Source organism: bacterium (assembly GCA_039961635.1).
GTDB lineage: Bacteria > 4484-113 > 4484-113 > JAGGVC01 > JAGGVC01 > JABRWB01.
Map to the genome: position 1 here is coordinate 1 of JABRWB010000084.1, position 46,625 is coordinate 46,625.

General features: G+C 55.3%; 37 protein-coding genes and 1 tRNA gene. 12 read left to right on the forward strand and 26 right to left on the reverse strand.

The window, feature by feature from the left end; genetic code table 11:
- Positions 1-1,468, reverse strand: a 1,468-nt coding sequence (locus HRF49_11270) for an AAA family ATPase (GenBank protein ID MEP0815227.1), incomplete at its 3' end; no start/stop codon positions are given.
- A 110-nt stretch (positions 1,469-1,578) separates the two neighbouring features.
- Between HRF49_11270 and HRF49_11275 the strand changes: the two genes are divergently transcribed.
- A complete protein-coding gene (locus HRF49_11275; protein ID MEP0815228.1) occupies positions 1,579-2,451 on the forward strand; it encodes a glycosyltransferase in 873 nt (290 codons plus the stop codon).
- A 72-nt stretch (positions 2,452-2,523) separates the two neighbouring features.
- On the forward strand, positions 2,524-3,432 hold the full coding sequence (locus HRF49_11280; protein MEP0815229.1) for a fructose-bisphosphate aldolase: 909 nt from the start codon (positions 2,524-2,526) through the stop codon (positions 3,430-3,432).
- Positions 3,433-3,474: 42 nt separating this feature from the next.
- Here the strand turns inward: HRF49_11280 and HRF49_11285 are convergent, their stop codons facing one another.
- The 9 genes from HRF49_11285 to HRF49_11325 all read right to left on the reverse strand — a co-directional run bounded on the left by HRF49_11285 (position 3,475) and on the right by HRF49_11325 (position 14,239).
- Entirely contained in the window at positions 3,475-4,464 is a 990-nt protein-coding gene (locus tag HRF49_11285; GenBank protein ID MEP0815230.1) for a type II secretion system protein, read from the reverse strand.
- A gap of 102 nt (positions 4,465-4,566) precedes the next feature.
- Positions 4,567-5,571 (reverse strand): prepilin-type N-terminal cleavage/methylation domain-containing protein, encoded by a 1,005-nt coding sequence (locus HRF49_11290; GenBank protein ID MEP0815231.1) that lies wholly within the window; start codon positions 5,569-5,571, stop codon positions 4,567-4,569.
- A 63-nt stretch (positions 5,572-5,634) separates the two neighbouring features.
- A complete protein-coding gene (locus tag HRF49_11295) occupies positions 5,635-6,657 on the reverse strand; it encodes a prepilin-type N-terminal cleavage/methylation domain-containing protein (GenBank protein ID MEP0815232.1) in 1,023 nt (340 codons plus the stop codon).
- Between the two features lie 197 nt (positions 6,658-6,854).
- On the reverse strand, positions 6,855-7,769 hold the full coding sequence (locus HRF49_11300) for a malate dehydrogenase (GenBank protein ID MEP0815233.1): 915 nt from the start codon (positions 7,767-7,769) through the stop codon (positions 6,855-6,857).
- A gap of 133 nt (positions 7,770-7,902) precedes the next feature.
- The gene (locus HRF49_11305; GenBank protein MEP0815234.1) at positions 7,903-9,990 is read right to left on the reverse strand and encodes a hypothetical protein; all 2,088 of its coding nucleotides are present in this window, start codon (positions 9,988-9,990) and stop codon (positions 7,903-7,905) included.
- 93 nt (positions 9,991-10,083) lie between these two features.
- On the reverse strand, positions 10,084-10,617 hold the full coding sequence (locus tag HRF49_11310; GenBank protein MEP0815235.1) for a hypothetical protein: 534 nt from the start codon (positions 10,615-10,617) through the stop codon (positions 10,084-10,086).
- 6 nt (positions 10,618-10,623) lie between these two features.
- On the reverse strand, positions 10,624-11,151 hold the full coding sequence (gene coaD / locus HRF49_11315; GenBank protein MEP0815236.1) for a pantetheine-phosphate adenylyltransferase: 528 nt from the start codon (positions 11,149-11,151) through the stop codon (positions 10,624-10,626).
- Between the two features lie 139 nt (positions 11,152-11,290).
- The gene (locus tag HRF49_11320; GenBank protein ID MEP0815237.1) at positions 11,291-13,135 is read right to left on the reverse strand and encodes a hypothetical protein; all 1,845 of its coding nucleotides are present in this window, start codon (positions 13,133-13,135) and stop codon (positions 11,291-11,293) included.
- A 78-nt stretch (positions 13,136-13,213) separates the two neighbouring features.
- Entirely contained in the window at positions 13,214-14,239 is a 1,026-nt protein-coding gene (locus HRF49_11325; GenBank protein MEP0815238.1) for a hypothetical protein, read from the reverse strand.
- Between the two features lie 111 nt (positions 14,240-14,350).
- Between HRF49_11325 and HRF49_11330 the strand changes: the two genes are divergently transcribed.
- From HRF49_11330 to HRF49_11340, 3 genes are all read left to right on the forward strand, one after another.
- Positions 14,351-15,712, forward strand: coding sequence for a tryptophanase (locus tag HRF49_11330; GenBank protein MEP0815239.1), 1,362 nt, complete (start codon positions 14,351-14,353; stop codon positions 15,710-15,712).
- Positions 15,713-15,770: 58 nt separating this feature from the next.
- Entirely contained in the window at positions 15,771-16,469 is a 699-nt protein-coding gene (locus HRF49_11335) for a hypothetical protein (protein MEP0815240.1), read from the forward strand.
- Positions 16,470-16,538: 69 nt separating this feature from the next.
- Positions 16,539-17,876 (forward strand): hypothetical protein, encoded by a 1,338-nt coding sequence (locus HRF49_11340; GenBank protein MEP0815241.1) that lies wholly within the window; start codon positions 16,539-16,541, stop codon positions 17,874-17,876.
- On the opposite strand, the gene folP is transcribed toward HRF49_11340, so the two are convergent.
- From folP to HRF49_11355, 3 genes are all read right to left on the reverse strand, one after another.
- Positions 17,863-18,639 (reverse strand): dihydropteroate synthase, encoded by a 777-nt coding sequence (gene folP / locus HRF49_11345; GenBank protein MEP0815242.1) that lies wholly within the window; start codon positions 18,637-18,639, stop codon positions 17,863-17,865. The genes HRF49_11340 and folP overlap by 14 nt on opposite strands.
- A 148-nt stretch (positions 18,640-18,787) precedes the next feature.
- Positions 18,788-20,428: a hypothetical protein gene (locus HRF49_11350; protein MEP0815243.1), complete on the reverse strand. Its 1,641-nt coding sequence runs from the start codon at positions 20,426-20,428 to the stop codon at positions 18,788-18,790.
- Positions 20,429-20,661: 233 nt separating this feature from the next.
- Positions 20,662-22,524 carry an ATP-dependent metallopeptidase FtsH/Yme1/Tma family protein gene (locus HRF49_11355; protein ID MEP0815244.1) on the reverse strand — a complete coding sequence of 621 codons (1,863 nt, stop codon included), beginning with the start codon at positions 22,522-22,524 and terminating at the stop codon, positions 20,662-20,664.
- A 216-nt stretch (positions 22,525-22,740) separates the two neighbouring features.
- On the opposite strand from HRF49_11355, the gene HRF49_11360 reads away from it, so the two are divergent.
- Positions 22,741-22,828, forward strand: a tRNA-Ser gene (locus tag HRF49_11360).
- Between the two features lie 22 nt (positions 22,829-22,850).
- Here HRF49_11360 and HRF49_11365 read toward each other — a convergent pair.
- The 10 genes from HRF49_11365 to HRF49_11410 all read right to left on the reverse strand — a co-directional run bounded on the left by HRF49_11365 (position 22,851) and on the right by HRF49_11410 (position 37,833).
- Complete coding sequence (locus HRF49_11365) at positions 22,851-23,591, reverse strand: PspA/IM30 family protein (GenBank protein MEP0815245.1); 741 nt, start codon at positions 23,589-23,591, stop codon at positions 22,851-22,853.
- A 50-nt stretch (positions 23,592-23,641) separates the two neighbouring features.
- Entirely contained in the window at positions 23,642-25,162 is a 1,521-nt protein-coding gene (locus HRF49_11370; protein ID MEP0815246.1) for a PAS domain S-box protein, read from the reverse strand.
- 98 nt (positions 25,163-25,260) lie between these two features.
- Complete coding sequence (locus HRF49_11375) at positions 25,261-26,427, reverse strand: hypothetical protein (protein ID MEP0815247.1); 1,167 nt, start codon at positions 26,425-26,427, stop codon at positions 25,261-25,263.
- On the reverse strand, positions 26,393-27,343 hold the full coding sequence (locus HRF49_11380; GenBank protein ID MEP0815248.1) for a hypothetical protein: 951 nt from the start codon (positions 27,341-27,343) through the stop codon (positions 26,393-26,395). Before HRF49_11380 ends, HRF49_11375 begins: the two co-directional genes overlap by 35 nt.
- Positions 27,344-27,404: 61 nt before the next feature.
- Positions 27,405-27,986 carry a hypothetical protein gene (locus HRF49_11385; protein ID MEP0815249.1) on the reverse strand — a complete coding sequence of 194 codons (582 nt, stop codon included), beginning with the start codon at positions 27,984-27,986 and terminating at the stop codon, positions 27,405-27,407.
- A gap of 100 nt (positions 27,987-28,086) precedes the next feature.
- Positions 28,087-29,910: a VWA domain-containing protein gene (locus tag HRF49_11390; GenBank protein ID MEP0815250.1), complete on the reverse strand. Its 1,824-nt coding sequence runs from the start codon at positions 29,908-29,910 to the stop codon at positions 28,087-28,089.
- A 295-nt stretch (positions 29,911-30,205) separates the two neighbouring features.
- Positions 30,206-32,629 (reverse strand): hypothetical protein, encoded by a 2,424-nt coding sequence (locus HRF49_11395; protein MEP0815251.1) that lies wholly within the window; start codon positions 32,627-32,629, stop codon positions 30,206-30,208.
- A gap of 127 nt (positions 32,630-32,756) precedes the next feature.
- The gene (locus tag HRF49_11400) at positions 32,757-33,221 is read right to left on the reverse strand and encodes a transposase (GenBank protein ID MEP0815252.1); all 465 of its coding nucleotides are present in this window, start codon (positions 33,219-33,221) and stop codon (positions 32,757-32,759) included.
- A 192-nt stretch (positions 33,222-33,413) separates the two neighbouring features.
- The gene (locus HRF49_11405) at positions 33,414-36,632 is read right to left on the reverse strand and encodes a PD40 domain-containing protein (GenBank protein MEP0815253.1); all 3,219 of its coding nucleotides are present in this window, start codon (positions 36,630-36,632) and stop codon (positions 33,414-33,416) included.
- 109 nt (positions 36,633-36,741) lie between these two features.
- Entirely contained in the window at positions 36,742-37,833 is a 1,092-nt protein-coding gene (locus HRF49_11410) for a hypothetical protein (GenBank protein ID MEP0815254.1), read from the reverse strand.
- 106 nt (positions 37,834-37,939) lie between these two features.
- On the opposite strand from HRF49_11410, the gene HRF49_11415 reads away from it, so the two are divergent.
- Genes HRF49_11415 through HRF49_11425 form a run of 3 tightly spaced genes read left to right on the forward strand, consistent with a single transcriptional unit; the run spans position 37,940 to position 40,344 of the window.
- Positions 37,940-38,317 carry a DUF2007 domain-containing protein gene (locus HRF49_11415; GenBank protein ID MEP0815255.1) on the forward strand — a complete coding sequence of 126 codons (378 nt, stop codon included), beginning with the start codon at positions 37,940-37,942 and terminating at the stop codon, positions 38,315-38,317.
- 4 nt (positions 38,318-38,321) lie between these two features.
- Positions 38,322-39,383 (forward strand): endo alpha-1,4 polygalactosaminidase, encoded by a 1,062-nt coding sequence (locus HRF49_11420; GenBank protein MEP0815256.1) that lies wholly within the window; start codon positions 38,322-38,324, stop codon positions 39,381-39,383.
- Between the two features lie 40 nt (positions 39,384-39,423).
- Positions 39,424-40,344, forward strand: coding sequence for an NYN domain-containing protein (locus HRF49_11425; GenBank protein MEP0815257.1), 921 nt, complete (start codon positions 39,424-39,426; stop codon positions 40,342-40,344).
- 309 nt (positions 40,345-40,653) lie between these two features.
- Here the strand turns inward: HRF49_11425 and HRF49_11430 are convergent, their stop codons facing one another.
- Positions 40,654-41,988 (reverse strand): GTPase, encoded by a 1,335-nt coding sequence (locus HRF49_11430; protein MEP0815258.1) that lies wholly within the window; start codon positions 41,986-41,988, stop codon positions 40,654-40,656.
- 299 nt (positions 41,989-42,287) lie between these two features.
- On the opposite strand from HRF49_11430, the gene gdhA reads away from it, so the two are divergent.
- The 3 genes from gdhA to HRF49_11445 all read left to right on the forward strand — a co-directional run bounded on the left by gdhA (position 42,288) and on the right by HRF49_11445 (position 44,880).
- Positions 42,288-43,631: an NADP-specific glutamate dehydrogenase gene (gdhA, locus tag HRF49_11435; GenBank protein MEP0815259.1), complete on the forward strand. Its 1,344-nt coding sequence runs from the start codon at positions 42,288-42,290 to the stop codon at positions 43,629-43,631.
- Between the two features lie 82 nt (positions 43,632-43,713).
- The gene (locus tag HRF49_11440) at positions 43,714-44,091 is read left to right on the forward strand and encodes a hypothetical protein (protein ID MEP0815260.1); all 378 of its coding nucleotides are present in this window, start codon (positions 43,714-43,716) and stop codon (positions 44,089-44,091) included.
- Between the two features lie 39 nt (positions 44,092-44,130).
- Positions 44,131-44,880, forward strand: a complete 750-nt coding sequence (locus HRF49_11445; protein ID MEP0815261.1) for a class I SAM-dependent methyltransferase — start codon at positions 44,131-44,133, stop codon at positions 44,878-44,880.
- A 16-nt stretch (positions 44,881-44,896) separates the two neighbouring features.
- On the opposite strand, the gene HRF49_11450 is transcribed toward HRF49_11445, so the two are convergent.
- Together HRF49_11450 and HRF49_11455 are read right to left on the reverse strand one after the other, a co-directional pair.
- Positions 44,897-45,889, reverse strand: a complete 993-nt coding sequence (locus tag HRF49_11450; protein MEP0815262.1) for a hypothetical protein — start codon at positions 45,887-45,889, stop codon at positions 44,897-44,899.
- A gap of 317 nt (positions 45,890-46,206) precedes the next feature.
- A complete protein-coding gene (locus HRF49_11455; protein ID MEP0815263.1) occupies positions 46,207-46,602 on the reverse strand; it encodes a hypothetical protein in 396 nt (131 codons plus the stop codon).
- Positions 46,603-46,625: the final 23 nt, after the last annotated feature.

The window sequence follows — 46,625 nt, forward strand, 5'->3', positions numbered from 1 at the left end:
GCCTTGCAGGCATATTTATTCCGGGCATCATGCTAGAAACGATTTCGGCGCAATCCGCGGCCGAAAGCGGATGGAGTTCCATCGAGAAGAATCCCGCGAATTCCTTCCAATCCTCCGGAACCGGCGTGTCGTTGCGGGAAAGCGCCAGCAGAAATACCGGAAGCGAAGATTCAACTTCCGAGGCGATTGTAAGCAGCCCCGACAACGATGCGTCATCCGCCCACTGGATGTCGTCCACGATGATCAAAAGCGGGCAAGCGGAAAGTGATTTTTCTCTTTCCGCGATCGCCGAAAACAAATGCTTAAAAGCGATTTTCCGCTCCGTTTCGAGGCTCGCCGCATCCATTTTTAGCCTTGGATCATCGTATTCCAAGCCAAGAAGATTGCCTATAATCGGCAACGTGGATGCGCAGGCCGCTTGATCCGCCGAATAGCGCGCAAGCTCCTCTATGCCCAGAGTGAGTTTTTCCCGCGTCACATCGGCTTTTTCAAGTTCGTCCATCTCCCAATACTGGCGCAGCAGGCCCGTTATCGCGTAATACGGCCGGGTCGTGTAGGAAGGATTGCCAGTTTTTAACGCCCGCAATCCAGGCCGGGAGCGCTCCTTCAACACCTGGCGGAATTCATACGCCAGCCTGCTCTTGCCGATTCCGGGAACACCTTCAATCAAAACAAGCTGGTTCCCTTCCCCGCCGCGCTCGCACTTTTCATAAAGGGAAATAAGCAGCTCAATTTGCTCGGAGCGGCCGACGAATTTGGTTCTTCCCGCGAAGGCCGATCGCTGCCATCTTTCAACAGAGCAGTGATTAATCCCACGGACAACCGCAACCTCAACAGGCTCGGCCTTGTTTTTAACATATATCGGATCGCGGTCTTCGTATATGAATATGTCGCCCAGATATTTTTTCGTACCTGCGGTAATGAGCAATCCGTTGACAGGCGCATTGGCCTCCATCCGCTGGGCGGTGTTCACCGTGTCGCCCATTACGGTAGTGTCCTTGTCTCTGCCCTCTCCTACGGAGCCGTAAACAACTTCGCCGTAATTTACTCCAATACGCAGCCCCAGCTCAATCCCCTTCGGTTTCAGCAGCGAGTTGATTTGTTCGAGCCGGTCAAGCATCGAAAGCCCGGCCCGGATCGCAAGTTCGCTGTCGTTGTCCCCCGCGACCTCGCTGCCGAAAACGGCCATGATGCAGTCGCCGATGTATTTGTCCACTAGGCCGTTGTACCGCTTGATTTCCTGGGTGAAGATTTTGAAGCTGTGGTCGATTATGAGCTTCACCTCTTCCGCGCGCAGCTTTTCCGAAAGCGCGGTGAATCCTTTGATGTCGGCAAAAAGCACAGCGCAATTGCGCACCTCCCCCACGGCGAGCTGCGTTATTTGGTCCTCTGCGACAGACTCCTCACTCTGGCTCGATATCTGCGCGAGGCCCGAAAGCAGCTCGTCAAAGCCCGATTGGAGGTCCAAACTCAAATGCGATCTTCCTTTGCGCCCGCGGTTCGGCGAACCGCGATTATAACACCGCCATTTTTCCAATCCCGCGCCGGATTGCGTTTTTGCTAGAATCCAGGCGTCCTGTGTTTAGTTACGCGTCGCCAAAGGAGTGGACGATTGTCATACCGCATTACACGAATGCGGAAAGGACCCTTGGGCTCATCGGCGCGATTCGAAGCGCATCTCCTGAAAATTCAAACCCCGAAGTCGTCGTTGTAGATGACTGCAGCCCCGACGGAAGCGGCAAAATCCTTGCCCAAGCACAAGAGACACTTGATTTCAAGTTGATTGTAAACAGTAAGAATCTCGGATTCGGGCCGGCGCTCAACAGGGGAGCAGCAATCGCGATGGGAAGGCTGATCGCGTTTTCAAACTCGGATATCGAATTCGACGCAGAATACCCTTTATGTAATGTGCTGGATGCACTATCGAAAGCACTCGCGGAACCCGATATCGGAGCCGCGATGCCATTGATATTCAACTCCGCGCTTGCCGAAATCGAGAACCTGAACGAAATATGGGCGAACCGCGGCCTGCTGTGGCTGAAACGGAAACCGAAACGGGAGGTCAATGCGGATCTGGAGGATTCGGTTTTATGCGGCGCTTTTTTTGCTATGCGCAGGCAGGATTTCCAGAAGCTTGGCGGATTCGATCCGATTTTCGCTCCATATTTCTGGGAGGATGTCGAACTTGGCGCAAGGATCGAGGCCGCCGGAATGCGCGTCGTCGCCTGCGGAGAGTCCATGGTTTTGCATCGCCACGACGGCAGCATCGGGCCAAGCGCCGGCTCAAAAAAAAAATGGGAAGTAATGCGCAGCAATCAGCTTAAGTTCACCCGAATGTGGGGCGCGGAATACGGAGTCAAAGCAGGCGGATTCTGGAGATCGCTGCGCGCTTTTCGAAGCTTTGCAAAGCGGGAATTTGGACTTGGACTTGAATATATCGGTCTTAGATGATTCTGTTTTGAGCGTGTTGTAAGATATGCATACTTGCGGCGGGCCGACCGCCGCAAAAGAACGGAGGAATATATGAGCGAGTATTACAAGCGTCCGAAACTTGATGAACTTGATCTGCCGCTTGGCAAGCGCGTCAGGCTGCACAGGATGATGTATGAGCATGGCCCCGGCAACGGGAAGCTGCTTATCCTGCCGATAGATCAAGGCTTGGAGCACGGCCCGATTGATTTCGTTTCGAATCCGGAATGCAAGTTCCCGAAGTACCAGTACGAGCTTGCGAGACGCGGAGGCTATTCCGCCATCGCTTTGCATTACGGGCTGGCCTCCAAGTACCTCAAGGAGTACGCAGGGGAAATTCCCCTGGTGCTGAAAATCAACGGAAAAACTTCCATCCCCGGCGACGCACAGGCATTCAGCCCGCTGACAGCAACGGTGGAAGACGCTGTCAGGCTGGGTGCCGACGCCATAGGCTATACGTTGTTTGTTGGCAGCCCAGCGCAGGGTGACGACATCGGCCAGTTAACCGATGTCCGGTGCGAATGCGATCGGTATGGAATGCCGTTGATCGTCTGGGCGTACCCGCGCGGCGAAGCAATCGAGCGCAAGGGAGGTCGCGATCACTTTTATGCTGTTGATTACGCGGCCCGCGTCGCGGAAGAGTGCGGTGCCGACATCGTAAAAGTAAACCTGCCCAAACTGAAGTACGATTCGGCAAAAGTCGGCGAGCCTCCGCAGGAATACCGGAATCTCGACATACACGAAGCAGAAGCATTCAAGCGCGTGGTTCAAAGCGCGGGCCGAGCTTTCGTGTTGGTTAGCGGCGGCAGTAAAGTGAGCGACGACGATCTGCTTACAAAGGTTCGATGGAGCATGGAAGCAGGCGCCACCGGCCTCATTTTCGGGCGCAACATGTGGCAACGCCCCATGGAAGAAGCGCTCGCCATAACCGCCAAAGTCAAAGAAATAATGGCCAACAGCTAGCGGCGCGAAACCACTTTGAAATTGCAGAACGCCAAGATACCGCTAGGCTTGGTCGCCGGGTGACAAGGTTTCACTGCCTCCCGAGGAAAGTACAACTATGGCTCCGTCGCGGGTGCCGTCCTGGCCGCCCGGACCGGCATTTACCGGCGCGTCCGGGCCGGTTCTTGTTGTTCGGCAATGCTCCTCAAATTCACCATAAACGTCGTAGACGTCCGTTCCTTTGTTCCAGAGCGCGCCGTAGCCAACCAGCTTATATCCAATAACCCAAATCGGCGGATCTTGAAGCGACGGATCCACGGTTCGATCCACCGAGTTCGGATTGTAGTCGCCCCAACTTTTGTTGTCGCGGTTAACCGTATAGTAATAAAAGTTACCGAGAAGTGCGGTGGATGTTTCTCGCACGCCGCCGGGATTTAGCTGATTCGTCGCCTGATCGTGCGGGTAAACCGGATACAAATACTTCCAACCGGGATGTCCCAACGGCCGCAGACCCTGGTTTTTCGGCGGGCCGCCCGATATTTCCCACATCAGGTTGTTGTTTCTTCCGCCTGTATCTCTCTGGGATGTGACTCCGTCGCTTCTTTGATTGATCGGGCCGCGAGCCGGAGCGTTGTTGCGATCTACGTTATTCGTGAGCGTAAACGGATTGCGGGGATATTCGCCCAGGTAGCCGTATTCCAAAAGCGCGTCACCGTCGCCGGGACCGGCGGGCTCACACCAGCCGGGCCGGGAAGTAACCATTTGGCCGCCCAATTCAAAGCCGTCATCCGCAGTGAGCTTGTCCCAGGATTCCTGGCTGATGGTCCAAGAGTCCGTAAAATCCCCCCCGTATATCCATGGGGGATAAACGCCTTGATTGTCGGTTGAATATTGCTCAAGGGCGAGCTGAAGGGAATGCAAGTTCTGTTTGACCTGCGATTCCTTGGCTTTGTCCTTGATGCGCTGGAAGTTAGGTATTGCAAGGCTCACCAGGATACCTATGATCCCAACAACCACCAGCATTTCAACCAATGTAAATCCACGGTTTTTCATGGCTATCAGCCCTCGATTATAGTGCCGGGGAACTGCCCTCGGACAAATCCTAAGGACAATTCCCCGGTCAGAAGTGCTTAATTGAAGTATCCGGATCGAAGCTTACTGACCCGCGTCGTCAAGGTTCGTGCTCTTTGCGTCGCCGCCTGAATCGAGAACGACGATCACACCGTCCTTGATACCGTCCGGGCCTCCGCGGGACTGCGTAGAAGTATTCGGAGCGTTCGGCGTAGTCGGACAAGGCAGGCCTACTGGCGGGGTGCCGTATTCGCAAGATGCGGTACGCGCCTTATCCGGCCAGTTTGCATTGCGGTCGTAAACATCCATCGCCGCATTCAGCTTCATACCGAATGCGCACAAGTGGTACCCCGCCGGCTCGCCGGTAGCGTTGTACCAAATCCAGTTGTACTTCGTCGAAGCGAAGAACGTGTAATACAGGAAGTTGCCAACCAGAAGCGGCTGGCCCACCGACGTGAACGAAACCGGCCACCTGTCCGGGTCGGTAAGACCGCCGGTAATGGTGTAAACCGGTATCACATATTCGTCACCACTGAAATGGAGACGTTGGGCCATCGGCGGACCGAGAATTTCAACCATAAGGTTGTTTTCGATACCGCCGATTTGGTCTCTGCGCATTCCCGATGGATCGGCGCAGAAGCTGCAGGCCGGATGGTAGTGCTGAATCCGGCGGCTGGCTACCGCCTCGCCCTTTCTGGTGGTAATGATGAACGCGTTCCTTGGGGAGCGTTCGAGATAGCCCTCCATAATGAGCGTGTCGCCGAAACCGTTCGGCGCAATTTGAAGATTCCTCTTTGAGGGAGGAAGCTCGTTAATATCTTCATCCGTGATGTTCAGATCGTAATAGCGCTGGTTGATGGTCCAAGAATCTGACCAGTCGCCGCCGGCAATCCAGAAAGGATATTTGCCGCTTTCGTTGTCCGCGGAATATCTTTCCAGAGCGATCTGAATCGCATGAAGATTCTGTTTGGTCTCGGCCTCGCGGGCCTTGTCCTTGATCTTGATGAAGTTCGGCAGCGCAATCGCCACCAAAACGCCGATGATCACTATGACCACCAGCAATTCAATCAGCGTAAATCCTCTCTTCAACCTAGGTCACCCCCTGGTGAACTAAACAACCAAAACACTATCCAAGCGGAAATTACCCAACCGCTAACCTGCGTCAGCTTCACCCATTCCGGGCTTGACGTCAAGTCCGCCGTTCAGGTAAATGATGTAGAAGTCTCCCCAGCCGTCGCCTTCAGTCCAAGGCTTGTACTGATTGGCAGCGTTGTAGGGGTTACGCTCTTGGCCGTTCGTCAGATATCCGCAACGCATTTTGTGCGATGCGGCCGAGTTGAACGGACTTGCATTGGGTGTATCCCTGTCAACGTCGAATCCCTTGTTTGTCGCGGAACCGACGCATCCAAGGTCGTAACCGGTAACGTCATTGGAGAAAATCTCGTAAGCCGTGTCGATTTGGCCGCCAAGCCACTGGGTAACTGTTCCCCATCCGTTACCAGTGTCTCTCCACTGCCAATAAAGGTGCTCCCCGTTAGTCGCCTGGTCGCCGAAACGCGGGTGGTACCAAAAGCCTCCGGGATAGTTGAGGGCGACTTCGTTCTGCTGTGTAGTCAGAACCATGTTGATCAGCACGCCTTCACCGTACGGGTTGAGGCCGAACATCAACTTGCCGTCAACTCCGCCGTAGGCGTACCACCATTGCCATCCCCGTTCGGCGCCGTTTTGGCCGTATTCCCAAGCCTGGCTGTCGCCGGTGAACGGATTCTTGGGATACTTGGTCATGTAGCCCTCAAATATAAGGGCGTCGCCCATTGGAACGTTCCTATCGGTCCCGTACACGAAGTTGTCATACGGGTTGCGGCCGTTTGTACTCCAGCCACCGTAGTACTTGCCATACCGGGCCCAGACCGTGCCGATGTTGATTAGCGCGTCCCCGCCGTAAAGATAGAAGGGGTAAAGACCCTCGTTGTCCGTGGAGTAACGCTCCAGGGACAACTGGATGGAGTGAAGGTTTTGCTTCACTTCCGCTTCCTTGGCCTTTTCCTTAATCTTCAGAAAGTTGGGGAGGGCGATGGCAACCAAAATCCCGATGATGACGATCACCACCAGGAGTTCGATTAGTGTAAAACCGTTGCTACGCTTGAACACTTGACCCTTCACCTCCTGCAAAATGTAGGGATTGGATGGTTTAGTTGCCCACCAACACCCAGCCCGAGACCGGATTCGGGCTGCTTCCCCGGTGGCACAAGGCAACTCATCTTATTATATCGGACACTTTCGGGTTTGTCAAATATCATGGCCCAAAAAAGCCGCCAAAAAGAAAAATTTTTTTCGGCGGCCCTGACGCCCGCCAAGCTGTTCCCTCAAGCCTAGATGGTGTCGTACGTTTCCTTCAAAACCTGCGCCGCCTTGGCCAGACCGTCCATCTCGGCGGCTTCGATTTCGAAATCCAAGTATCCCTCGACTCCGCTCTTCCCCACCACCGTGGGCAAAGACAGGGCAATACCGGAGATTCCGTACTTGCCATCTGGATCCGTGGAAATGGGCAACACGGCCTTGCTGTCGGTGGCGATGGCTTTTACCACCTCGGTTATGCTGATTCCGACGGCCCAGCCCGCTCCGCCTTTCTTTCTGATGACCTCCGCGCCGCTTTTTTTTGTCTCTTCAAACACCGCTTCGATGTCGGACATCGAAACGCTCCTTAAGCAGCGGAACAGAATGCCGCCGTAGGAAGCCTGGCTCCAAAGAGGTACCATTGCATCGCCGTGCTCGCCGACTATGTAGGCATTAACGTCCAGGGGATTCCATCCAAACTTCGCCGCCAAAAGGCTCCTGAACCTGACCATGTCCAGGACATTTCCAAGGCCGAATACCTTTGTGCGTGAAACGCCGCTTTTCACCAAAGCGCGGTAGGTTAAAACATCCACGGGATTCGAGACGACGAAAATCATCGCGCCGGGGGCGTACTTGACTATACCCTCGATCGTTTCGTCCAGAATTCCGACATTGACCCGGATCAAGTCCAAACGGCTTTGGTCGGGCTTTCGCCGACTCCCCGCCGTGATAACGACTATATCCGCCCCGGCAACCTTGGAAATGTCGCCGCTGTCGAAAGTGACATTACCGACCAGCGAAGTGGCATGCCTCAAGTCCAGCGCTTCGCCGTCAGCAACGTCGGTCAATACATCTACCAGCACAATTTCGCGGGCGTAGCCGGAAAGAAAAAGCGAAATCGCAAAGTTGATTCCGACGCGCCCTGCGCCTCCAACAATCGCAACTTTCATTTCAAGCCCCAAAAAGTGGATTTGCCACCGCATTATACTTCGGGCAAATCCTCCCTTGCAGCAGACATGCCAGTTCGTGAAAAAAATCCCCGGGTTTCCCCGGGGATTGATGAATACATAAGCAAGCCTGAAACTACGGAATAAATACATCCGTATCAATCTTAGTTTCGGTGGTTGCGGGGTCGTAGTGGACCGGCAGGACAAACGTACGGTAATTAGCATCGGCATCAACGAAGATCCTAAGATCGCCGCCGTTGCCGTTCTCGAAGAGCACGTATTGAGCGCACCAAGGCTTCACGATTTGAGGAGGCGAATCCACCGGATAGTATTCAGGGGTCCGTGGGAAACGATGAACGTTTACGCCGGGCAAAACATCGCTTGTTTCGCCGATACGCCCCTTCATGTCAAAGGTGGCATAGCGGAACCTCGGGTCTCCAAGCGGAACCCTTTCGATGTACTCATCCAAAGTTTCATCATCGTTCATCGGAGGCACATCAAGCCCGTCTATATAGTTCGCCAGAATCCACTTTTCAAAAGTGAATCTCGGGGTTTCGCCGGTTGCCTGCTGAAGCCTGTCGAGAATGTTGCCGGGCGTAGTGTAAAAGTACCGGATGGTGCCCGGTCCGTAATGTTCGAGAACGTAAAGCATGTAAAGGAACCAAGTGGCGTATAGAGTGCTTTGGTTCTGGTCGATCGAAACGTCGTTGTACATCGCGTTGACTTCCGGATTGGCCATGAACTCCTCGAGCTGGTTGCGGAAAAAGCCGATGACGTTGTTCTTTTCGATCGAATACCCGTTCAAGTAAATGGACAACATTGAAAATCCCTCGTTCAGCCAAGTCGAGTTGCTGACCGAATTGTCGGCATGAAGTTTGTGCTGAAACTCGTGGGCGAGAACGGAAAATGCTCCGGACCAATCGTCGCTGTCATCCGGGAAGTTAGCGGGATCGAGATATATAGTGCTGAAAGCGTCCCAGTTGATTTCCGGGGCGTCCTGATACGGGCTTGATTGGTCGGGATCTTCCTGCGGACGGTTTTGGGGAGAGATGAAGAATCCGCCGCCGCCCGGTGCGACGCCGTTCAGAATCGCAATGATGATCCTGTTATCTTTCTCGATTTGGTCGTCGCGCCTGGGCTCTTCAAAACCAATCAAGTTGCCGTCGTCGTCGAAATCATCGGGAGTCAAACGGATGGACCGATCTGGCGCGAAGTATATCGTTTCCTCGTTGTATGTACGGACCGGGCCGAACGCCGCTTGGGTAACCGGGAAAATTTTCGAATCGAACTCCTGGATCAAAGATTGAATTCTTTGATGGGTGAACTTGGTGCCATCCGGGTAACCGTTATTGATTTCCGTGGAAAGGAAAACATAGCAATGTGCTCCGACGCCAATCAGGCGGCCGTCCTGGAATTGATAAATCCACGGCCATTGAAGCGGTTCTTCCGGCGGCTGGGTTGCCGTGGGATCGTCAATTGGCGGCATTTGTATGGTGGCTTCAACTGCGGTGAACGTGCGCACAACTCCTTTGGAAAGCGTTGATGGCCGCCGCGTAACTTCGGTAACCTGGTCGAGGTAACCGGTCTGCCGCGCATATTCCAGTTCGCGCTCACCCAAAATGCTGGGATCCAATTTTTCGTCGGGACCGAATTTAATTCCCTTATAGGGAGTGGCCGAAACGTCGAACACTTCCGGGGCGGGCGCCGAATCGGTGCTGCTTGTAACTTTTTGGAGATTGTCCGCAGTGAAGTAATACGTTGAGTTCGGTAATTGAAATCCCAAACCCTTTGATGAACCGACAGTGAAGTTCAGGTAAAACGGATCGAGGTTGGTCGTAACCAAAACCGCTTTCTGCCCTGCCTCGAAATTCTTCAACACCAAAGTTCCGAGCCCGGAGCTGTTTTGAGGCAGCACAAGGATTGAACTGCCGAACTCCTCCTCTGCGACCTCATCGTCGCGCGGGCCGGAAATGACAGGAGGTTTAAAGGGACTCGGCCTGCCGTCGTACTGGTCGACTCCAGAAATCTCGGGAGGAACCCCGCCGTTATCGTAGATATTTATGTTGCCCGGAGGATTTGTGCCGGGATCGGTCGGAGCCTGGCTGGGACCGCCGGTGTCCGGAGGCGCGGTAGGCGCGCCGGAGCCTCCGCCACACGATGCCAGAGCAAACGTTAACACGACAACGCAGATGACGACCAACGCACTCAAGTTAGCCCGATTCATCAAGTTCACCTCGATTTGTACAATCCGCATTCGGGGCAAGCCCCGCTTTACCAGTACCAGTATACCCAATTGGAGCCGAAAACTTACCCGAATTCAGGCATCGGGAGCATTATCCGCGCTTTGTGCCGAAATCTGGGCAAGTTCCTTCTCCAGCAGTTGTTTTCCGTTCTTTACCGTGTTCAAAGATGCCGTGAACTGGCGTTCCAGCTCTTCCATCTTGACATAAACGTATTCAAGCGCCTCGAGCCTGATTTGGCCGCCTCTCACCTCGGCATCCCGGATGATTCTATCGGCTTCTCTGTGTGCTTGGCGGACAATTTCCTGCTCGCTCGTCATCTCGTCAAGCCTGCGCTGGGCAGTCTCAAGCACGTGCTGGGCTTCCTCGTGCGCATTCCGGAGTATGTCGTCGCGCCTGGCGAGAATCTTTCGGGCCTCCATCACTTCTTCGGGCTGGGATTCGACTAATTCGTTGCAAATATTGATGAAGTCCTCTTCCGGTATGATGGCTTTGCCGCCGGTCCAAGTAATCCAAAACGAGGGCCTGTCGGCAAGCTCGGTGAGCTTGTCCACCAGCTGCTCGATCCTGCTTTGCGGACGATCGTGCTCAGATTTCCCTTCTTTCGCCATTCGAGGTTAACCTCCACCCTCACCGGAAAGATTTGTTCCTCCGTCGGATTCACCTGCGGAACGGAACTTCCTTTGCAGTGCCGTCAAAACATCGGGCGGGACCAGTCCGGAAACATCTCCGCCGAGCGCCGCGACTTCCTTGATCAAGCTGCTCGAAACAAAGTAATAATCGCTGCATGTACTCAAAAACACGGTCTCCACTTCCGGCGCAAGCTTGCTGTTCATCACGGCCATTTGGTACTCATACTCGAAATCACTGATTTCACGGAGACCTCTGATGATAACTTTGGCCCCCATACGGGATGCGAACTCCACAAGAAGGCCGCTGAAACTTGCCGCCTGCACGTTTGAAAACTTCGCCGCCGCATGCTCGATGAAGCCAAGCCTTTCTTCGAGTGAAAACGTCAGCGACTTGCGGCCCCCCGACGAAGCAGCCACGATCACCTTTTCAAACAAATTCGCCGCGCGATTTAGAATGTCCAGGTGGCCGTTGGTAAACGGGTCAAAACTGCCGGGGTAAACCGCAACAATCATTCAAATTCCGCCAAGAAAATGCCGGCGCGCAGGCGACCGGAACAAGTTATATACATATAATATTTCTGCGGTTTTGTCAACTTTTGCCGGATGAACCAGCGCGGCGGTTTTCAAAACTGCCAATAACAAGGGTAATTTGTTAGAACCTAACAATAACCAGGTAATTGCCGCCCGGCTCGCAAAGTTCGGGCAGACCTTCCGCCACCGCGTCGCCCGGGAACGGATCTTCCGGGTCGGAAAGCGAGCTTTTCAGCACCACGAGACGGTATCTTCCTCCGGTGAAGCTGTCGAACACCGCTTCGCCCAAGGAATCCACTTTGCGGAAGGAAGTCAGTAAGTCTGATGGATTGTCTACCGGAGCCTCGCCTATTGTGCTGTTATCGACACTTGCGGCGGAGTGCCCCAAGCATTGAAGGCCGACAAGCGCGGTCCAAACCGGGGTTGAATCGTCAAGAACGCGCACGCGTAAGGTAAAGGTGCCCGCGCCGAACTCTCTTGCAGAAGCGAGTTCTTCCTCTGCCGCCGACAGTCCGGCTTCGTTGATTTTGCTTTTCAGATTCCCGCGTTTCAAAAACAGCTCGGTTTCGGCGCGAATGGGATTCAGCAGTTCCTCCGCCATTACAAACTGTCCGCGGTGTGTAAGTTGCTTTGCCAGCTCGATTTTCAAAGCCGTGGGGGGGAAACTCATAGCGCCGATCGCTTGGGATAAATGGTTCAAGCCGTTCTCGTCCACGATGCCGTGCACAAACCAAGGCAGCGCAAAACTGACGGCAGTTTCCCTGTCGGCAGCTCCCAGCCACTTGAGGGAAGCAACGGGCCATTGCCAAAGTTCCAAATCCACGTTGTTCATCGCTGATGAAAGCATATCTGCGCCTGCAAGCGAATCGAAATCGGTAGGCAACGGCCCAGTCAATCCCCCTTTTAATCCACCAATCCGGCTTTCCAGTAATTCCCGCAATCGCGGCTCTATCTCCAGCTCAAGTTTGGATGTACCGCGGTGCGAGACGATGTACGCCGTTCGGCGATATGAATGTTTTGAAGGGGGTGGAACTTGAAAATGCCGCGCCACGCCGCCATAAACCTTGGGAGCGTCTGCGGAAGCAACAGCGTATTCTCCCGCGCTCTGGGCATCCCAAAGCAGGTACGCTGCGGGAATCGCTACGACTATGAGCATAAAAACAATGCCTTTAACTTGAACGTGACCGCTGTAAAATGCAAGCGATTCCATCAAAAGGACAAGCCCGCCCAGCAATAACAATCCGGAGACAAGTTCGTTAAGGGCGGCGTATTTTGCGCCCAAATATGGGAACGCATAAGAGGCATTTTCGATCGAATATTCCACTACCAACCTTGCCAAATAGGAATACTGTATTTCAAAGAAGACGAACGCGGCGCAAAAGTAAACTATAAGCGTGCGGCCGAATCGAAACTTTTCGCCCATCCAAATCGCGAACAGCGCGACCATCGCCGCTCCGAGAAGAATGTGGATTATATTTGGCTCAAGCATCAGGGGATTCAGGTTTTCTTGTTCTCCGTGTACATCCATAATCCAGCTCATCGCGTTCACGAAAAAGCCGATTACAAGCAAGCCGAACAAATAAACAATCCAACGCCACGTGAAACGCTTGAAAAGCGAAAAAACACAGAGCAGCAAAAGCACGCCCGCGCCTGCAAAAGTTAGATTGGAGGTGAACGAAGGCGAACTGCCATATACTTCGGCCAAGTCCAGCAGCCATCCGGGAGCCGACGGAGCGTACGAGAGTGGATCGTATTGTGTAAGTGCTTTCCAAGCAGCCTCGGAGCCGGCGATGTATGAAGAAAACAGACTGAAAATGAGTATCGCGATGACAATCCAAACCAAGTGCCCGGTCGTGTCCGGCTTCTCGGCAGCCTTGGCTACTTCGGTGCGAAGTTCGCCGATATCCGACCTGGCGCCCGTTGCGTTTTGCTCGTCCGAATCGGTTTCAAACTTATCGCTACGCATGGCCAACCTTCCTCTAAATCGCTGCCATATGCAGTCTAGGCAGGATATCACAGCCGAGCATCCCGCAAGAACTCCCGATTAGCGAAACAGCCCGCGAATGAGTTCCCATATCCTATCCGCGCCGCGCCCGTCCACGACCGCGGGGCCGGCCTTAGCCATCGCTTCAAGTTTGCCTGTCGATAATAGAAACGAATTTATCGCCAAGTCTAGTTTTTCGGGAAGGTCTGGATCAAATACAGCCGCGCATCCCCTTTCAGCGAGCAATTCGGCCGTGCGCCGCTCGTGGTTCCTTGCAGGAATTACCAGAGATGGAACCCCTGCCGATGCGCACTCGAGCGCGGTCATTCCTCCTCCCGTTATCGCCAAATCCGCCCATCGCAAAACCGACACGATATCCACACCCCAGCCCAGGTTCCATCCAAAACGCCGCATGCGCTCGCAAATTACAGCGTAATCCGGATGATCGCGGGACGCTAGCACGAGCACTGACAACCGGTGCATTCCTTGCGGTGATATTCCTTCTGAATCCTGCAATGACCTTTCAAGTGCCTGTAACACCCGCAGCGTGGAACGGGTTGGATCCGCTCCGCCAAGCGAAACAAGTAAATTAATCCCTTTCGAAAAGCTTCGCTTTCTCCTTGCGGCACCAATCCCCTGCGGAATGACTACGAACTCAGGGCCCGTCGCGACTATTCCATTGTCCTGCCTGGATATACCTCCGTTCCAGTCGCCCAACACCGCGTTCACCAAAATAGATATTCCATCGCAGCGACGCGAATCGTCGTCGAAAACGATTGTAGGAATCTTTTTTGCAATTTCAGTCTTTAAATCCGCAAGCTCGCTTAGACAGTCGAACAAAACAGCGTCCGGATTTGCCTTTGCGATGGTTCGAGATAAGTGCAAAGAGGCGGATGCCACCGAGTCGAAAGGAATCAATTCCGGCTTTCCAGAGCCGGGTGGCAAAGGAAGATTTTCAAGATCTGTAACAATCGCGAGGTCGGTCGAAAACTCTTCGGGCGCTTGCTGATAGAGGTTGACCAGCCTTACGGCGTGTCCGGTATGAAATTTGCCCCCGGCAAGCGCAATGCCCAAGATACGGAACACGCACCTAGTATACCAGCGCCTTTATATCCAAGAGCCGGATATATCAAGCATCGAAAACAAATAATCAACGGACGTCCCTTGTTATAATCAGCCCGACCAAAGGAGAGTTTGATGCCAATCGAACCTTACCGCATTAAAGCAACCGAGCCCGTGCGTCTTTTGACCAGAAGCAGGCGGCTTGCAGCCATCAACAGGGCTGATTTCAACCCTTTCAACCTCCGCTCGGAGGATATTTACGTGGATTTGCTCACGGACAGCGGAACCGGCTCGATGACCGACAGACAGTGGGCCGCACTTCTGCGCGGCGATGAATCCTATGCCGGCAGCAGGAGCTTTTACGCGTTCAAGGAAACGGTAAGCGATCTATTCGGATTCGATTACGTTCTTCCCGCACATCAAGGAAGGAGTGCGGAACTTGTCGTGATGACACATTTCATCAAGAAAGGAATGGTCAGCCCCGGCAACATTCATTTCGATACGACAACCGCGCATATCGAATTCCAGGGCGGAATCGCAAAATCGTTTGTAGTAAGCAACGCCATGGATATTGACGACCTGTCACCTTTCAAGGGCAACATTGACACAGGTCGTTTGGGCGCTTTCCTGTCGAAGAACTCGGCGAACACCGGATTGGTGGTTTTAACTTTGACCTGTAATTCCGGTGGAGGCCAGCCGGTTTCCCTTGCCAACATCCGCGAGGTCTCAAAAACCGTACGAAAATTCGGAGTCCCGCTGTTTTTCGACGCCGCACGAATTACGGAGAACGCTTATTTCATAAAAACCAGGGAATATGGATACGCAGGCAAATCTATACGCTCGATACTTCGGGAGTGCTGCAAATACGCCGACGGAATGTGGATGAGCGCCAAAAAAGACGGCCTTGGCAACATCGGCGGTTTCATTGCGGTCAGGGATCCTGCCCTATACGACGAGCTTAAGCAGTACACGATTTTGTTCGATGGATTCGTGACTTACGGAGGGCTGGCGGGCCGAGATCTCGAAGCCTTGGCAGTCGGCCTTCGCGAAGCGACTGACATAGATTACCTTCGATGGCGCACCGGACAGGTCGCCGCGCTCGGAGCAATGCTTGAGGACGGCGGCGTACGCTGCATGAAACCGTTCGGCGGACACGCAATTTATATTGATGCAAGCAGCTTTCTTCCCCATATACCCCCTTCGAAATATCCCGGACAGGCGCTTGCGGTGTACGGATACATCGAAGGCGGCGTCCGAAGCTGCGAGATCGGGCCGATATTGCGGGGGCGGGATCCCAAAACAGGCAAAGACAGGCCGGGATTGGACTTGGTTCGGCTGGCGATTCCGCGCAGGGTTTACACGATGAATCATCTTGAACATGTGGCGGAAACGTTTATAAAACTTCGGCAGAAATCGAGCTTGCTGCGCGGTATGAAATTCACGTACGAAGCTCCCCGACTGCGGCATTTTTCAAGCAAATTCGGTTGGGCTGACTAGCCGCAATCCCGCCACGGCCGCAGCGTGCCCGGCCCGGATGCTTTGTTATACTTCAGGAGTGACCATAAAACGTGCTAGCTCGGCCTTCAAATATTTCAGCTCGATCGTCTTGATTGGAGTATGCATCGCCTGGCGCGCGGCCGCGGCCGCAAACCCAAATTTCTGGCCGATGCCCGTAGGTACCGTTTGGGAGTATTACGACGCCAAAGGCAGAGTCGTTCGAATAAGCTCGATCGAGAAGGTCTCAAGAACGATACAAACGGAAAACGGCAACAGAATTGCGCCGGTCTATATTTTGATAACGGATATTGACGGCGAAAAGGTAAAGGAAGAGCACTTCGCCGTATCGGACGGAAGGATATACAAAACTTATACGATGCAGCTGCTGGAAGGTTATGTCACCAGATATATCCCTCCGGCCATGGTGATCTTTGATGGATGCGAAGTGGGAGACAGCTGGAGCTATTCAGGCATTGCCGAGGTTTCAAGAAGAGGCAAAAGCGAAATAACCAGATACGGCCTGGTTTTGACAAGCAAAGTGGTTGCGGGCGGAGCGCGCGTTCTCAACGGAGAGGAGCGGACGTCGCTTACCATTGTCAGTGATATGACCTATTTGAATGAAGAAGGCGAACCCATGCTGGAAGGCAAAATCACCACGCAATTCGTAACGGAAGTGGGGCCATGGCGCATTGTTCAGGAACCGCAACTGCCTTCAATAAACCTTGTATTGCAGACATTCAGCTTTCCTGAAAAATAGCGCGTTTGCGGGCCATTGGAGTGTACTTGGTTTCGGGTTCTCGATTCGCGCCCTTTCTGCAAACTAAACATGGATGCTGATGTTAGAATTCACGCCGTGCTTTGGCTTTACCGCTTTCTTTCCTCGACAATCGGCCCGGCGGTTGCGCGCCTTGCAATTTCACGGGATTCCAAACTAGATGCCGCAACGTTTCCGGAGAGAATGGCCAAGCGGGGTCTGCCGGAGAGTTTGCCGCCCGGAAGGCGGATATGGCTGAACGCCGCAAGCGTCGGAGAAACCGTAGCCTTGTCCACATTCGTTAAGGAATGGCGCAAGCTCAATCCGGACGACGTTCTGTTCGTGACCAATACAACGGCCACCGGACACGAACGCGCTTTGAAGCTGCTCTCCCGCGAGGCATATTGGATTGGCTATCTTCCGCTCGACATACCGGCGGTTGTTTCGCGCGCTGTGGCCGCGCTCAAGCCGGCGGCATTTATCACGGTCGAGGCCGAAGCCTGGCCGAATCTGCTGGACGAGCTGGGCAAATCAGGAGCCAAACGCGTGCTCATCAACGGCAGGATGACGCTTGCCAACAAACAAGGACTCAAGCGCTATATTACTGCACGGATTTGGAGGAAATTCGATTTTGTTGTTGCCAGAAGCGAGACCGACAGGAGTTCGTTCGAGCAGCTTGGGGTGGCAGCGGAAAAACTCGCGGTTTGCGGCGAAATCAAGCTGGATGTGGAAATGCCAAGGCTGCTTGAATCGCAGCTTTCGGTATTGCGCTCGGATTTCGGACTTGCGGAAAGGCATTGTTGGATAGCGGCATCCACTCATCCGCGTGAAGAAGAACTTGCGTTGCGCGCACTTATGTCGGCTCGGGAGGTGGAGCCGCAAACAAGGCTTGTGCTTGTCCCGCGGCATCCGGAACGTTTCGGCGAAGTTGCGGAACTTGTCAAATCAAATGGCTTGGAATGCTGGAAGTACTCAAATGGACCGGGCGGCTACGGGGCGCCTGTCTTGCTACTCGACGCGATGGGCAAGCTTACGGATTTCTACCAGGCATGCGGGCTTGCCGTTGTCTTCGGCAGCTTTTACGGGCCGGGAGTGCACAGCGTAATAGAGCCTGCGTCCTATTCGAGACCGATAGTCGTCGGGCCGCGGACTTTTAACACCGACCTTCCCGAACGAATGGCTCGTGAGGCCGCGTTGATAAGGCTGGAAAAGGCAGAATTTCTGCAGGAAGCAGTCCGCTCATGGGCCACCGGCAATCGAAGCAAATACTCCCCCGTAGATTTCGTTCAACTTGGCGGAAACGCGGGGGCTTTCGTCGAAACGAACAAAGGAGCTGCGCAAAGAACCGCGCACAAAGTTCACGAATTTCTGACCAGCGCTGCAATCCAGACCCAAATCAGCCCCAGATAGCCCGCGCTACTTTCAGCGCATCAACCGTGGCCTTCACGTCGTGCACTCTAATTACGTGCGCGCCGAGCTTCGAGGCGGCAACCGCGACAGCAATCGAACCCGCGAGCCTGTCGTCGGGCGCGGCGCCGGTTAACGCTCCAATCATTGATTTACGGCTTGCGCCGATTACGACCGGCCGCCCGAGCGCCGCAAACTTCGGTATTGCCTTTATAAGTTCGATGTTGTGCCCCAAAAGCTTACCGAAACCAATGCCGGGATCGAGAGCGATTCGTTCCGCGGCGACACCGCATGAGACAAGCACATCCAGCCTATCTTGAAGATATTCGGCAACCTCTTTCACCACATCCTTGTAGTCCGGATTAGACTGCATCGTTCGCGGCACGCCGAGCATGTGCATAGCGATGTATCCGCAGGCTGTGCTCGCCAGCAATGGAATCATTTGCGGATCCGAACAGGCGGACACGTCGTTGACGATGCTTGCGCCGGCGGCGATCGATTCGGCAGCTACATCTGCCTTGGAAGTATCCACGCTTATCACAGCATTTGGTTTCAATTTCGATAACGCTTCTATCACCGGAACCACGCGTGCGATCTCGATTTCCGCCGCAACGCCTTCACTTCCCGGCCGGGTGGATTCGCCCCCTATGTCAAGGATGTCCGCGCCTTCACTTAGCATCGAAAGTGCTAGGGAAACTGCTCTGTCGGTTGAATTGTGCCGGCCGCCGTCGTAAAACGAATCCGGGGTGACGTTGATTACGCCCATAACCAGCGTCTTGTCCGGCTCGAAAACGTGCTGACCGCATTTCCACTTGGGCACGGGCCTATTATGCCCCAAACCGCAAACCGGCAGCAAGGCAAAAAAAAATCGCCGGAACCAAAGGCTCCGGCGATTGGATTACGAAACCTAAAGATTAGCTAATTTCCAAAGCGTATCCGGCAATCCGAACCGGATAATCCGCGAGATTGAACATCTCGCCGAACTTGGAATTGGCCTGGCGGTAGAAGAGCTGGGCCGAGACGAACACGCTTCCAGGAACCTCCTCGACGGGGATTCTGAAGTGGAATTCACGAGTTTCGTTTGCCTTAAGCCGTGTGTCGGAAATCACATAATCCGCCGACCAGAATGGGACTTCCTCGCCGTCCTTATATGGATTGGGCACTGAAGAACCGACGACTCTCTGAAATACCGGGTAATCGCCTTGCGTCTTCCAGTAACCATCGGGAAGCGCGGAAAGGTAGCCCGGTTCGGCGTTGATCTGCCGTGCATCCCAGAAAACCGTACCGGATTCGTCTTCCGCGCGGACCACAAGTACCAGCCTCCGGAATGGCTTGCCCGTCGGCAGGCTGTGGCCGGTTCCGTTGTTTATTACGCGCACAACTGCGTCAACGTAATCATCGTAGCGCTCGCCCTCGACTTCCACATCGGCTGCCGTCTGCATGAACGCCAGGTCGCCAACTCCGAGCATGCTGTGGTTGTGGGCATCCGAGCGCTCGGGACCGTGCTTGGAAACTACCGAGCGGAATTCCGGCATGTGGCAGTTCTGACAAGTAATGCCGTCCCTGGCCCACTGGCTGTACTTCCACTCATTGTAAGTGTCCATCACCTTTACGCCGAAATCGTTGACGGCTTGGTGGCAGGATGCGCAGAACTCGCTTTGCTTGTAGACGGGGCTGAACTGAATCGTGTGACTTGCGGTCGGCGTTTCCTCAATGCTTCCCCATTTTTTCATGCCGAACCTGTGTTCGAAGTTCAGGCTGTAATTGAGGTTGTGCATCCGGTGAAGGTCGTCCCCGCGTTCGTTGACGTGAGACAAACGGGTCACCGTATGGCAGAAGTCGCAGGAAATTCCGTCTTTGGTGTAATCGCTTATCCTTTGCATGAACCGCACCTGCTTGCGCATTGCGATGTCAAGCGAGGGCTCTTCCTGCAACTCGTCGTACCTTGTGCTGCCTTTGTCAAACCGCAGGCTGTCGTCAACGCGGCCGCTGACGATATCTTCCCATTCAGGGATGTAGCCTTCCCTCATCGCTAAGAGGATATTCCGCAGCTCAAGATCATCGGTGTATTTGATTGTCGCGTTGATGGAGGGAGCGTGGCAAGAAAGGCAGTCCGTTTTGGAAATCGCGAGCGCCCGCTCGGGCTGCTCGTGCATTCCTTTCTTGGATGACCCGTCAATCTTCCCCATTTTCGCCCAATCTTTCCTGGTGGAAGTTTCGTGCAACCACCACTCCCGGTAATACTGCCAGGCGTCCTGGAAAAATTGATTGTTGTAGGACTGGGAGTGCCCGGAATTCCACCACTGTTCGTAGTACAGATTGTGGCAGAGCATGCAATCCTGGGAGTAATCCAAAAGCGGCGCCGTGGGCAGGTCGCCTTTCTGGACGAAGTACTTCTCCAAGTTTTCTCGCCCCTTGTACCAGGGCTTGTCCTTGTCTCCGATCGGTTTCGGATCCTTCCTCTTTGCGGCGAGGCCAACCGAAACGATCAGGCCTAGAAGAAAGAGGGCAACGAGCAACCGCCCGAAGAATCTCTTTCCGCTGGAACTATGCATCGCACACCTCATTTTTTAGGTACTGCACACAAGCACTGCACCCGCAGCTAAATTTACCCGAATGCTAACCGATGCTCGGCCGCACCCGGGCGGGCCGAGAACGCAGCGATTGTATATTAAATCGGCCGGTGTGTCAAGCAATCTCCCCATTTATACAATCACGCGGCTCGTACAGCCCGGTTTGGAATTCGAGTGTTAATAACTGGAGGCATTTTGGGGGCTTATCGCAAAATTCAAGCGGATGCCGCTCCGAAGTTCTTCATCAGGTTTTCGAACTCTTCCCGCCCCAGATGCTCCTTTTCAAGCAGAATCTTGGCGAGCTTGTCCAGATAGCCCATAGAGCTGACCAGAATGCTTCGAGCCCTGTCGTAACATTCACTTATTATGTGTTTCACTTCCAGGTCGATGTCATAGGCGATCTGCTCGGAATAGTTACGATCCTCCGACAAGTCGCGCCCCAAAAACACGCTTTCGTGCTTCTTGCCGAAGGTCAGCGGGCCGAGCTTTTCGCTCATCCCGTACTGGGTAACCATCGCGCGGGCAATCTCCGTTGAGCGCTCAAGGTCGTTTGTCGCACCCGTCGAGATCTCGTGGAACTTCAGCTCCTCCGCAACGCGGCCGCCGAGCAGTCCCGAAATCCTCTCCAGCATTTGCTGCTTTGTGGCAAGGAATCTGTCTTCCTCGGGCAGCTGGAGTGTGTATCCAAGGGCCATGCCGCGGGAAAGTATGCTTATTTTGTGAACGGGATCAGCGGAAGGCAGGTGGTATGCAACAACGGCATGCCCCAGCTCGTGGTAGGCGATGATTTCCTTTTCGCGCTCGCTTATTACACGGCTCTTGCGCTCCGGACCGGCGATAGTTTTGTCTATCGCTTCCTCGAATTCCGCCATTGACACGACTTTTTTGTTCTGCCGGGCGGCCAGCAACGCTGCTTCGTTGCAAACGTTGTACAGATCCGCACCGCTGAATCCGGGCGTCCGCCGTGATAATACGTCGATATCGACATCCGGAGTTACGGCCTTGTTGCGGAGGTGAATCTTAAGTATGCCCTTTCTCCCGCCCAAGTCCGGACGATCAACGACCACCCGGCGGTCGAACCTGCCCGGCCTCAACAAAGCCGGATCCAAGATGTCGGGACGGTTGGTTGCAGCCAGAAGGATAATTCCGCTATTGGGCTCGAAGCCGTCCAATTCGACAAGCAGCTGGTTGAGCGTCTGTTCCCGTTCATCGTGACCGCCGCCGAGCCCTGCCCCGCGCTGCCTTCCCACGGCATCGAGTTCGTCCACAAAAATCAAACAAGGTGTTTGTTTTTTGGCCTGTTCAAAAAGGTCGCGCACCCTGCTTGCTCCCACGCCCACGAACATTTCAACGAAATCGGAGCCGCTGATGTATAAGAAAGGCACTCCCGCTTCGCCCGCGATGGCTTTTGCAAGAAGAGTCTTGCCACAACCCGGCGGGCCAATCAGCAGTATTCCCTTGGGAATCTCCGCACCGATCTCCTGGTATTTGCGCGGATTCTTAAGGAAGTCAACTATTTCTTGGAGCTCTTCGATTGCCTCGTCCACGCCGGCAACGTCGGCGAAAGTCACCCTCTTGCCCTTTTCATCCGCAATCCTGGCTTTGCTTTTGCCAAAAGTAAAGGCCTGGTTGCCCCCGGAAGACTGGATTTGGCGCGACAGCAACATGTATACAAACAGTATCGGCAGGGCGAACAGAAGAAGCATAAACAGCGTGGTCGGCGAAAAAAGCGAAGACCAGGCGCTGACATGCTCGACTTCAACCTTCACCCCGTTGTCAACCAACAGCGCCACCAGCGTCTCGTAGTTGGGAGGCAGGTTCGTTTTGAATTGATTTCTGTCCTTGAACTTGGGATTGCTTGGCTGAAGCGACTCGCCCGGTACAAGCTCTCCAAAAATCTGCGATGCGTCAGGTTTAATTACAACGCTCGCAACTTTGTTTTCCTTGATTAATCCAACCAAATCGCTGTAGCTGATGTCCGTCACAGCCGCGCTGAACAAATAGCCGGAGATCATCCACAGCACCAGGATGAGCAATGCTACAAAAAGTATGTTTCCAAGGCGCGAACCTCGCGTCATTCACCTTCACCTCAAAAAGCTTGTACCGCCCGTCCAAGGCTTTTGTAAAAGCCAGATTTGGCGGAATGAATATATTACCATTTACTAGGACAAAGCTGCACTGGTTGCATTTGATTGGACTTCGCGACAAATTATAAATTCGCAAAACGGGTAGCTTTCCACGGCCCTCCGGCGTTTAAGGTCATGCGGCTTTGTGGTATATTGTCCGCCCCCTTTGGAGAGGTGGCCGAGCGGTTGAAGGCGTCGGTCTCGAAAACCGATTGGCGGGTTTCCTGTCACGTGGGTTCGAATCCCACCCTCTCCGCGGAACTTCCGCCCATAGCGGTTCACTCCGCCTGCTTTTCCTGCTCTTTCGGTTGCGCCATTCCCAGAGTTTTATCCGCGGCCTTTTGTTCCTGAGACAATCCCCATTCCACGCGAAACTGGTCTAGTATCTCCTTCGCCTCGATTTCTTCGGCGCGTCTGTCGATTTTGTACTGCTCCGCGTCTATTCCGGTCATGGCGACCTCCAGCCTCGCCTCCGCCTCGGCCGTTCTGCGCTTTAGTTTGTCCATCATTTCCTTGTAAGTGTAATCCGCATCGCCCACCTGGAAACTTTCGAAGGCGCTCGCCACCTCCTTTTTGAATTCCGCCAGCCGCTTTTCATCCACTGCCCTCTCGAAATCGCGGGCCTTTTTTTCAATCTCCTTCTTGTATTCGTTCCTAAGGTCGATAGCCTGATTGAACGCCATTTGCGCCTGCTCTATCTGCGCCTTTGTGCGCTCCATGGATTCGAGAGTGGACTTCAGCCTCACGGCGTAATTCGCCGCCACTATCTCGTCGCCGGCTTCAAGGGCCGCCTTGATTGTCGCTTTCATTTTGGCGCTATCAGCTTCGTATGTTTTGAGCTCGTCTTCGAGAAGGACTATGCCGCCTTTCATCTTCGCAAGGCTTTCATTCATTCGCGGGATCTTGGCGCGCATGTCATCGATCGTCTGTCTGAGCATCATTTCCGGATCTTCGACCGCGCTCATCGCGCCCCCAAAGAGCGCCCGGAAAAACCTGCCTAGTCTTTTCCAAAATCCCATTTTTCAGCTCCCTGCAGCCCCGCCCCAAAAACAGCGGAAAAGCCGCTTGATCATTTCACCGACTTAAGAACGAAAACCGCACCGTCGATTACCCCTTCGTGCATCAAAGGCGCGTACTTCAGTATAAGCGGCAAAGAATCAGAGCCGTTGCCGAGTGTGATCGTGGACGTTCCGTCTTTTCCGCCAAGCGCCTTTTCCAGTATTTCTTTCATTGGCGCGCTTGCGGAACCGCCGAAAACATCCGTCAGGCTCTGCTCGATTATTTCAAGCTCGAGCATGTCGAGCAAATCCGGAACGCGCTGGTTGATTACGCGAATCTTTCCCTGATTATCCGTTGCAAGGATTGCGTCAGGAATTTGATCTATTACCGCTTGGAGACGATCCCTGAGCTGAATCGTCTGATTTTCCAATTCACGCTCCCGCGTCATATCGTGCGCGGTGGCCACCACGTAAATCAGCCCTTCTTCCTTGGTTTTAAGACCGGACAGCACAAGATCAACCCAGAATATCCTGGCCGGTACCGGGCAAAACCGGAAAGTCAACTTGACGGTATCGGTTGTCCGCAAATCTTGCAAAGCACTCTTTACAATACCTTGATCATCGGGGTGAACAAGGGTTTGCAAAGGCTCCGATGGTATTTCGCCCGGCCGCAAGCCGAATGTTGTGCAAAATGCGCCGTTGACAAAAATGAACTGACCTTTCGCATCGGAGATCCAGGACGGCGCGCCGATTTTCTCAAGCGTTTCCCGGTACGGAGCGGTTGGATCGGGAAGGGCGCTTTCGGAAATTATTTCCCCCTCTCCGCGCGAATTCCCTATGAAAAATTGAATCGCACCTTGCGACGATCTGACGGGCCGTATCACGAACTTCTGAGATTCATTCCAGCCTTCCCGCTTTCGGAACTCAATTTCCACCTCCGCGTTTTCCTCGCCTTCCACCAACCTTTTAATCGAAGCATCCAGCAAATCGCGCGATTTATCATTGATCAGTTGCTCTATTGTTTTTCCCACAAGCTCTTCCTGCGAAAAGCCTACATAAAGGTTGAAAGCAGGATTGGAGAAGACAAAATTCCTGGCGATGTCAACCACCCACACCGGCGTGGCCATGCCCATAATCACCAGCTCGAAGGGAATGTCCGGCGCGCCAGGGAGTGCCTGCTGTTTCGCCCCCGACGCAAAATCAACTCCGGAATACCCCGCGGATTCCGCGCTTACTTTGCGCGACGTACCCACGTAATACTGAATTTGCCTGGCCGAATCGCGAACCGCGGTAACTACGCTGGAAACCCAAACATCCACGCCTTCCCGGTGGATTAGGCGATACCTAAGTTCGATCATTTCGCCGGCTTTTTTGAGCTGCTCGAAGCCCTCCGCGACCGAACCCTTGTCATCCGGATGGATATAATCGAAAAGCGCGTGGGAATAGACTTCGTCGGCCTGGATGCCGATGAATTTGGCGAACGTCGGGTTGACGAATACCCAGTGGCCGGTCGGCCCGATTACCCAGATGGCTTCTCCAATCTGGGATATTATCTCCGAAAAGGATGGTATCGCAGCGAATTTAGGCGACATCGGGTTCTCCACCGGCCGACGGAGGCATGCCACCGCCCGTCCAGGAAAGTGGATTATAGCAGTATCGGCAGGCAATCAAACTCCGTCATACCACGCCGCTAAGATTCCGCCGTTAAAACCAGTCTGGTTCCGGCCAGACCATCAAGTTCAAAGTACTTGCTGCCGTCTATGTGATCCAGGAATTCAACGGTCAAGGAGCCTTTGGAAGGATTCGCCGGAGCATAGAACACAGCCACCGCAGCCGCGTCGTGAAACGGAATCAAGTCTTCGACTTTGTCGAACCGGTCCATCGTTATAAAGAATTCGCCCACAAGAGTAGGATTTGGAGCGAAAAGACGGGCCTTGTATGTTTGGACGAAAACCCCCTTGTCCGCGTCCCCATCCGGCGCCCCCAACCTCATCCAGTAGTACGCTCCTCCTGCAGGTTTAGGAACCGAGACAATCCATTCACCCGATGTTTTGTAAGTAACCGTCCAGGATGTTTGCTTTCCCGGCGTATCGACATCCATCAGAACTGCGCGAAATTCCGGAAACCCGCCCATTGAGGAATCCGAAACCAACACCAACAGCTGCCTTGAATCCAGCCAAACGAAATCTTCGACCGACTCGCCGAAATAGGTTTCCCAATACTCTCTTATGCCGACAAGTATTGCGGTTTTCTTTGTTTTAAGCGAGTACACGGCAAGCCCGACAGTATCCGAATCCTGGCTCTTTATACCGATTGCCAGCGCATCGCCCGATGGATTGAACAAAATCCTGTCCGGCTTTTCTCCCTTGGGAAGCGATTGCAGCGTTATCCTTTCCTTGTAGGAGCCGTCAAGCGACTCTATCCAAACGCCGTCGAGCGGGGGATTCGCAACCGGATCCCTGGAAATGAACCCGACTTTCAGTGTTGAGCCTGCAAATCTGGGACATTCATACGAAAGCTCCGTCCTTGGCCGCGTGCCGCCATCTTCAGTAAGCCTGACCAGCGTCTTCGTGACCCTGTCGTATAAAACGACATTGCCTTTGTAGATGCCAACAATCCTGCCGCCATCAACGGAAATATCAAAATCCTCCAGCGTAGACTTTTTGTCGCCAAGCGACAGCACGGTTTGGCTCTCCATCACGGGGTAGCTGAACCTTGCGATACCGCCGGGAACTTGGTAATAGACATAATACTGTGCGGCTGCTGCGGGCAAAACCGCCATAATCAGAAATACCGCAGCCGCCAAAAAACCCGCAGTCCGCCTAACGCCCGAAGTAAACGTCGAATCGTCTGACACGTTTCAACTCCTTTAAATCCCTTATTCTGCGTTCGTATGATTTCCTGTCGAGTTCCGAAATCCTCCATCGTTCAGGCTCTTCCAACACCACGTAAGTTTCATCCTCGAACATCGGCTCCCGGTTTTCCCCGTATCTTTCGTCAAAAATCAACCCTTGGGCGGGCTCGGAGAACTTGATCTCGTCGTCGAAATCGAGCACCGCAATGATCCTGAAGTAGTGCCGCTCGCGGTAGAAGTCGGCGAATTTTTCCGGAAGGCTGCCCACCGCTTCCACTTGGTAAAAGCCCGGTTCCGAAGACATCGCAATCTCACCCCAGAAAGGATCGGACAACCGCGCGTCGTCCAAGCGGAAGCTTTGCGAATCCATCACCGCGTACAACTTCAATTCAAGCGGCATCCCGCCCTCGTTCTCTTCAATCCTGAAAAAGAAGTTGAACAGGAAGTCCTCGCCCGGAACGAATTCGATGTAATACTGCTCGTCCCTCGGCCTGACTTCTATATAATCCACCATCGCTTTCGGCGCAGGCAAGCCTACGAATGAAAACACGCGCTGCGAGAGCGCGGTCGCCGCGCTTTTTGCGGATGCTTCAACGTTCAGTTTGACTTCGTGCTCCCCATAAAAGTTCTCGAGCAACAGAAAGCGCTCGATTCTGATTTCGGATTCGCCGGGCTCGACGGTTTTTTCCGCCTTTGCTTTGCCCATACGTAACCCGTCTTGATCGAAAGCGGAAACGAATACAGTCACCTTTTTCTCCGCGGCGGATTCAAGCAATATTCGAACAACAATATCGAGCGACTCCACGTCGGGATACTTGAAGTGCGCCGTTCCTTCCGATTCGAATTCTCCCCTCGGCACCGCGGACACGGAAAGTATGGACAGCCGCGTTTCCGCGGCGTACGCATACTGCGGCCTCATCAAGAAAAGGACCTCGAGAATCAAAAGCAGCGACAATATGAGACGATATTGCATGACTCGCCTACTTTGAGACGTGGCTTGCAACCTGCTTGCTCATTTTTTCGCTGACCGCCTGCAAATTCGTCCAGTTGGCATCCGTCCTGTAGTCTATGTACGCGTTCAGCATGTCGATGTATGTCCTACCCGTGGCGCATATCATCCTGTTTTCGGCGAATTCTCCCTGGATGGGCCAGCCTGGATCGGTTATATCCGCAAGCGAATCGGCTATTTCCATGCCGCGCTTTGACAAATGAACATAGCCGTTCAACTGGTTGCGTGCGGCGTTGGCCGAAATAGACTTTTCGCGCACGCCGAACTTCACGGAGTCAAGACCTGTTTTGAGGGTTATCGCAACCAGATCGCCGTATTGCCTGTTGAATTCCTGATAGGCCTCGATTTGGTCGAAAAGCTCCGCTTTTTCGGCTTCAAGTTTCAAGATTTTTGCTTCAAGCTCCGCGATTTTGCCGCTTTCACCGCCCTGCTCGATTCCGCTTGGCTCTCCTTCCGAAAATTCCCCCTGGGAAAGCGCGACCGAAACCCAAACCAAGCAGCATATCGTCATTCCGACTGATGCGGCCGCCAACTTTATCGTTGCAGACTTCATTTCAGCACCTTCAAAGAAAGCAATATTGTACCCTTTCGGCACAAGCCCCGTCGCTTGCCTTGGAAATCCGGTTGTCGCACGCGATGGATTTTGGATGTTCCTAGATGCCGCGCCGGTGAAATACGTACCATTCCCCCAAAAGAAGCACAAGCGCGCAGAATATCAGGAAGCCCCAGATTTCCCGGTTCGCGCGCGCCTTTTTGCCTCCTACAACCGTTGTTTCCCCAGCCCTGAACGCCTCGCGGAATTCAAGCTTGCTTTCCTCATCGTCCGCCAGGTTGACCGCTATCAACTCGGTCGCGCTTCCGACGGTCAGCCGCCAAATGCCAAGCTTGTTGAGCTCGACACCTCCTATTTCCCCTCCCTTGGGAACCAGCGAATATTCCCTTCCCGATGGATCCCTGAGCACGGCAATGCTTGCATCCTCGGGAACCTTGAATTTCCACGGCTTTCCGACCGACGCGTTGTACGGATCCGCGCCCTGCGCCGTTTTCGAAAGCCAGACGATGCTGTTGTGCAGGAAAATCGGAAACGACGGGCGAAACGGGAAATCGCTTTCGGAAGGATCGAAAAGCGTGGCGATGAACCGGGTGAAATCCGCTTCTCCCGCCACGACAAGCGGCCCGCCGCTTCCCTCCACGATCACGGAAGAGCCGGAACCCGTCCTTGCCGCGCGGGAGCTTGAGAACACAAGGTTCGCTGGATTGACAAATCGAAGGACCGGATGGTTCACGTCCCAATCCACGACTCGCGGACGCTCCACCTTTTCGCCCGGGACGATTCCAAAAACGGGCGCGCCGGGATTTAAAACAAGCGACGGGGAAGAAAAACCGTCCGGCGGCTGCACGCCGTTCCAGATAAACACCCCCCCTCCGGCCGCGCCCGATTCCACCCTGGAAACGTCGATATCCGCATCGATCGCGAGCGCGCTTTCGAGTATCACGTCCGGTTTCGAAACCAGCGTCACATCGATTCTCGTTTTGGGCGGCTGCACAATCGTGCATTCGTCGTCAGGCGGGAAATCATCGCCGCCGACGAGCGAGAGCTCAAGCGGCTCGTCCGCTTCCGGAATCGGCGCGATCGTAAGCTCGGTGCGCCCGCCCGCGGGCAACTGTACCGTCCTCTGGTCGATTACGTAGTCCCCAGATGTCAGCCTCAAAGTGCGCTCGACGGATTGCGGAAAGGTGGAAGATATCGCCGCAAACAGCTCGAAACCGTCTCCGCCGATTTCCTTTGACAGCGAAATGGCCGAGATGCCCGCATTGTAAACAGGCCGCCCGACCGGAAAATACTCCAGCGACACCTGCGGTGGAAGCTCGTACCCTCCGCCGTCGTCGAATCCGCCGTCCGAAACGACCGCGATCCTGACTCCCGACGAAAGCATCGGCCCCAGGATTTTGAGCGCGGCGGCCAGATCGGCGCGCCCACCCAACCTGTCTTTGAGTCCACCGACAGCCTTGTTCAAATCCGCCTTGTCGGGCGTGAATCCGGTGAGGGCTTCGGGCCGGTGGTTCATCGCGACGATCATCGCCTGGTCGCCGCGGGCGATTCCGCCTGCCAGCTCTCGCGCACGCTCCATCGCCCGGTCCAGCCTTGTTTTTCCGCCGTCTCTCGCCAGCATCGAGTAGCTCGTGTCCACGATAATCACGGTTTTGCGGCCGGCGGATACCTTTCCTTTGAAATACGGACGCGACAATCCCAGCACCAGCAATAGAAACAGCAGAAGCTGCAACAGCAGCAGCAGGTTTTTCTTCAGCCACTGGAACGGAACGTTCGCCTGGAATTCCTCCAGCGCCTGCGTCCATAAAAGCGTGGAGCTTACTTCAACCCGCCTGCGCTTGAGCCTTAGCAGGTACAAAGACAAAATCGCCGCGGAAAGCGTCAGCAGCCAAAGCGAAGCGGGATTTAGGAAAAGCCTGTCCACCGGAAAATTATACCTTTGGCTGCTATTCCGCTCCGATTGCCTCCAATTTGCGCTGGAGAATCCGGCCTTCTGCCCGGCCGCGCAGGATTAGCAAATCCGCGAGCTTCATCCGGCGGGCACGGCGGAATTATAGCCTCCCGCCGTGGCGGGATTTCAATAATATGGCGGGTGCGAGCGGGGGGAGGAAAGGAAAGGAGTTAATTCCGGGCGGCGAGCGTGAGTTGTGCCTCCTTTAGCGCGACTCACACAATGGGGCCGCCTTGCCCTACAAGGCGGCCCTTGCTTAATAACGTATTTAGCTTCCTTGGGCCGGGTCAACCCTGTACAGCAATCTAAGCCGTCGATTGCCATTCCCGGCATCACCTCCTGTTTCAGAAATCAAAACGTAAGAGTTGTTTGGTCCGAATGCGCAATAATCCGAAACTACACCGTTTGAATCCCAATCGGCGCTTTTTGGAGCGTATATGGTCTCGATATGAAACCAGTCCGATTCAAACGTGCATATGCGTACATTCCAGGATTTTGGTTCTGTGGTCTGGGACGGGGAGTTATCGTCCCTGTACATGAGGCTGGGCGTTTCATTGACGTTCATCGGATACAACATGACGCTTTGCACAGGGTAATCCGGATTTGTAAGATCATAGGTATTTGAACCGGTCGAGCCAACACTGAGAAGCTGCAATCCATACCCATCCATTATTCCATCCCAGGTCTGTATTGGCACCCAAGCTGTCTGATCGGGGCCAAATATCAATTTGAAATATCTAATGCTATCGAAGCCTTCAAATTGCCCTGAATCCCACCTTTCTCTCGTCCACTCCCCGGAGCCATTCGAAACGGCGATCCAAACTTGCATTTGGTCTCCATTTTGACTGTGTCCCAAATCAAGCGGTGCCCCAATGCCTCCATCGGGAAAAACGCTTAGGTCACCCAAACGAGCGTCCTGTTCCTTGGTGTCCCAGTTTGCGTCCAGAACCGTCCAATTGCCGTTGTCGTATGTAAGGAAATAGTACTTGTAATTGGCAGTTTCGCCATCCCCGGAATACTGATCAGCGGCAAGGATTGTGAAGTGCCCTGGGCCATATTCAATATGCCAGTTATATTTCGAACCTCTAGGTGTTGTAGGAGGTTCTGAATAACCTTCAAATACAAGTTTCAATTCCCATTGTCCCAAACCGTCCTTTCGGGCAGATAGAAGCCTGCTCACGCCCAGGCTTTTCGCCTCAATAAGTACTAGCGGTTTGCAGTTTTCATCCCAGAATACAGCCACCTTTTGAGCTCTGCCGTAGTCCTTGCCTTCGGCATACGACCATTGAGGATCGTTTTCCCCAATCACTTTTTCAAATTCCCATACTCCAAATCCATGCCGCCAAACGAGCCACGCCCCACGTTCAAGTGGCGGATAATTGTTGTTCCAAACAGGCCCGGCTCCAACCGTTTCGCCTGAAGATGGATCAAGGGAAAGTGACATAGGACCAAAAGGCGCGCCAGATCCTGTCCACGAATAAAACGCATCCCCCAACCATCCCGCCACGCCTAGCCTATTTCTTATACTGCTTTCCTCCGCCTTGTCGTCAACTACCGTCACCTTTGGATAGAAGTAGTTTTCATTACCCGTTCGGCACTTCCCGGTGACAATGCCGGGAGATGCGCCAATTGCTATATCCTCCACCAGCCCGGCACTTGATTCCGCTGGCGGTTCTGGATCAAGCGTGGAATAATCCTGTAGTCCGTCGCCGTCAAAATCGAACCTATGCTCGGCAATCGTTCCATCCGGATCGTTGCTAAGCGACGCGTCGAATGTCACATCGAATGGCGCTGCGCCGTAGTCAGGTGTTATTTTTAATCGGGCTATAGGCGACTGGTTGATTTCGCCTGTCGCCGGGTTTACCGACACTGCGGGTGAGGCAGGCCCATCCTGGTTGGTTGCTTCATCGTAAGAAGCAACATAGAAACTCACAATCCCGTCTGTGACCGAGCCGTCCTCGAACGCGTATCTGACCGGCAATGCGTTGCCGGGTACTGAGGAACGCGGAATTGTCACCGGCGAAGCCAGATCGTCAGGATTCGGGACGAGGGAGTACGAAACCTCTCCCGGCCCTTTGCGGTAAATCCGCCAGCCGTCGAGGCGCTCCATCCAGTGCAGCGCGATAGGCGTCACGTCCTGCATCCCCACTTCTCCATCCGCATTGCCGTCTATACGCGCTTTGCGCCAGTTCGCGGCTTCCGCGCCGTCAGGATCGCCAATCGGCCAGTAATCGTATCCCGCGGCTTCAATCGGTAGACGGTAAGTAACGGATGCAAGCCAATTGAGTGCAATAGGTGTAATGTCGGATATCCCTACTTCGCCGTTTTGGTCGTAATCGCCAAGCATCCGCTCCGTCCACGAAAGCGACACGCCTTCGGGCGGCAGCGGCCCCGCCGGGCCGTCGGGATCAATAATGGAGGCGGAAAGGTCGAACACCGCGTTGTCGTTTCCGGTGGGAGCGGATGCGGGCTTGCGCTCCGGGTCTATTCCCAGGCGGGCGAATTCGCTTTGGAGTGACGAGCGAAGCTCGTCTATCCTACCGGCTGCGGATGCCGATTCCGTTTCCGGCGATTTTCCCGCCGACGGAGAGCCTAGGCGGGATTTGCCGTGGCATGAAACGCACAACCCCATGAGCGCAACGAACAACAGCGCTCCGGCCGCAATGCTCCCAAATGCTTTTCCCGTTGCCATGCTTATCCTCTTTTAATGCCGTCACACCATTATAACGCCGCTGTCCGGCTAATGCAAAGAAAAACCACTCAAATATATATACCGCCGATCTCCAGATCGGCGTATCCCCGGATACAATCATGTTCCCCTACTTCATCCCGGCCGTCCAAACGTACGGATACTCCTCCCATCTTCTCGCCAGCTTCGCCTCAACCGGATTCATCAGAATGTATTGCCACGCCCTCGCAAGCGCTTTTTCGCTTACGATCACCCGGCTGAAGTAGTTGTCCAGCCACAGGCTGCCGGTCTGCCCCGCGGCGGCGTTGATTTTGCGCGCCGAATACTTCTTGATCGACGCGACGATTTTGCCGATGTCGTGGCGCCGGTTCGAATCGGGCAGAAAGCAAGGCTGCAGAAGCATGTGGAAATGGTCGGGCATTACAACCGCCGCATAAAGGGCGAACCGCTCCCCGCGGAAAAACTTTATCGAGTCGAGGGCGATCGCGCGCTCTAGCCCGGTGAGCTTCCGATCCTTGCCTGCGGATGACGTGATGAAGTATGCGCCTCCGTCGTTCTTGATTCTGGAAAGCCTTGGGAATTCGGTTTCGGGCACGGATTGATTATATGACCTATTTGGCTTAAGTCAGCACGCCGATCAGGAGATCGGCGGTATATATTTTGATTATATTTAACTCAGCACGCCGATCAGGAGATCGGCGGTATATATTTTGATTAGGTTTAAGTCAGCACGCCGATCTGGAAATCGGCGGTATAAGACCAAATGAAATCGCGGCTTGCCGCTTGCTCAGCGAATCTCCTTCAGCAGTTCTCTGACCGCGGCTTCAAGCTGCGGGTCCTGCCCGGCGCGGACGTCGTCGGGATTGTTCTCGACAAGGATATCCGGCTGCACCCCGCCGAATCCGCCGGTCCCGCTGACTTCCATGTTCTTCTTGTCGGAATAGAACCAGCCCTCCAGCGGAAGCCGGAATCCCGTGCCGTCCACAAGCATCCACTCGATCGTTCCGATGACGCTGCCGTTGGTTGGCACGCCTACCAGCTTGCCAAGCCCCAGCGACTTGAACGCCATCGGGAATATTTCCGCGTCTGAATACGAGGACCCGTTGATCAGCACGCACATCGGTTTCTTCCAGCTCATCGCCGGCTGGGAATAAAACTGCCCGCCCCTGACCTTCGCGAATCCGTAGGTCTTCCACATCAGGTAGGACAGCACCTGGTCGTGCGTGTATCCGCCGCCGTTGAACCTGACGTCGATCACGACCGCATCCTTGTCGTTGTTCAATCCGAACAGATCGGCCTTGAATTTGTCCAGGCTGGGCATGTCCATCCCCTGGATGTGCAAGTAACCGACCTTGCCGTCGGACAGTTTTTCCGCCATCTGCGCGCGTTGGTGCACCCATTCGAGATAAGAAAGCTGATACCAGCCGAACGATTCCATCGGAATCAGGTGCACGGTTCTCTCTTCGCCGTCCGCGCTTCTGACGAGCAAGTCCACCTGGTCGCCGGGCGTGTCTTCGAAATATTCGTAAGGATCGCGGGACGAATCCACTTTGTTGCCGTTTACAGAAAGGACGATTTCGCCTTCAATTATTTTGCTCTCGTCGCGGTCCGCCGGACCGTCCCGGAGCACGTGCGAGACGCGCAATCCATCGCCCGAATAGTTCGGATCGAAATCGAGTCCCACCATGCCCGAATACTCCGGAATCCCCTCGAAACTGGACGAGCCGTATATCCCCAGGTGGCTTCCCTTGATCTCGCCCAGCAGATCGAACACGATGTAGTTGAATTCCTCCGGCGTCGCTGCCTGCTCGACCAGCGGCAGGTACTTTTTGTAAATTGCATCCCAGTTCTTCAGTGCGCCGTGCAAGTTCGGATCGTAAAACTGCTCTCGCAATAGCCGCCAGCATTCCGTGTACATCTGGCGCAGCTCCGCACGCCGGTCTACCTTCTTCTCAGCAACGAATGGCACGCCGCCCATGCCGGTTACCTGCGGCCCCATCACCCCAACCCATCCGATGGATCCGCCCGGATCGAGGAAGTAAATCTTGTCGCCGTTCGCGGTAAACTGCATGTCGCCCATCGGCACTCCGACGCCCATGGGCATAACATCGCCTTCCTCGATGTTTGCCGCGACCAGATCAACGCCGGTTCCGCTCGCGACAAGAAAGTAGACCCACTTCGAATCCAAACTCACACGCGCAGATACGGCGGATGAATATCCCTGCGCAAGGGGCCTTACACGTTCCCAGATGCGGTCGAAATCTATTTTAATCTCCGGCACGGTGGGAGATTCGGATTGCGCCTGCTCCCCGCCGCCATCCGCACCGGCCTGCGCGCTTTCTTCTCCGTTCGGAGCAGGCTGCTGACTGCCGGCCGGTTCCTCGGGATCCAGGATGAATCCTTCGGTGAATTTCTTTTCCTTCTTTTTCAGTTCCAGCAGGTAAATCTCGGATTCCCCGGAGCGCTCGCTTGTGAAAACGATTCCGCTTCCGTCGGGAACCCAAGTGAATTCGTTTATCCAATCCGGATGTCTGGTAACGTTAACCGGCTTTTCCGAGCCGTCGGTTTTCACCAGAAACAGGTCGTCCTGGAAACCGTCCAGAAATTTCAAATATGCAACCCATTTATCATCGGGGCTGAATTCGTACCATCCGCTGTACGGCCCCCAGCTAATTTCGCCTTCGTCGAGGACGCGGCTCTTGTGGGATTCTATTTCGAGCCAAACAATCTCGCCGACGCCACGCGTATAAACAACCGATTTGCCGTCTCGGCTGAACTTCGGCCACGAATCGTCCTTCGGACTGTCGGTCAGCCGCGTTTCCGACATGGTGCGCAAATCTGCGATGTACAAGTCCTGCTGGCCGCCGTTCCGGTCGCTCGCGTAAACCAGCTTGTCGCTGTTCGGATGCCACCAGATCTGCCACTCACGCGCCGGATCCGACGTTACTCGCCTCGATTTTTCGATAATCCTGTCGGGCTTAGTGCCGGGCGCGAACGCGTCTTCGGTGTAAACGACATAGATGTCGCCGCGCGCGACAAATGCGACGTACTTGCCGTTCGGCGACACCTTGAATTCGTCGGTAGTGCGGTAAACGTCCTTGAAAAGCAAATTCTCCTTTTCGTCGGAGCTTATCGTTATCCTAATTTCAGACGCCGGGCCGCCGGCAGGATCCTGGCGGTAAAGTCTTCCTGCATTCTCGTATACAAGAATGCGCCCGTCCGCGCTGACCGACGGCGAGGTTGCCCCGTCCTCTCCCACATCCGTCACCTTAACGGCGTCTCCTCCTCCCAGCGGCATCCTGTATATGTCGAAAACACCGCCCCTGTCGCTGGCGAAATACACGAATCCGCCGCCAACCGCAGGATAATAGTCGTTTCCGTCGTAATTGGTCAGCCTTTTCGATTTAAGCGACTCTCTGTCGAGCAACCAAAGCTCGTAATTGCCGCTTCCCTTGTAGCCTTTCCTGTACCACTCCGCTGTCCCCCGCGCGTAAACCACATCGCCTTCTTCCGTATAGCAAGAATAGCTTGTGTCCATATCGTCCAAGGTCAACGGCGCGGCGAGTCCCCCGTGGTCGGGCACCTCCAACAACTGGAATCCACGCCAGTTGCGGAAGCTGTAAAAAAGCACCTTTCCGCCTTTGCTCCATCCGCTGACGTAATCGTTGGCGTCGTGGTAGGTCAATCGCACCGGAGCGCCGCCGGCGGCGGGCATCGTGTACACGTCGTAATTGCCGCGGCGGTTGCTGCAAAACGCGATTTTGGTGCCGTCCGGCGACCAGACTCCGTTCCGCTCGTACGCCGTGTTGTCGGTCAGCCGCTTCGCCTCCCCCCCCGTTGTCGGGACTGTCCACAGGTCGCCGTTGTAGCTGAATAAAACCTTTGTTCCGTCGGGCGACACCTGGGGAAGTCGCGCCCCAAGAACTTCAACTGCACCCGCGTTAAACGGAACAGCCGCAATAAACGCGATAACAAATGAAGCGACAATTGATCGGAAAAAAGTCATTTCAACACTTCCAGTAAAATTCAATGACCATCAAAGCATTTACATGCGGAACAAGAAAATCAAGTCAATTCTGATGGCCCGGCTAAAGCAAGGTAAAGCGGAATCGAGCCTAGCCTTTTGATTCTGCGCCGGAATCTTTCGACTTAGAACCGCCGAACAGGTTGCCGACAAAGGACAAGCCCAGCTGGTACTCGGTCGCGGACAAGTCGCTGTCGCTGTCGCTGTGCAAGCCGTAGCCCGCGGTTACCTCCAGCCAGGGCGTCACCATGTAGCATAGACCAACGTTTACATGCGTCACGCGCGTAGCTGAAAAACTCGTTTGTCGGAAGTTGTAGATGTCTAGAGAGCCGTCGAGGTACATCCTAAGCTTATCTCTTTCGGGCAGGATGTCGTAATCGAGTCCGGCCCCGAGCGTGTTCATCGTACCGGATAACAGATCGCCGGTGAAACGGCCGGTGGAAAAATATGTGTGAGTCGCGAGCTGCGGATTCAAATATGCGGAATAAGACAGATAGCCCGTAAGCATCCGCAGGTCGTCGTCGTTGTCCTCACGCGACAGCGTTGAATCTTGGTGGCTCACTCCGACGGTGAACGCGTTCGGAAGCTTGTCCGCGGGGATCGGGCCCGGCTCCGGCCGCGGCGAACCCGACAGGTTTATTCTTACGTCGGTCTCCCAAAGATCCGCGGTGATGGTGTCGTCCCAGAACGGCACAACTATCGCCCTTCCGTTGTTTGTGTCGTTCTGCCACAGGCGAAGGCTGACCTGTACCTTGTCGGTCAGTCCGTAGTCAAGTTTGAATCCGGACGACTCGATGCTTCCCTGGCTGGCGATGCTGTCCTCCTCGAACGAGCGGCGCAAATAGGAGAACGAAAGCCATTTTTCAGGCAGTAGAAAAGCCTCCGGAATGCCGCGCCTGGACGGATGCGTGAACGCAAGCGGCGGTGGCGGAATCTTTGCGACCTCGGCTTCCTCCAACACGGCCGCGACCGGCTCTTCTGCCGCGGTTTCCTCCGCCGGGATTTCCTGGGCGGGCTGCGCATTTTCCGCTGGCGGTTCTTCGGGCTGCGCCTGCTCTTGCTCCGGAGGCGCGGATTCCCCTTCTTCGCCTTCCTGCGCGAATGCAGGATTTCCACCCATCAAAGCGCGAATCTGCCCCGCCTCGGTGACAAACTCGATACCGAGAGCCGAAAATAAAAGCACAGATAAAACGCAAAGGGCGAGCCGGACGCACGGTTCCATCCGCCTTCGAGACATCATTGGCCGCTCCGGGAAATGAAGGTGGGCGATTATATCAAAAGAGGGTAAAATGGCTTTGTTGACCGAATACATCCTGTCATCGGAAGATTTTTCCAAGCCGCGCGGCCGGGATTACGGCATCGAAAATCCGAGGCTTGTCCTGTTCGGCCCGGCTCCCGACCGCGCCGTCCGGCTGACAGTGCTCGAATCACCCGAAAGCCTGGTTGAAGCGGAAATAAGGGCTGGCTGGCTGGGCGCGAACGAAATTACTTGTTTCGTCACCAACAACACTTCCTGGATAGTCGGCGCTATGCCCGTTTCGGAACTAATGCGACCCAGAATTTTGGTTCCGGAAGACAGGCTTGAAGAAGCACGTGAGCTGTTGGAAGTGCTCGAGGCGGGGGGCAATCTTTCCCTCGCAGAGGCGGAATACTTGAACGAGGAGTAATCCAGTGAGAAACTCATTGAAAAAGTCGCTCGTTGAAATCCCAGGCCTTGCGGCCTCGTTCGCCGCGGCGTTGTTTGTGCTGATTTCGTGCGGAGGTGGCGGAGGAAAGCCGCCGGACGACTGGCCGCCGATAAATCCTCCTCCCCAACCCGGCCCCGCGGATTTGCGAAAGGAAAGGATGGACGCGGTTCAATCCTGGGGATACGTTTTGCAGTTCGGCGAGGACGCGACTCTTGAAGCGCTTGCGGCAACCTCGTTCGACCTGCTTGTGATTGACTACAGCGCGGACGGCGGCGACGATGGAGCGTTCTCCGCGGACGATATTGCGACGCTAAAGTCAGGCAAGGCAAACAGGATCGTACTTGCTTATTTAAGCATCGGCGAAGCAGAAGACTACCGCTGGTACTTCGATCCCGCGTGGGTGGACGAAGACGGGATGCCGCGGCTTTCCGCACCAGATTGGCTGGGTCCGACAAATCCTGATTGGCCCGGCAATTACAAGGTGCGCTATTGGGACGGCGACTGGCAGGCGCTTCTTATGGGTGACGGCGGCGGCGAAGGATACCTGGATCGGATAGCGGTTGCGGGATTCGACGGCGTGTACCTTGACATAGTTGACGCCTACGAATACTGGGGGCCGGACGGAGACGCATACGAACGCGACGACGCTGCGTTCCTGATGGCGCAGCTCGTTGCGCGGATTGCCCAGCGCGGCAGGCAACTTCGGGGCAATTCGTTCCTGGTCGTGCCCCAAAATGCGACGCATCTTTACGCGGAGCTTGAGACGCGATATCGTGACGAATACTTGGAAGCGATTGACGGAATCGGCGTGGAGGACGTTTTCTTTTTCGGAGAGCTGGACATGGACAACCCGCTTAACGTCCAAAATGACATCCTGGCAGACCTGCGCGCGCTAAGGCAGGCAGGCGAGAGAATCCTGTCCGTGGAATACCTGTCGAATCCAACGCTTCTTAACGCGTATTTCCCGCTTGCTCGTGCCGAAGGATTCGTCCCGCTTGCGGCCGGACGGGAGCTGGACGCCATCCCCTCGCCCCCGCCTTCGTAATCTGATACAATTGTTCCGAGACCTTCTCAAGGGGTGCGTGATGGAACATACCTTTCCTGAAAAAGACATTGCCGTCGCAGCCAAGCTGATTGGAAAGCTCGCCGCGGCCCAAGCCGAATTCGGACGCATCAAAGAGGATTTCGAAAACGTCAGCGCGGAATACATCGCAGCCAAGAAGAAAACCGAGGTTCGCGGCGCGTACATCGATGTTCTCGCTGAAATCGCGCAGGAAATTGGGGAAGAGATCGACCCGCACGAGAATGAATCCTTGGGAGAGCTTGAAAGCCGCATGGAGAAATCTCGTGAGGTCCATGATGCCCTTCAAAAGGAAATCTCACGCTTGACCGAGCTCGCGGACAAATTGAAGTCCAATTCGCCCGAACTATACGAGCTTGCCGCATCATACGGCAAAGGGGAAGAATCGCCGCAGAAACCAAAGAAAGAGGCGCCAGCTCCGGAGCCCGCGGCGCCGCGCCCGCAGGTCGACCGCAATCCGGCAAAGCTCAAGGAAGTGTTCGAACTCGACCGGCTGAAGGCCAACCGCCAGCTAAAGAAAAGGGGCAACGTTTCCCCCACTCTCGTTTTCGACGCGTTCAACGTTATCCAGCTTGTAAAGCGCTACCAACCCAACGCGTTCCGCTCACTCGACGAATGCCGCGACGTGCTGGTTTGCGACCTCGATTATCTCGCGGGCCAGCTCGGCATCCCGATTTCCGTCGTTTTCGACACGGCATACGCGACGCAGGAGAAAATCGAAAACGAACTTAAAATACTCGCTTCGAACAGCCGCACCAGCCCGGACAAATCCGCCGGCGACCGTCAGATCATCAGGCTGCTGGAGGAAGCGCAGCTTGAGCGCAAGCCGATGGTTTTGGTTACGAACGACGCTTCGCTTACGCGCGACGCGCATCCAACCGGCGCGATCCTCTTGACACTGCAGGAAGTGTTCCGGGACGCGTAATTCATTGCATTCGCTGAACGTGGTGCAGTTCCGAATATTCTAAACCTGGCATTGAAAGGCGTTACTTCGCCGTTTTTCCCGCGCGGCCTCGGACTTGAGCTTCACAATCCATTCATGAAACTCTTCGGAGCGCTTCCGCCAGTAAACGGCTCTCTCTACGTAGGACAACGCCATTAGCTTTTCGCGCAACTGTGCCGCTCCGCGGCGCTTCATTCTCACGCATTCCGCTTTTTCTTATTTCTTAGCGCGTCACCGCCGACCTTCGCTGACAAATAGAAACTCTACCCGGTGCTGGGCCGGGGAAATTCCCTACCCCGCCCCGGCGCCTTCCTTCCCCAGCGCGCCCAGCACCGCGGCCTCCAGCGCAGCCGTGCCCTTCTCCGCAAGCGAATAGCGCACGCGCACCGTCGGATGCTTGATATTGATCACGCGCGACAAATCTATCGGCGTGCCGATAAGCACCGCGTCGCACGGCGCCGCGTTTATCGTCGCCTCCAGCTCCTCGAGCTGCGTCTTGCTGTACCCAAGCGCGGGCACGACGTCGGAAAGCTGCGGCCATTTGATGTACGCGTCGCGCATCGTTCCGACCGCGTACATCTTCGGGCGCACTATTTCCGCCGCTCCGAAATGCCGCGCCGCGACGTGCCCCGCGCCGATGCTCATATTCCCGTGAGTCAGCGTCGGCCCGTCCTCGACGACGAGCACCCGCTTGCCCGCGACCGCGGCGGGGTCGTCCACCGTGACCGGACTCTCGGCCTCGATGATTTTCGCCCTCGAATTGCGCGCCGCGATATTTGCTTTGACCGTTTCCACTTGCTCACGCGTCGCGGAATCCACTTTGTTGATCACAACCAAATCCGCGATGCGCATGTTCACCTCGCCAGGATAGTGCGACACCTCGTTGCCTGCGCGCAGCGGATCGGTTACGCAGATGGTCAAATCGCTCTTGAAAAACGAGAAGTCGTTGTTCCCGCCGTCCCACAGTACGACCTCGGCTTCCTTTTCCACCTCGCGGATGATGTCGCCGTAGTCCACGCCCGCCCATACCGTGTTGCCCGCGGCGATGTGCGGCTCGTACTCCTCCATCTCTTCTATCGTGCACTTGTGCTTCGCCAGATCCTCGACCGACCCGAACCGCTGAACGCGCTGCGCTTCGAGGTCTCCGTACGGCATGGGATGCCGGATGACCGCGATTTTCTTCCCCGCGTTCTTCAGGATTTCAGCGACGCGCCGCGTGGTCTGGGATTTGCCGCAGCCGGTGCGCACCGCGACGACGCTTATTACCGGAATGTTAGCTTTAAGTTGCGTCTGCGCCTGCGACAGCACAGCGAAGTTCGCACCCGCAGCCAGCACCCGGCTGCCGATCCCCATCATTTCAACGTAAGAGACATCGCTGTAGCTGAAAATGCAAAGCGTGACGCCGTGTTCGGCAATCAGCTTTTCCAGATTCTCGAAATCGGTAATCTGAATCCCGTCGGGATAGAGCTTCCCCGCAAGCGACGCGGGATAGCGCCGGTCGTTTATGAACGGGATTTGGCTCGCGGTGAACGCGACAACGTTGTAGCGCTCGTTGTTCCGGAAATAAACGTTGAAATTGTGAAAGTCCCTTCCCGCCGCACCAATGATTATTACGTTTTCCTTCATTGCAAACTCCTGGCAGATGGTTTTTCGATCCCCTTTCAGCCGCAAAGCGCGCGTTCGCCCGTAATCAAAGCTAAATCTCAACGCTATTTGGCGGATCGGGGATATCCACCCGCCTTCGTTCGGCTCCTGCCAGGGGAAAGCGGCACCCGTCCTGGATTGTATCTTTGGAACCGGCGCTGGTCAACTTGCGAAAGTAAGAACGTATATAATCTTGGCCGGATTGGAACGCCGCATATGCGGCTAATGTCGGGGATATGCTCCGGCGGTGCCAATTCGACAGTTTCGCTTGGAGATTGTGAATGCCCAAAACCGTTGAAGAATTTATGCAGCCCATCGAGGCGAAACATCCGGGCGAGCCGGAGTTTCACCAGGCCGTGCGCGAGGTCGCGGGTTCGATCCTGCCTATACTTGACCGCCACCCGAAGTTCGTCGAAGAGCGGATATTCGAAACTATGACAGAGCCGGAGCGGATCATCATTTTCAGGGTGCCCTGGGTCGACGACGAAGGAAAAGTGCAGATCAACCTCGGCTACCGCGTCCAGATGAACAGCTCGATCGGCCCGTATAAGGGCGGACTGCGGTTTGACAAAAGCGTCAACCTGTCGATCCTCAAGTTCCTGGCGTTCGAGCAGGTGCTCAAGAACTCGCTCACGACGATGCCCATCGGCGGCGGCAAAGGCGGCGCGGACTTCGACCCGATCGGCAAAAGCGATCGAGAGGTTATGCGCTTTTGCCAATCATTTATGACCGAGCTTGTCCGCTACATCGGCCCGGACATTGACGTCCCCGCGGGCGATCTCGGCGTCGGCACGCGGGAAATCGGCTACCTCTTCGGTCAGTACAAGCGCGTCGGACGCGCGTTTCACGGCGTCCTGACCGGCAAAGGGCCGGAATGGGGCGGCAGCCTTATCCGGCCCGAAGCGACGGGCTACGGCGTCGTATATTTCGCCGGCGAAATGCTGCGCTTGAAAGGCGACGGAATCGACGGCAAAACGTGTCTTGTGTCCGGTGCGGGAAACGTGGCCCAGCACACCGTAGAGAAGATCATCCAGCTCAACGGCAAGGTTATCGCGATGAGCGACATCCGCGGCTCCATTCACGACAGGGACGGAATCGACCAAGAAAAGCTCGAATGGATCAAGAAGCTGGTTTTCGAGCGCCGAGGCTTCCTGTCGGAGTATGCGGAAAAATTCAAGTGCGATTATTACCCCGGCAAAAACGTCTGGCATATTCCCGGCGCGCAGCTGGCATTTCCCTGCGCGACGCAGAACGAACTCGGCCTGGACGACGCGAAAGCGCTCGTCTCCAACGGCGTTTTTCTCGTCTGCGAAGGTGCGAACATGCCCACGACGCTTGAAGCGACCCGGTATCTGCAGTCAAACGGAGTCCTTTTCGCACCAGGCAAGGCGGCCAACGCCGGCGGCGTCGCGGTGAGCTGCCTTGAAATGGCGCAAAACGCAGAGCACATGATGTGGCCGCGCCAGGAAGTCGAAACCAGGCTGTTCGAAATAATGACCAACATTCACCGGAACGTCGTCCGCACGGCGGAGGAATACGGCAGGCCCGGCAATTACGTGGACGGGGCCAACATTGCAGGCTTCCTGAAGGTCGCAAGCGCCATGTTGTCACAAGGCGTGGTTTAGCCCCAATTGGTTGCGCCCGCTTGCGGCGCGGCTTATCTTGAACCTGCCGTCCGGCTGGCGGCAGGTGACAGGAGTGATTGGAATGTCGAAATTAATCGGTTATCTGGATGGGGCGGATTCCTACTGGCTTACCGCCCTCGCGGTGGCGGGCTGCTACGCGCTGCCGCTGTCCAACGGCTGGGACGGGCACGGACTCAACATCCAGCTCCTTCACGGTGAGCGCAAGCCCGACCTTGTTATCGGATATCTGCACAAGTTGATTCCCACCCCCGACGCGGATATGACGATAAACGACCTTCTTTACAGAACGAAAGTATTCAACATCCCGGTCTTCATCGTCTGCCCGAAGGAGCTTCACGAGAAGGCGCGCGAAATCGCCCCCGACCTGCCGCCGAATGCGGAGCTAGTAGACCCGTTCGACGTCGTGGAGAAGGCCCGCGCGCTCCTCTGCAATGAGTAATTCCCCGCGCCTCGAGCACGCGAAAACGGGCGGTGCCGGATGACCGAGTGGTGGAAAGCGCTGTACGAACGGCCCGTATACCTCGAGGTCTATCAGGCCGAGGACATCGAAATCGCCGCGGGCGAAATCGAATCGCTCGTTTCCGCGTTCAAAATTTCCCCGCCGCTTTCGATTCTCGACTGCCCCTGCGGATACGGCCGCCACGCTCTCGAACTCGCAGCCCGCGGCTTCGCCGTTTCAGGCGCGGATCTATCGCCGCTGCAAATCGAAGAAGCGAACCGCCTTGCTTCGGAGCGCGGCCTTTCCGCGGACTTCCGCGTCGCGGACGCGCGCGCCCTGCCCTGGCCCGACGGTACTTTCGACCTTTCGCTGAACATGTTCCTCTCGCTCGGATACTTCGACATCGAATCCGAGAACCAACGCCAGCTCGACGAACTCGTGCGCGTCACGAAGCAGGGCGGAAGGATCGTCATCGACCAGTGGAACCGCGAGCACGAGATCCGCTCGTTCGGAAACGAGCAACAGGAAGTGACGGATGCCGGCGTCAGAATCAGGAAAGAGTGGCGGTTCGACCCGATCCCCGGCCGGATTTACTGGAAGAACACCGCGCACTTCCCGGACGGCCGCATCGAGGAATGGGAGCATTCCGTCCGCGCGTACTCCGTGCGCGAACTGTGCGATATGGTTGCGGCGTCGGGTGCATCTGTTGCAGCGCTCTGGGGCGACCTGGACGGCAGCCCGTGGGAACTGGACAGCCCGCGAACGGTTATCGTGGCGGAGAAGGATTAGATTAACACTCGAATAATTACCCCCCTCCCCATTCCATCGCAGCCACCTTCTCCAGCACATCCATCGCCGCCGACTCAGCGTCCCGCGCCACTGCCAGCGCGTCGCATGCTTCGCCAATAGCATTTTCGTCCGTCACCGGCGTCCCCCAGCTTCCGGGGAACGGGAACAGCTTCGCGACCTTCGCCATCGCTTCCGCGGCCTTCGCATACTCGCCCGCGGCGCCGTTCAGCTCCCCGCCGACGCCCGGATTCCGCTCCGCCGCCCTTGCCAGAAACGCCGCCGCGAACCGCCTGCCCTCCGCATAGCACGCCGCGTTGTACGCGTTCCCTCCGCCGTCCGCCCGCTTCGCATTGAGCGATTCCATCCACAGATCGTACGCATCCCTTCCGAACGCGTATTTCCCCCTCGGCCTTCTCCACAGCTCCAGCGCGCGGAACACGGCATGCTTGTCTCCGTCGGATTGCTTCAGCTTAACCTCGTCGGGGAACGCCAGCACGTATGCCCCCCCCGGCGCGTCCAGTTCGTCGAATTTGATCGGCGGCTGCTCCTGCCCCATGCAGCTTTTGAAGCTCTCGACAATATAGCTTTCGCCCTCGATTCCAGTCACGATGCAGAATTCGGGGATGTACGCGCCCCACAGCACGCACGGCCTGCCCGCCTCCACCTCCGCCCGCGCCAGCTCGAACGCCGTCCTGCAATGACCGCGCGTCATGTCGCTTATGAAATCCCCCGTGTGGCACTGCCCGCTGTGATACGCCAGCGTGCTTCGCCCCAGGAACCTCGCGCCCCAGCCCAGCGATTCCCAGTCCAGGATCGTCGGCCCGGAAGGGCAAAGCGTTTCGTGCGCGCACAGGTGGAACGCGTACCCGCTGTACCCCGCGACGTCCGCCGGATCGCAGGAGGCGCCCAGCGCGCGCAGGCAGCCGGTCGTCGCCGCCACCCACGAAATCCACCCGGCGGCGTACTCCACCTTCATCGGGACCTTGATTCCTTCAGGCCTGGCTTCCATCTCGTTCCTCCGGAAAAGTACGACCGTCCGGGATTATACATATATGGTTGTAGGGGCGCACTGCGTGCGCCAGTTATATGGAGTGCGCCAATTTATTGGCGCTTTGGAAGGAGGCCCGGCGGCCCCCCGGGATACCTTATCTCCCCAGCGATGAATCGCCGGAATTAAGGCGGAATTGAAATTCCGCACTCCCATATTTGGACTGGCCCGCGCAGCGGGCCTTTGTATCGGCCGCGGAATCACGCGGACTCCGTAGGCCGGGCGCTCCGCCCGGATACATCCTTCCATATAGCGACGGTCTCCAGACCGGCGCGAATTCAAATCCCGATGCTTTCCACGCGCCACGCGCCCCGGCGAAAAACAAGCCTGGCCCACGTTCCCGCAAAGTACTCGGACAGCGTCCATTCCGCGATTGAAACAACAGCCGTTCCTTCCTTCAGGTTCACGCCCGGCGCGTAAAGGCTGTAAATCTTGTCCTTCAGGCCAATTATGTCCGAGATTTCACCCGCCATGAAATAGCGGCCGCGCCTGGCGATTTCCTCGATAACAACTGGAGCACCAGCCGGGAAGAGCGGTTCGATTTTGTATTCGAATGAATTGCGCTTCAAAAAGTCCTCCATCGCGGGAGCGAACTTTTCGGGATAGATCCTGATCCTTTTCTCCAGCAAATAATGCGTGAAAAACGGCGCGGTGAAATACCGGTTCTTTTTCATCCCGCCCCCCGTCTCCCCCGCAA

Excerpts from the sequence above, each read along its gene's own strand:
- HRF49_11280 (MEP0815229.1), top strand. The coding sequence starts at position 2,524 with ATGAGCGAGTATTACAAGCGTCCGAAACTTGATGAACTTGATCTGCCG.
- HRF49_11285 (MEP0815230.1), bottom strand. The coding sequence starts at position 4,464 with ATGAAAAACCGTGGATTTACATTGGTTGAAATGCTGGTGGTTGTTGGG.
- HRF49_11300 (MEP0815233.1), bottom strand. The coding sequence starts at position 7,769 with ATGAAAGTTGCGATTGTTGGAGGCGCAGGGCGCGTCGGAATCAACTTT.
- HRF49_11305 (MEP0815234.1), bottom strand. The coding sequence starts at position 9,990 with ATGAATCGGGCTAACTTGAGTGCGTTGGTCGTCATCTGCGTTGTCGTG.
- HRF49_11310 (MEP0815235.1), bottom strand. The coding sequence starts at position 10,617 with ATGGCGAAAGAAGGGAAATCTGAGCACGATCGTCCGCAAAGCAGGATC.
- coaD (MEP0815236.1), bottom strand. The coding sequence starts at position 11,151 with ATGATTGTTGCGGTTTACCCCGGCAGTTTTGACCCGTTTACCAACGGC.
- HRF49_11320 (MEP0815237.1), bottom strand. The coding sequence starts at position 13,135 with ATGCGTAGCGATAAGTTTGAAACCGATTCGGACGAGCAAAACGCAACG.
- HRF49_11330 (MEP0815239.1), top strand. The coding sequence starts at position 14,351 with ATGCCAATCGAACCTTACCGCATTAAAGCAACCGAGCCCGTGCGTCTT.
- HRF49_11340 (MEP0815241.1), top strand. The coding sequence starts at position 16,539 with ATGGATGCTGATGTTAGAATTCACGCCGTGCTTTGGCTTTACCGCTTT.
- folP (MEP0815242.1), bottom strand. The coding sequence starts at position 18,639 with ATGGGCGTAATCAACGTCACCCCGGATTCGTTTTACGACGGCGGCCGG.
- HRF49_11350 (MEP0815243.1), bottom strand. The coding sequence starts at position 20,428 with ATGCATAGTTCCAGCGGAAAGAGATTCTTCGGGCGGTTGCTCGTTGCC.
- HRF49_11355 (MEP0815244.1), bottom strand. The coding sequence starts at position 22,524 with ATGACGCGAGGTTCGCGCCTTGGAAACATACTTTTTGTAGCATTGCTC.
- HRF49_11365 (MEP0815245.1), bottom strand. The coding sequence starts at position 23,591 with ATGGGATTTTGGAAAAGACTAGGCAGGTTTTTCCGGGCGCTCTTTGGG.
- HRF49_11370 (MEP0815246.1), bottom strand. The coding sequence starts at position 25,162 with ATGTCGCCTAAATTCGCTGCGATACCATCCTTTTCGGAGATAATATCC.
- HRF49_11380 (MEP0815248.1), bottom strand. The coding sequence starts at position 27,343 with ATGAGGCCGCAGTATGCGTACGCCGCGGAAACGCGGCTGTCCATACTT.
- HRF49_11385 (MEP0815249.1), bottom strand. The coding sequence starts at position 27,986 with ATGAAGTCTGCAACGATAAAGTTGGCGGCCGCATCAGTCGGAATGACG.
- HRF49_11395 (MEP0815251.1), bottom strand. The coding sequence starts at position 32,629 with ATGGCAACGGGAAAAGCATTTGGGAGCATTGCGGCCGGAGCGCTGTTG.
- HRF49_11405 (MEP0815253.1), bottom strand. The coding sequence starts at position 36,632 with ATGACTTTTTTCCGATCAATTGTCGCTTCATTTGTTATCGCGTTTATT.
- HRF49_11415 (MEP0815255.1), top strand. The coding sequence starts at position 37,940 with ATGGCTTTGTTGACCGAATACATCCTGTCATCGGAAGATTTTTCCAAG.
- HRF49_11425 (MEP0815257.1), top strand. The coding sequence starts at position 39,424 with ATGGAACATACCTTTCCTGAAAAAGACATTGCCGTCGCAGCCAAGCTG.
- HRF49_11430 (MEP0815258.1), bottom strand. The coding sequence starts at position 41,988 with ATGAAGGAAAACGTAATAATCATTGGTGCGGCGGGAAGGGACTTTCAC.
- gdhA (MEP0815259.1), top strand. The coding sequence starts at position 42,288 with ATGCCCAAAACCGTTGAAGAATTTATGCAGCCCATCGAGGCGAAACAT.
- HRF49_11440 (MEP0815260.1), top strand. The coding sequence starts at position 43,714 with ATGTCGAAATTAATCGGTTATCTGGATGGGGCGGATTCCTACTGGCTT.
- HRF49_11445 (MEP0815261.1), top strand. The coding sequence starts at position 44,131 with ATGACCGAGTGGTGGAAAGCGCTGTACGAACGGCCCGTATACCTCGAG.
- HRF49_11450 (MEP0815262.1), bottom strand. The coding sequence starts at position 45,889 with ATGGAAGCCAGGCCTGAAGGAATCAAGGTCCCGATGAAGGTGGAGTAC.
- HRF49_11455 (MEP0815263.1), bottom strand. The coding sequence starts at position 46,602 with ATGAAAAAGAACCGGTATTTCACCGCGCCGTTTTTCACGCATTATTTG.